The organism is Nocardioides jensenii JCM 1364 = NBRC 14755, from assembly GCF_001552535.1.
GTDB lineage: Bacteria > Actinomycetota > Actinomycetes > Propionibacteriales > Nocardioidaceae > Nocardioides > Nocardioides jensenii.
Map to the genome: position 1 here is coordinate 1 of NZ_BCRJ01000058.1, position 57,062 is coordinate 57,062.

The window sequence follows — 57,062 nt, forward strand, 5'->3', positions numbered from 1 at the left end:
CCACACCACCACCAGGTTCTCCACACCACATCCACAGGCTCGACAGCGGCAGCCGGGGACCCGATCAGGAGACAGCGCACCACGAGGTTCGACCTGCCCCAGGACGGCAGCCGATCAGGCGCCGATCCCGGGCATGGTCGCGAGCACGGCCGCGAACTGGGCCAGCTCCGTCTGCCGTCGTCGTACGTCGTTTCGCAGCATCGCGCCCAGGCCGATGCCGCGTGTCAGGTCGATCGTCAGCCGCACCGACTCCTCGGCCGAGGGCACCGCGCGGTCCACACGAAGGAGCTCGGCCGTGGTCCGGAACAGCTCGCGACTGAACCGACGCTCGAGCGGCATGACGAGATCGTGCAACGTCGGATCGGTGGATGCGGCGACCCACAGGTGCGTGGCGGCGCGACCGTAGGGACCTGCCCAGAGATCGGTGAGCAGCTCGACGACCGCCAGAGGCCGGTCTCCACTGTCGGCGACACGAGCCTCCTGCTCTCGCATCTCACGGGTGAGCTGGTCGGTGACCGACTCCACGGCCGCCCGCACGAGGTCGTCGCGGGTGGCGAAGTGATGCTGCGCGGCCCCACGGGAGACTCCCGCCCGTGCCGCCACCGCGACCACCGAGGTGCCCGCCCAGCCGACCTCGGCCAGACTCTCGATGGTCGCGTCCAGCAACCGCTGCCGGGTCGCCCGAGACCGAGACTGCTGCGGCTGGCTCATGTCACTCGTAGAGGCGTGCGATCACGTGGGCGTACTTCTCGTTGATCGGCTTGCGGCGCAGCTTGAGAGTCGGGGTGAGCACCTCACTGCCGGGCAGCCAGTATTCGGGCAGCACCTCGACCTTCTTGACCTGCTCGACCCGCGACAGCTTCGCGTTGCCGGCGTCGATGCCGGCCTGGACCGCGGCCAGGAGCTCCGGGTTCTTGGCCAGCGTCGCCGGGTCGGCGGCAACGCCCGCCTTCTCGGCGAAGGCGGCCGAGACGTCGGGATCCAGCGTCACCAGTGCCACGTTGAAGGCGCGTCCGTCGCCGATCACGGTGATCGTGGCGGCCAGCGGCGTGGTGACCTTGAGAGTGTTCTCGATGTTGGACGGCGACATGTTCTTGCCCGCCGAGCTGATGATCAGCTCCTTCTTGCGGTCCACGATCGTCAGGTAGCCGTCGGCGTCGAGGGTGCCGACGTCGCCCGTGTGCAGCCAGCCGTCCTCGTCGATGGCCTCCCGGGTCTTGTCGGGGTCGTTGCGATAGCCGGGCATGACGCCCGGGCCACGGAACAGCACCTCACCATCCTCGGCGATGCGGACCTCAGTGCCGGGCAATGCCGGGCCGACACTGCCGACCCGGGCCTTGCCGGGCGGATTGATCGTGCCGGCGCCGGAGAGCTCCGACATGCCCCACAGCTCGCACACGTTGATGCCCAGCCCCATGAAGAACTTGAGGGTCTCCGGTGCGATCGCAGCGGCACCCGACCAGGCCCACTTGAGCTCGGCCATGCCGAGAGCCTCACGGACCTTGCCGAGAACCAGCTTGTCCGCCAGGTCGAACTGCACCTTGTCGAGGCCACCGAGCCGGCGGCCGGCGAGCTGGGCCTCCGCGTTCTTCTCGGCCATGCCCAGCGCCCAGCCGGCCAGCTTCTTCTTGACCGGGCTCTCCTCGGCGGCCAGCTTCGCCTCCACGCCCATCTTGATCTTCTCCCAGACCCGCGGCACCGCGAACCAGATCGTCGGCCGGGCGTCGGGCAGGGCGGTGGCGATGGCGCGCGGGTCGGCGACGTAGGTGACCTGCACCCCCGTGGTCGCGGAGAAGTACTGCGCCGAGGCGCGGTCGGCGATGTGGGCCGCTGGCAGGAACGAGGTGATCCGGTCACCGAACTCCACGTGCACGACCTGCAGAGCCGCGCGCGAGGTCTCCAGGAGGTTGGCGTGGGTCAGCTGCACGCCCTTGGGCGGTCCGGTCGTGCCTGAGGTGTAGATCAGGGTGAGCACGTCGTCCGGTTCGACCGCGCGCCAGGCGGCATCGAAGTCGAAGTCGGGGTCCCCCGACTCCTCGACCTCGGCCAGGCTCGCGGTCGCGCCTTCCGGCAGGTCGCCGGCTCGCGCGTCGACCACGATCACGTGCTCGAGAGCGACACCGGAGGCGAGGATCGCCGGCAGCAGCGCGAGCTCGGTGACCACCGCCTTGTTCCCCGCGTTGCCGAAGAGGTAGTCGATCTGGTCGGGCGAGGAGGTGTTGTAGATCGAGAAGGCGACCACACCCAGGTGCATCGCTCCCGCGTCGACCCACGCGAACTCGGGTCGGTTGGTCAGCATGATCGCGAGCGTGTCCCCATGCCGAAGCCCCAGCCGATGGAGACCCGCGCTGACGGCGCGCACGTGGTCGGCGTACTCCTTCCACGTGACCGAGACCGCGTCCCCGGGCGTGCGCAGCGCGACCGCGTTCGGGTCGATGGTGACGGTTCGCTGGAACGCCTCACAGATGGTGGCGGGATCAGACATGACGGGTCTCCCTCACGACGACGATGGCCGAATGTAAGCCACGTCACATCAGCAAAGCAAGCATCCCTGCTTGTTTATCACCGGCTACCGTCAGGCCATGAATGATTTCCGCATCGAACACGACTCCATGGGTGAGATCAAGGTGCCGGCCGAGGCACTGTGGCGGGCCCAGACCCAGCGGGCCGTCGAGAACTTCCCGATCAGCGGCTCGGTCCTCGAGCCGCGTCACATCCGGGCCCTGGCCCTGGTCAAGAAGGCCGCGGCGCGGGTCAACGCCGACCTCGGCGTGATCACCGCAGGCCAGGCGGAGGCGATCGTCACCGCCGCCGACCGGGTCGCCGCCGGCGAGCACGACGACCAGTTCCCCATCGACGTCTTCCAGACCGGATCGGGCACCAGCTCGAACATGAACACCAACGAGGTGCTCGCCTCACTGGCCGCGAAGGCGGGGGTCGAGGTGCACCCCAACGACCACGTCAACGCGAGCCAGTCCAGCAACGACACCTTCCCCACCTCGATCCACGTCGCCGCGGCGACCGCAGTCGTCGACGACCTCTTCCCGGCTCTGGACACGCTCGCCGCCTCCCTCGAGGCCAAGGCCGAGGAGTTCAAGGACCACGTGAAATCGGGGCGCACGCACCTGATGGACGCCACCCCGGTGATGCTCGGCCAGGAGTTCGGCGGGTACGCCGCCACGGTGCGCTACGCCCGCGAACGCCTCGACTCGGCGCTCCCCCGGGTCCGCGAACTGCCCCTGGGCGGCACAGCGGTGGGCACCGGCATCAACACACCGCCCGGGTTCGCCGCAGCCGTGATCGAGCAGCTCAGTGAGCTGACCGGGCTCGAGTTCATCGAGGCCCGCAACCACTTCGAGGCCCAGAGCACCCGTGACTCCCTGGTCGAGCTCAGCGGCGTGCTGCGCACCTACGCGGTCGGGCTGACCAAGGTCTGCAACGACCTGCGCTGGATGAGCAGCGGCCCCACCACCGGACTCGCCGAGATCCATCTGCCCGACCTGCAACCCGGCTCGAGCATCATGCCCGGCAAGGTGAATCCGGTGCTTCCCGAGGCGACGCTCCAGGTCTGCGCGCAGGTGATCGGCAACGACCTCGCGATCGCCACGGGCGGCGCGGCCGGCAACTTCGAGCTCAACGTGATGCTGCCGATGATCGCTCGCAACCTGCTGGAGTCCATCCGCATCCTGTCCACCAGCTCGACGCTGCTCGCCGAGCGGTGCGTCGACGGGATCACCGCCGACGTCGAGCGGATGCGCACGTACGCCGAGTCGTCGCCGTCCGTGGTCACTCCGCTGAACAAGTACATCGGCTACGAGAACGCCGCCAAGGTCGCCAAGAAGGCGATGGCGGAGAAGCAGACGATCCGCGAGACCGTGGTCGCGATGGGCTTCGTCGACGGCAAGCAGCTCACCGAGACGCAGCTCGACGAGGCGCTCGACCTCGCGTCGATGACGCACCCATGAGCTCCCACCTGCTGGCCGGCCTGCTCGACGCGCGGACCGACCGCCTCGTGACCGTCGCCGGCACCACGTTGTCTCATGCCGATCTGCTCGGCGCCGCCGGCGCGGTCGCCGAGTCCCTGGTCGGCCGGCAGCGGGTCGCGGTGTCGGCCACTCCGACGATGACCACCGTCGTCGGCGTGACCGGCGCGCTGCTGGCCGGCGTCGAGGTCGTTCCCGTGCCGCCCGACTCCGGGTCCGCCGAACTGCGACACATGCTCACCGATGCCGCTCCCGATGCCTGGCTGGGCGGGGCCCCCGACGAGACGACGCTGCCGACGATCGACGTCGACGAGGCCGCGCGGGCGTCGTACGAGCCGGGGGTTGTCGACTCCGAACGCATCGCCTTCGTGCTCTACACCTCCGGCACCACCGGCCTGCCCAAGGGCGTGCTCCTCTCCCGCCGCGCACTCACGGCCGGCCTCGACGGGCTGATCGACGCCTGGGGGTGGACGGGTGACGACACCGTGGTCCACGGGTTGCCGTTGTTCCACGTGCACGGGCTGGTGCTCGGCGCACTGGGGCCGCTGCGAGTCGGCGGCAGCCTGGTGCACGTCGGCAAGGGAACCCCCGAGGCGTACGCCGGAGTGGCCGGCACCATGTACTTCGCGGTGCCGACGATCTGGTCGCGCATCGCCGAGGCACCCGAGCATGCTGCTGCCCTGCGTGATGCGCGACTTCTGGTCAGCGGCAGCGCGGCCCTTCCGGTGCCGGTCTTCGAGCGGGTCCGGGAGCTCACCGGGCACGAGGTCGCCGAGCGCTACGGCATGAGCGAGACCCTGATCACCGTGGCCACCCGCGCCGACGGCGTGCGACGTGCCGGATGGGTCGGCGTCCCCGTCGACGGTGTCGAGACTCGCGTGGTGGGTGACGACGGAGCTGCCGTCGCCCACGACGGTGAGTCGGTCGGCCGGCTCGAGGTGCGCGGGCCGACGCTGTTCAGCGGCTACCTCAACCGCCCCGAGGCCACCGCGGAGTCGTTCACCGACGACCGCTGGTTCCGCACCGGCGACGTGGCCGTCATCGACGCAGCCGGAAACCACCGCATCGTGGGCCGGGAGTCGGTGGACCTGATCAAGTCGGCCGGGTACCGCATCGGTGCCGGTGAGATCGAGTCGACCTTGCTCGGTCACCCGGCGGTGGCGGAGTGCGCCGTGATCGGCGTGCCCGACCCGGACCTCGGCCAACGGATCGTGGCCTTCGTGGTGGCCCACTCACCGGTCAGTGCGGCCGAGCTCACGTCGCACGTCGGCGAGGAGCTCTCGGCGCACAAGCGTCCGCGCGAGGTGGTGTTCGTCGACGCGCTGCCGCGCAACGAGATGGGCAAGGTGCAGAAGAAGCGCCTCGCTCAGTAGGGCGCGCTCAGTACCAGTTGTTGCTCTGGCTGTGGCCCCACGCGCTGCACGGCGAGCCGTAGCGGTCCTGGATGTAGCCCAGGCCCCAGCGGATCTGCGTGGCGGGGTTGGTGGCCCAGTCGGCACCGGCCGAGCTCATCTTGGAGCCGGGCAGCGCCTGCGGGATGCCGTACGCCGAGGAGCTGGGGTTGTCCGCGCTGGGGTTCCAGCCGCTCTCCTTGGTCCACAGCGAGTCCAGGCAGCCGAACTGGTCCGAGCTGAAACCGAACTCGGAGAGCAGGGCACGAGCCACGCTGCGCGGGTCGTCGTCGGTCGCATCCTCGGTGGCGACGACCGCGTTGCCGGTGGCGGTGCTGGTGGCGGCACTCAGCTCGGCCTGCTTGGCCGGGTCCGCGGCGCTGCGACGGTCGGAGCGCGACGGCTCCTCCTCGCGACGCTCGGCGAGGTCATCGGCACTCAGCGGCCGCACCGCGTCGAGGCTGGCGGCCATCGGGGTGACGTCGCGCTTGGCGACGGCACCGTCGTTGAGCATTCCTGTTCCGACAGTGGCGCCGGTGGCGGCCACAGCGATCGACGACAGCACGAGGGTGTTGCGCAGCGCCTTCTTCGGAATCCCGGCAGCGGTGGGTTGCTTGTGCTTGGGGATGTACTTCTTGTGCTTTGACAAAGGGGTACCCACGGGTTGAGGTCAGGACTGATCGATCGGCCAACGTGCCCCCCGGCGCCCGAAAGATCTTGACCACCCTGCATGACAGGGCCACTGCAGGCAAACCGGACACGGCCAATCCACAGGCGAGCCCGGTCACACCCGCGACTCATCAGTCACACGGGTCACACCGGGCTCGCCTCGCCCCACAGGCATCGCGTCACTACATCGTGACGTTCTCCAGCATCTCGGTGACCAGGGCCGCGATCGGCGACCGCTCGGAGCGCGTCAGGGTCACGTGGGCGAAGAGCGGGTGCCCCTTGAGCTTCTCGACCACGGCCACCACCCCGTCGTGCCGGCCGACGCGCAGGTTGTCACGCTGGGCGACGTCGTGGGTCAGCACCACCTTGGAGTTGGCACCGATCCGCGAGAGCACGGTCAGCAGCACGTTGCGCTCCAGCGACTGCGCCTCGTCGACGATCACGAACGCGTCGTGCAGCGAGCGGCCGCGGATGTGGGTGAGCGGCAGCACCTCGAGCATGCCGCGGTCCAGGACCTCCTCGATCACGTCGCGGGTGGTGAGCGCCCCCAAGGTGTCGAAGACGGCCTGCCCCCAGGGCGACATCTTCTCGTTCTCCGAGCCCGGCAGGTAGCCCAGCTCCTGGCCACCGACCGCGAACAACGGGCGGAAGACCACCACCTTCTTGTGCTGGCGACGCTCCATCACCGCTTCCAGGCCGGCACACAGGGCCATCGCCGACTTGCCGGTGCCGGCCCGGCCGCCGAGGGAGACGATGCCGACCTCCGGGTCGAGCAGCATCTCCAACGCGATGCGCTGCTCGGCCGACCGACCATGGACGCCGAACGCCTCACGATCGCCGCGCACCAGGTGCACCTGCTTGTCGGGCCCGACCCGGCCCAGCGCGGTGCCGCGGTCGGAGAGCAGCACGAGACCGGTGTGGCAGGGCAGCTCCCGGGCCGCCTCCAGGTCGAGCACGCCGTCGTCGTACAGCTCGTCGAGGTCGGCCGCGGCCACGTCGAGCTCGGCCATGCCGGTGTGCCCGGAGTCCTCGTTGAGGTTCTCGGCACGGTATTCCTGCGCGTCGAGGCCGACCGAGGACGCCTTGATCCGCAGCGGGAGATCCTTGGAGACGAGCGTGACCCGAGCGCCTTCGTCGGAGAGGTTCTGCGCCACCGCCAAGATCCTGGTGTCGTTGTCACCGAGGCGGAACCCGCTCGGCAGCGACATCGGGTCGGTGTGGTTGAGCTCGACCCTGATCGTGCCGCCCGCGTCGCCGACCGGAATCGGCTTGTCGAGTCGACCGTGCGTCACCCGCATCTCGTCGAGCATGCGCAACGCGGAGCGGGCGAAGTAGCCCAGCTCCGGGTGGTGACGCTTGCCCTCGAGCTCGGTGATCACGACGACGGGCAGGACCACCTCGTGCTCCTCGAACCGGCGCATCGCACCCGGGTCGGCGAGCAACACGCTCGTGTCGAGCACGTAGGTGCGGGTGGTGACGGTCTTGCTCTGCTTGGAGGCCACGGATCTCACCCTTTACGAACCGGTACGCGCACTCCCGCTCCCGGCTCTAACTCATCCACATGGACCGGGAAATCGCCCGAAGACCGGAGTGCCGGCCTCCGTAGGCACAGGCCGCCCCAGCGGCTGTGCAACAGTCGTGAACCTTCACGTCCGGGCCTCCCGATACAGCGAGCTTCCCCACTCGCCGGTACTGCGAAATTACGCCGGGTGACCAAGGAATTCGGGAGACACGCCCGAACGCAGGGTGAAGGTTGCGTGGCCGGGAGAGGCACCCGCTTCCCGGCCCGTGCCGGGCAGGCTCAGGCGCCGAACCTGCGCTCGCGCTCGGCGTAGGCCCGGATCGCGCGGAGGAAGTCGACCCGGCGGAAGTCGGGCCAGAACGCCTCGCAGAAATAGAACTCGCTCTTCGCGCTCTGCCAGAGCAGGAACCCACCCAGGCGCTGCTCCCCCGAAGTGCGGATCACCAGGTCGGGATCGGGCTGGCCCTTGGTGTAGAGGTGCTCGCTGATGCTGTCGACGTCGATGTCGTGGGCGAGGTCCTCGAGCGAGGTGCCCTTCTCGGCGTGCTCCAGGAGCAGGGAGCGTACGGCGTCCGCGATCTCACGGCGACCGCCGTACCCGACGGCGACGTTGACCAGCATGCCGTCGACCTCACGCGTCGCGTCCTCGGACTCCTTGAGCCGGCGGGCCGTGGCCGCGGGGAGCAGGTCGAGCGCACCGACGGGGTGCAGGCGCCAGCGTTTCTGGTCGGCCAGCGAGGCGACCGCGTCCTCGATGATGGTCATCAGCGGCTCGAGCTCGGCGGCGGGGCGGTTCAGGTTGTCGGTGGAGAGCAGCCACAGGGTGACCACCTCGATGCCGACCTCCTCGCACCAACCCAGCAGCGGCTCGATGTTGGCCGCCCCGGCGCGGTGCCCGTGAGCGGTGTCGGCGCCCACGGCCTTGGCCCAGCGACGGTTGCCGTCGAGCATCACACCCACGTGCTTGGGCAACCGGTCGGTCGGCAGAAACTTCACGACACGCGCCTCGTAGGCCGGGTAGAGCACCCGTCGAATCGCTCGTTTCCAGTCCGCCACGCCTCGATGTTACCGGGGTCGGGTCCTCATCTCGGGTGACCTGGCCCTCATTCCGCTGCGTCGCAACCTACGGTGCCGTAACTTGGAAACCATGAACGACATGATTCGCACGCGCCTCGACGAGGTGGTGGACCGCGCCCAGGACAAGCTCGCCGACGTGAAGCCGAAGCTTCGAGGCTGGCTGCACGCCTGCACGGCCCCACTGGCCCTGGCCGCCGGCATCGTGCTGATCGTGCTCTCCCCGACCCAGTCGACGCGGATCGCCTCGGCCGTCTTCGCGGCCAGCGCGCTGGTGTTGTTCACCGTCTCTGCGATCTACCACCGCGGCACCTGGTCACCCCGCACGTGGGCGTTCCTGCGGCGCTTCGACCACGCCAACATCTTCGTGCTGATCGCCGGCTCCTACACGCCGTTCGCCGTGCTGTTCCTCGAGGGGTCGGCCCGTCTCACCCTCCTCGCCGTCGTGTGGACCGCCGCCATCTCGGGCGTGTTCTTCCGCGTCTTCTGGACCGACGCCCCGCGCTGGCTCTACACCCCGATGTACATCGCCCTGGGCTGGGCCGCCGTCTTCTTCATCCCCCAGTTCATCGACGGCGCCGACCGTTTCAGCAACGGCATCGCGATCGCCGTCCTCGCCCTGGTGGCGGCCGGCGGTCTGCTCTACACGATGGGGGGCGTGGTCTACGGCTTCAAGCGCCCCGACCCCTCGCCCTCGTGGTTCGGCTTCCACGAGGTGTTCCACACCTTCACGATCCTGGCGTTCATCACGCACTACGTCGGCATCTCGCTGGCGACGTACTCCCTGCGCTGACGCCTGCTCCACCCACCGCCCTAGGCCACCCACAGCGCCAGGACGGTGGCTGCCGCGATCACGCTGACCAGCACGGCCAGGCCCATCACGATCAACGGCTGGCGGTCGGCGGACTTCTCGGTCACCTGGTAGAGCGCGGTCACGCCCAGCAACCCGACGGTGACGTGCAGCAGCACGGCCAGGCCGATGCCCATCACCCAGCCGGCCACCCGGAAACGCCCCCAGGCCAGCCCCAGCACCAGCGGTACGACGATCGCGCCGGCCAGCCCGCCGATCAGCTCCAGCCACCACGGCCGGTCGCCCATCCACGGCAGGTCCGGCGTCCCGCCGATGTCGAAGAGGTCGAGCGTGGCCAGCGCACCGAGCGCGATCACCACGAGGAGCGAGCCGCCGATCACGAGGCGGTGCCGCCAGGTGGTGGCCCTCGACCACGGCACCTGCTCCCCCTTGAGCAGGGTCGCCGTGGCCACCGCGGACCACACCAACCACCGGCGTACGACGCCCGTGCCGGTGTCGGCCATCGCGTCGCGGAAGATGCGGTCAGCCTCGACCCGGTGCACGGCATGCCCGCCCGTGGAGACGTAGGTCGGCGGCTCGTCGTTGCCGAAGCACAGACCGTCGTGCAACAGGGCCGCCGGCAGGTGCGCCCCGGTCTTGGGCACCAACCAGGTGAACAGGGTCGGCACCGACGTCAGGTCGGTGCGGAACGTGGCCGGATCGGCGGGCACCAGCAGCTCGCCGACATGCCGGTCCCGGTAGGCGATCCGACGCATCAGGACGAACTGCTCGTGGCCGTGCACCGACAGCCGCTCCAGGAGGATCTTGGGGTCCTCACCGGGATTCGGCGGCACCTCCGGCTGGTCGGCGACGGCGGGCAGCCCACCGTCGTAGAACCGCCGCGTCTCCTGCTCGACCTGCCCGCCCGCCACGTCCGAGATCTTCATGCCTCCAGAGTCGCAGATTCCGGTGGTCCCGGGGACGCAGACATCGAGGTGTCTCTTCCGGGGTGTAGCAAGCGCGCGATCGGGGAAGGCGACCACCCATGGCCACCGAAGACCCTGTCCCTGCTGCCGACCGTCACCGCCGACGGGTGCTGATCGTCGCCGTCGCCGTGACCCTGCTCCTCCTCGTGGGCGGTGCCCTGCTCTGGGCGGTGCTCGACAATCCCGACGATGCCTCCGTCGACGCCGAGCAGGCCTGCGAGATCGTCGACCGTCTGCCGGACGACATGACGCAGGATGATGCCGACACCTCCCGTGACCAGCTCCGGCTCGGCGCAGCGCTCGGCCTTGCCCTGGCAGCGCAGGAGGGCGACGACGACTACGACGCCCTCGCCGACGCCGCGACCAAGGCCCGCGGCGAGCTCAACATGGACTTCCAGCTGTCCCGGGACACGCTGGACGAGCTGCGCTCGGAGTGCGACGAGATCGACTGACCCCGATCCTCACCAAGATCGGTGCTCAGCCCGCATCCACCGGCTCAGGCGAGGGCGGCCGGGTCCGTCACCGGACGCTCGCAGACCATGTTGCGGCACACGTACGCCGCGGGCGCGTCGTCGACCTCGTCGCGGCCGACAAGAAGCGGGATGTCGTCGCGACCCGGCTCCACCACGAGTACGACGGCCCCGTGCCGGCGGCGCGCAGCCAGCTCGAGGCGGTCACGTTCGACGCCCGGCCGACCGACCACGACGATCTCCTCGGGCCCCTCGAGCATCGACTCGGCGACGGCCAGCGCCCAGCCGGCGAACCGGGGGGCGCGCTCGGCGAGGTGGGCGAGCACGCCGAGGGTCTGCTCGGCCGCGTCCCGATGGCGGCCCGAGCCGGTGAGGGCGGCGTACGTCGCGAGGGCGTGCGTCATCGCGGACTGGCCCGACGGGCTGGCGTTGTCGGAGAGCTCACGGGGCCGTGTGATCAGGGCCTCGGCGTCGGAGGCGGTGTCGTGGAAGCCGCCGTCGTCGGCACGGAAGCGGGCCAGGGCGTCGTCGAGCAGGGCGCCGGCACGCTCGAACCAGACCGCGTCGCCGGTGGCCTGCAGGAGGTCGAGGAACCCGGCGGCGACACAGCCGTAGTCCTCCAGCACGCCGTCGTGACGACCGACCACGCCGTCGCGCGACACCCGCAGGAGGCGCCCCTCGACGAGGTGTACGTCGACCAGCAGCCGGCCGGCCCGCACGGCCGCATCGACGTACTCCGGCCTGCGCAGCAGCGTGCCGGCCGCGCACAGCCCGCTGATCGCCAGGCCGTTCCACGCCGCGACCACCTTGTCGTCGCGTGCGGGCCGCACCCTGGCCGCACGTGCCTCGAACAGCCGCCGCTTCACGTCCTCGAGCCGGGCCAGGTCGTCGGGGTCGTGCAGCAGCTGCAGGGTGGAGGAGCCGTGCTCGAACGTGCCGGCGTCGGTCACCTCGAACGTGGCAGCCGCCCACGCGCCGTCCTCCTCGCCGAGCGCCTCGACCAGCTGGGCCGGGGTCCATGCGTAGAACTTGCCCTCGACTCCCTCACTGTCGGCGTCCAACGCGGACGCGAACCCGCCCTGCGGCGTACCCAGCTCGCGAAGCAGGAAGTCGGCGGTCTCCTCGGCCACCCGGTTGAGACCGCACCGTGCATAGAGGCCGAGCAGCTGCGCGTTGTCGTAGAGCATCTTCTCGAAGTGCGGCACCACCCAGCCGGCGTCGACCGAGTAGCGCGCGAACCCGCCGCCGATCTGGTCGTAGAGCCCGCCGCGCGCCATCGCCACGCAGGTCGCGTCCACCATCCGCCTCGCGAGCGACGGCTCGGTGGTCGAGCCTTCCTTGGTGGTCGCGCCTGTCGAGACCCTTCGGTCGTGTCGCAGCAGGAACTCCAGCACCATGCCGGGCGGGAACTTGGGCGCTCCCCCGAACCCGGCGTTCTGCCCGTCGAACTCCGTGGCCAGGGCACGCACCGCACTGTCGAGCACCTCGACGGTGACCAGCCCGGTCTCGAGGTCACCCTGCACCTGCAGGTGGGCGCCGATCTCGGACGCAGCACGGCGTACCTCGTCGGCACGAGTGACCCACGCGTCGGCAAGCGCCTCGAGGATCTGCATGAAGCTGGCGCTGCCGTGGCGCGGGGTGTCCGGGAAGTAGGTGCCGGCGAAGAACGGGTTGCCGTCATGGTCGAGCACGCAGGTCATCGGCCAGCCGCCGTGCCCGGTCATCGCCTGGGTGGCGTTCATGTAGACCGCGTCGACGTCGGGCCGCTCCTCGCGGTCGACCTTGATGTTGACGAAGTGCTGGTTCATGTACGTCGCGGTCGCGTCGTCCTCGAACGACTCGTGGGCCATCACGTGGCACCAGTGGCAGGCGGAATAGCCGACTGACAGCAAGATTGGTGTATCACGGCGCTTGGCCTCCGCGAACACTTCAGGTCCCCACTCCCACCAATCCACTGGATTTGAGGCGTGTTGGAGCAAATACGGACTCGTCGCGCTGGCCAATCGATTCGCCATTCTTGCCACCTTCTACCAGTGTGAGTTCGTATCAATTCTGGCCACTGATACAAACTCATGATACAAACTCGCGCCCGATCGGGCGTACGATGTCGATCTCGAAGGTCTGCGCTTGTCGAGACCACACCCCCAGCCTAGAAGGGATGCGTCGATGGCCACTCGGGCGAAGTCGACACTGCTCGTCCAAGGCAAGGAGCGAAGGGTCGACGGCGGCCGCCAGTCCTGGCGGGTGCGGCTCTATGCAACCGCCGATGGTTACCAGGTGATGTTCAAGGCGCCGGCGGGCGAGGGCGAACCGTGGAAGCGGGTGCTCCGTCGGGCGGCCACCGAGTCCGAGGCCCGCCAGATCTTCGCCCGGGCCGAGACGGCTCTCGACACCGAGCAGGCGGCGCCGACCAGCGCTCGCGAGAAGGCGACGCAGACGATCGCCGCGCTCGGGGAGAAATACGTGGAGGACAGTCGCCTGCGCGGCAAGGCGATCCGGACGATCCAGGGACGCGAGTCGCGCCTGGCCGCCCACATCGTGCCGGCGATCGGCGATGTGCCCGTCGGGAAGTGGCGGATCGAGCACAGCCGCAAGGTGATGGAACGCGCCGCAGCGACCTTGCATTCGGCGCGAGGCAAGGAGGACCTGCGCGGAGCGATGGCTGCGATGCGCAAGCTGGCTTGGCGGTTGGGCTGGCTGGACCGGTCGATCGACCCGCTCGATGGGCTGGAGATCGGCAAGTCCACCCTGCTCCAGGGTGCGACGACGCACTACGTCGACCCGCGGCTGCGTCCGGAGACGCGCCAGGTGAAGGCGATGGCCGCCGGCGCCGATGCGCTGTGCGGACCGGACGGCACCGACCCGCTGATGACCCGGCTGCCGTTGTTCGGCACCAAGATCCGGGTCGCCGCGTACGGCGGCCTCCGCCTCGGCGAACAGAACGCGCTGCGCGCGATCGACGTCTTCTTCGAACGCGGCTATGTCCACGTAAACGGCAGTTGGACCACCCCGCGCCATTCCCCCGGCTTCCGGGGCCCGGTGAAGAATCACGTGATCCACGAAGTCCCCCTCCCCCGCTCGCTGATGCACGACGAGCTGTTGCCACGAGTGAAGGAACTACTCGACCTGCCCGTGAAGGCTTCGATGCAGCAGGTGCTCAACGCACAAGAGGAGGAACGCCAACGCCGCGCCGCTCTCGCCCTACGTTCTGGCGATTCCAACCTGGCTTGGTGGAACTACCCCGTACCGGCCGAGGACGAGCAGTGGCTCTTCGTGGATACCGTGACCGGCCTCCCCGTGAAGCCCGAGCTGCACAACGAACGCTGGCACCGAGTCCGCGCCCGGGTCGACGAGAACGAGCCAGAGAACGCCTGGCCACGCACGATCGTCTACCGCAACCTGCGCCACCACGCCGCCACCAAGTGGTTCCACGAGGAGCTCGGCGAGTCCTGGGAGGTCGTCGCTCAGTACCTTGGCGACAAGCTCACCACCGTCCTCAACCACTACGTCCGAGCAGGCGAGGACGCGCTGCGGGACTCGGTCAACAAACTGGCCGACCGATGACTTGTCGGTGGCACCTGCGAGTCTGTTCAGTTGCTCCGGAGAAGCCGGGCACCAGGAAGGCAACATGCCCAAGTCGCACCCAACGTCAGCGATCTTTACTAGAGTCTCACCAGTGATCACCGGTGAGTTGAAGAGCAAGATCGACCGCGTCTGGGACGCCTTCTGGTCGGGCGGCATCAGCAACCCGCTCGAGGTGATCGAGCAGATCACCTACCTGCTGTTCATCCGGCGCCTCAACGACATCCAGACGCTGGCTGAGAATAAGGCCCGCGTGACCGGCGGGGCGATCGAGAATCCCGTATTCCTGCCCGGTCAGGCGCACCTGCGATGGAGCCAGTTCAAGAATGCCTCCCCCGACGTGATGCACAAGACCATCGCCGACGAGGTCTTCCCGTTCCTGCGCGGCCTGGGCGATGGCAGCACCTACAGCGAGCATATGAAGGACGCCCGCTTCACCATCCCGACCCCGGCGCTGCTATCGAAGGTCGTCGACATGCTCGACGACATCCCGATGGCCGCCCGCGACACCAACGGGGACCTGTACGAGTACCTGCTCTCCAAGATCGCAGCGGCTGGCGTCAACGGCCAGTTCCGCACGCCTCGCCACATCATCGAGCTTATGGTCAAGATGACCGCACCGAAGCCGTCTGATGAGATCTGCGATCCGGCATGCGGCACGGGCGGCTTCCTCGTCGCTGCGAGCGAGTACGTCCGCGACACACACGCCGATGCCTTGCTCGACTCGACGCAGCGTGAGCACTTCAACAACTCGATGTTCCACGGCTATGACTTCGACTCCACCATGCTCCGCATCGGGAGCATGAACATGCTGCTGCACGGAATCGAATCACCTGACATCCGCTACCGCGACTCCCTCTCCGAGGGTGCAGCCGGCGACGCAGACAAGTACACCCTCATCCTCGCCAACCCACCGTTCGCAGGGTCGCTCGATTATGAGGCCACCGCCAAGGACCTTCAGCGGATCGTGAAGACGAAGAAGACCGAGCTGCTCTTCTTGGCGCTGTTCCTGAAACTGCTCAAGCCCGGAGGCCGGGCAGCCGTCATCGTCCCCGACGGCGTGCTCTTCGGCTCGTCCAAGGCCCACAAGGAGCTGCGCAGGATCCTCGTTGAGGACCAGAAGCTCGACGCCGTCGTGAAGTTGCCGTCTGGTGTCTTCCGACCGTACGCCGGTGTCTCCACAGCGATCCTGTTCTTCACCAAGACCAACTCCGGCGGCACCGATGACGTCTGGTTCTACGACGTTCGCGCTGACGGTTTCTCGCTCGACGACAAGCGCAACCCGGTCGAGGCCAACGACCTTCCCGACGTACTCGGCCGCTGGCAGAACTTCACGGATGAGATGGCCCGCGCCCGCACTGAGCAGTCCTTCCTCGTACCCAAGGCCGACATCGTCGCCCAGGGCTACGACCTCTCGCTGAACCGCTACAAGGAGGTCGTGCACGACGAGATCGAGCACCGCACCCCGCTCGAGATCATCGCCGACGTCGAGATCCTCGAAGACGAGATCGTCAAGGGGCTCGCCGAGCTGAAGGCGATGCTCTCGTGACAGCGGTGGGAGACATTCTGGAGCTGTCGTATGGGAAGGCACTCAAGGGGTCCGATCGCGACGGCGGCAACGTTCCGGTTGTCGGATCCGGCGGCATCGTCGGCGGCCACTCCACTGGAATCACCGACTCTCCAACTATCGTCGTGGGCCGCAAGGGCAGCATTGGCAGCGTTACTTGGATCGACGGGCCTGCATGGCCGATCGACACCGCGTACTTCGTCAAACCGAAGCGCGATGACCTCGATCGGCGGTGGGCCTACTGGATGCTCAAGTCGCTCCGTATGGAGACGATGAACAAGTCCGCCGCAGTGCCCGGACTGAACCGAGACGACGTCTACCGGCTCAACGTCGCACTCCCACCGCTCCCCGAGCAGCGCCGCATCGCGGCGATTCTCGACCACGTCGACGCCCTGCGAGCCAGGCGCAGCGAGCAACTCGCTCACCTCGATGCCCTTGCACAATCGATCTTCATCAGTCTCTTTGGCGACGGCTCGTCAAGCAGATCGAAGACAACGATTGTCTGTTTGGAGGACGTAGTTGAGCGGATTACATATGGATTCACGAATCCCATGTCCCACGTGTCGGCTGGCATTCCGATTGTCACAGCGAAGAGCGTCCGCAACCAAGACATCGACCTAGTCGGAGGCGCCTTCACTACCCGGGATGAGTTCAATGCACTGACTGACAAGTCTCGACCGCGCAAAGGCGACGTGCTAATCACGAAGGACGGGACGATCGGTCGATGCGCCGTTGTCGACACGACCGAGCCATTTTGCATCAACCAATCCGTCGCCGTAGTGCGGCCACGTCAAGACTTGAGACCCCGATACCTGGTCGGGTATTTGACGCTCTCGCGGGTGCAGCGCCTGATGAATGGCATGGGGAAGGGCAACGCACTCAAGCACCTGCAGATCACCGAGCTGGCCAAGTTCTCGATCCCAGTCCCGGCGGTGGAGGAACAATCTCGGTACGAATCGCAGATGGCAATAGTGAACGTCCACCGAGCCGCCCTGCGGCGCAGCGTGGTTGCCGGGAACGAGTTGTTCGAATCCCTTGAGTCCCGTGCCTTCCGAGGGGAGTTGTGACACATGCCGGTTGAGATGAGGATGTGGCGGATCGACGGCGAGGAGCCGAAGCCACTGACGACGTCCGTGCTGCCTGCCGAGAAGGATCTGCACGAATTCCTCAAGCGTGACCCGTCTCTGCTGGGCGAGCGTCTGCTGGTCATCGGCAGCGAGGTGATTGCGCCGTTCGGCGCGCGCCTCGACCTGCTCGCGGTCGACGCCGACGGCAACCTGAATCTGCTGGAGCTCAAGCGGGACAAGACTCCAAGGGAGGTCGTCGCGCAGGTCCTCGACTACGGATCGTGGGTATCGACGCTCTCCCGCGACGACATCATCGACATCGCCACCAAGCACCTCGACCAACCGTTCGAGGCCGCCTTCGAGGACGTCTTCGGAAGCGCCCCGCCCGACGAGCTCAACGGCGACCTCTGCCTCACCATCGTGGCCGCCGAGCTCGACGCGAGTTCCGAGCGGATCGTCACCTACCTTCGTAGCCTTGGCGTGCCCGTCAACGCTGTCTACTTCTCCTATCTCGAAGATGACGGCCGTCGCTACCTGGCCCGATCGTGGCTCTCCTCCTCTGACGAAGCGACCGTGGCGGCGCCGTCCGGCAGCAAGAAGAGCAAGCGTGCCGGATGGAACGGCAAGGACTGGTACGTGACCTTCGCCGGCGGTCAGCGGGTGTGGGACGACGGACGACATTGGGGCTTCGTCTGCGGAGGCGGCGGCAAGATGTGGTCACAGGGCATGCGGTCGCTGCCCAACGGTGCACGGGTCTGGGTGAACGCCGCGCCCATGCGCTACGTCGCTGTCGGTCGGGTGCTCGGCCCTGCGGTTCGCTTCGAGGAAGCGCAGGTCAGGGTAGGCGGGGAGTGGCAATCCCTCGTCGACCAGCCCCTGCAGGGCTACTACGGCGCAGACCCTTCGGTCGCTGATGACCTCGCCGAGTGGATTGTCCCCGTCGAGTGGATCGACTCCCGGCCGCTGGAGGGCGGTTTCTGGGAGAAGGGCCTCTTCGCGAGCACACACAGCGCGTGCAAGCTCCGACAAGAGTTCACTCTGGAGCGTCTCGCGGATCACTTCGGCATCGACGAGGACTGAGCGACCGCATGGGCAACTTCGACTTCGTTCGACAGACGCTGCCGTCACTCCACGACGACTGCGCCCGAGCTGAGTCGTACCTGTCATCGGATCCCCGCTCGGCATGCTTCTACAGCCGACGAGTCGTCGAGGAGCTGGTCGGCTACCTCTATGACGTCCTGTCACTCCCGATCCCCTATCGCGACGACCTGGCAGCGAAGATCAGCGACGCCGCTTTCAAGGCGAAGGTGCCTCAGGGCATCACGCAGAAGTTGACCGCGATTCGGCGTATCGCCAACACAGCCGTCCACGAAAACCGGCAGATCCGGCCTGACGTGTCGCTTGCCGTGCTGCGCGAGCTGTTCAACGTCGTCGTGTGGACGTCGTACCACCACTCCCCGCAGCCGGGCTCGGTGCCTTTGCAGGCACAGTTCGATCCAGCCATCGCCGCCAAGGCCGCGCCCCTGTCTCGCGAGGACGTGACACGGCTCGCGGCGAAGTTCAAGGCCCAGGACGAGGCCCACGCCCGCGAACTGGCCGAGAAGGACGAGCGACTGGCCGCCCACGAGGCCGAGGTCGCTGAACTCCAGGCCCAAATCGCAGCAGCGCAAGTGGCCGCTGCCCCGGACACGCGCGACTATGACGAGGCAGCCGCCCGCGACCTGTTCATCGACGTCCTCCTCCACGAGGCCGGGTGGACGCTGGATGACGAGCACGACCGCGAGTACCCAGTCAACGGCATGCCCAACGCCGAGGGCAAGGGATTCGTCGACTACGTCCTGTGGGGTGCCGACGGACTGCCACTGGCGGTGGTCGAGGCCAAGCGCACCTCCAAGTCACCCGAGGTCGGCCAGCAGCAGGCCAAGCTCTACGCCGACTGCCTGGAGAAGCAGTTCGGCCGCCGCCCGGTGATCTTCTACACCAACGGTTACGAGCACCGGATCTGGGACGATGCCGGCGGCTACCCGCCGCGCGAGGTCCAGGGGTTCTACACCCGCGACGAACTGGAACTGCTCATCCAGCGTCGCCAGACCAAGCTCTCGCTCTCGTCGGCACCAGTGAACACCGACATCGCCGGGCGGCCCTATCAGGTGCGAGCCATAAAGGCAGTGGGCGATGCGTTCGACCGCAAGCAACGCGAGGCGCTCCTGGTCATGGCGACCGGATCCGGCAAGACCCGCACCACCATCGCGCTCGTTGACCTGTTGCAGAGAGCGAACTGGGTCAAGCGAGTGCTGTTCCTCGCCGACCGCACCGCCCTGGTCAACCAGTCCGCCAACGCCTTCAAGGAACATCTGCCCGGCTCCACGACGGTCAACCTCGTGACTGAGAAGGCCATCGAGGGACGCGTCTACGTCTCGACCTACCCAACCATGATGAACCTCATCAACGAGGTCGACGGCGGCCTTCGTCGCTTCGGCCCGGGCTACTTCGACCTCATCGTGATCGATGAGGCCCACCGCTCCGTTTATGCCAAGTACGGCGCCATCTTCGACTACTTCGATTCCCTGCTCATCGGGCTTACCGCGACTCCGAAGGACGAGGTCGACCACAACACCTACCGGCTGTTCCACCTCGAAGACGGCGTCCCCACAGACAACTACTCGTTGGACGAAGCCGTTGAAGCCGGCTACCTGGTGCCGCCGAAGGGCATCAGCGTCGGCACTCAGTTCCTCCGCTCGGGCATCAAGTACGACGACCTCACCGAGCAGGAGAAGGACGAGTGGGACGCCCTCGATTGGGGCGATGACGGACCTCCCGACGAGGTCGGGGCCGAGGAGCTCAACCGCTTCCTGTTCAACGAGGACACCGTCGACAAAGTGCTCGAAACCCTCATGGTGCAGGGGTACAAGGTCGCCAGCGGCGATCGGCTGGGCAAGACGATCATCTTCGCCAAGAGCCAGAAACACGCCGAGTTCATCGAGAAGCGCTTCAACCTCGCCTACCCCGAACTCGCCGGGCACTTCGCACGCGTCATCACCCACGGAACACCATACGCGCAGTCGCTGATCGACGACTTCTCGGTCAAGGACAAGGCTCCGCACATCGCGATCAGTGTCGACATGCTGGACACGGGCATCGACGTGCCCGAGGTCGTGAACCTCGTCTTCTTCAAGATGGTGCGCTCGAAGTCGAAGTTCTGGCAGATGATCGGCCGCGGCACCCGGCTGTGTCTCGACTTGTTCGGGCCCGGCGAGGACAAGCAGGACTTCCTCGTCTTCGACTTCTGCGGCAACCTCGAATACTTCAGCCAGGACCTGCCCGGCTCGCAGGGTCAGATCCAGAGGTCGCTCTCCCAGCGGCTCTTCGAGGCCAGGCTCGGTCTTGTGACCGCGCTGTCTGATGACGAGCCCGACCTGCGGAAGTCGACCGCTGCGACGCTCCACGAGGTCGTCGTAGGGATGAACCTCGACAACTTCGTCGTGAGACCTCACCGCAAGGCGGTCGAGAAGTTCGCCTCCGCCGACGCGTGGAAAGCGTTGAAGCCAGAGGACACCGAAGACTTGCTTGGGCTCGCCGGACTGCCGTCCTCGGTCCGTGACGACGACGAGGACGCCAAGCGGCTCGACCTGCTGATCCTGCGCCGCCAGCTCGCCCAACTCGACGGTGACGCCGTGCTGGCAGAGCGCCTGCGTGAGACTGCACAGCGGATCGCCGCCGCGCTGCTCGGGAAGACGACCATTCCCAGCGTCGCCGAGCAGGCCGTCCTGCTGGAGTCGGTCGCCGGCGACGAGTGGTGGATCGACGTCACCCTCCCCATGCTCGAACTCGCTCGCCTGCGCCTCCGCGGACTCGTCCGGTTCATCGAGAAGACCCAACGCAACCCGATCTACACCGACTTCGAAGACACCATCGGCCCAGGGATCGAGGTCGTGCTGCCCGGCGTGACGCCCGGCACGAACTTCGAGCGCTTCCGCGCCAAGGCCGAGGCGTATCTTCGCGAGCATCTCGAGAACCTCGCGCTCCAGCGGTTGCGTCGTAACAAACAGCTCACGGCCATCGACCTCACCGAGCTCGAGCAGATGCTCGTCGCGTCCGGCGGCCAGCAGGTCGACATCGCCTGGGCCACCGAGCAGGGCGGCCTCGGCATCTTCGTCCGTCAGCTTGTCGGCCTTGACCGAACCGCGGCCACGGAAGCGTTCGAGACGTATCTGGACGGCACCACGTTCTCCGCCGACCAGATCCGCTTCGTGAACCTGATCGTCGACGAGCTCACTAAGAACGGCGTCATGGAACCGGCCCGTCTCTTCGAGTCGCCGTACACGGATCACGCCCCGACAGGCCCCGACTACTTCTTCCCCGATGCCGATGTCGAGGTCATCGTCGAGACGCTGAACGGCATCAAGCGAACAGCGGCCCCGGAGGAAGTGGCGTGAGGTTCAGCCACAAGAAGGCGAGCGAGGTCCGCACACCTCGAACCCTCGATCGCAAGACACAGTCTCTCTACGCAGACGACGCAGACGGCCTGGAACGCGACGTGCTGAATCGGAAGCGGTTAGCTACCCAATTGGCGCGTGCGATTCGAGACCTGGCCGAAGAGACCGAGAGCGCGGTCGTGGGCCTTGTTGGCCCTTGGGGATCAGGGAAATCCAGCCTTCTGGGCCAGATCGAGACGGACTTGGCGAGTAGCGACTGGTACATCGGGCACCACAACCCTTGGGCCTATTCAGACTTTGCCGGCTCCGCAGCGGGCTTCTTCGCGTCCTTGCGCGACGCAGTTCCTGAGGAAGTTCTAGGGAAGGAATGGCGCGCGACGGTCGGCGAGTGGGTCTCGAAGGCAGCGCCACTCGGGGCGGCTGGGGGCGTCGCTGGCGTGGACGGATCGGGCGCAATCGGAGCTGTTGGCGCGGTGATCACCGGGAATCGCAGTCCGGCCCGCCTGCGCGAAGTCGCGGCCGAGGGGCTGAAGAAGATCGATAAGCCCGTGCTCATGGTGCTGGACGATCTCGATCGCTTGGCGCCCGATGAGCTCCTGTACACGTTCAAGCTCGTGCGCCTTCTTGGACGGCTGCCCAACGTCTACTACCTGCTCGCGTACGACGAGGCAACCCTCACTGACCTGCTCGAAGCGACCGACCTGGTGGGCAAGGGTTCAGGCCGCGCTCAGCAGTACCTGGAGAAGATCATCCAGGTACGACTGGAGATTCCTCCCATGCTCGCCGAGCAGCAAGCCGCGCTAGCGAACGCGGCGATCGATGAGATCTGCGCACGCCGTGGCATCACGCTGACAGCCGGCGCAAACCGACGGATGCAACGAGTCTGGCAGGACTGCTTGGCGATCTACTTGGACCAACCGCGCTCAGTGAAGAGGCTCTTCACCCAGGTCGACGCCACGTGGCCGGACGTCGCCGGAGAGGTCGACTTTGCCGACTTCGTCGCCATCACCTTCCTGCGAGTCTTCGAGCGCCGGACACTCGACCTCGTCGTCGATCATCGTGCGGAGATCCTTCAGCAGGCTTCTTCGTTCAACTTCGGAACGCGTCAGGAATCGCCGCAGGACCGATGGGCGCGCTGGAAGCAACGGATCGCCGCTGCTGAGCCACGGTATCCGGCCGCAATCGAGAACCTCTTGGCAGACCTGTTCATCTACATCCGCGGCGCCAAGGAAGGCACGCAATACGTTGGCTCGTCCTACCAAGAGGACGTCACCCAGAGGATGGGAGTTGGGACCTCCGAACACTTCGACCGCTACGTCCAGATCGGGGTCCCGGAGTCAGATCTGGCCGAGGCGACGGTCAGAGCTGCCGCTGACGAACTGCGGGCCGGCGAGCTGGGCCCGGCGATCACCGAGCTTGTGCACCGGATGAGCGACGACGCCTCGCCCGCCTTGCGGAAGTTGCGCCGAGAACACCAAGCGTCGCCGTTGCCCGCTTCTACAACCCTTCCGCTCCTTGGCAACATCTACCTATCAGCGATGGAGCAGAAGAGCGGCCCCTTCGGACTATCACCAAACTTCAGCATCATTGGCCTCGCAGTGGACGTGCTCGACCAGACTGACCCGTCGATCGCCGGCAGCCTCATCGAGGCGCTGGCTGCTGCCGACCCGGCGTCTCTCGCGCTGGCTGCAGACACCGTGCGGATGGCGTTGAAGGAATCCGACACACCACACCCGTGGGCGGCGGGCGCGAAGACTCCAGTCGCCGACGCTCTTGCGCGCGGGATCCGCGAGTTCGCCAGCCAGCCGGCCAGATCTCATCCTCGGCTCCTGTCGTTCCTCTACGACCACTTCCACCTTGCCGAGCCAGCCGAGACCCGCGAGTTACTTTGGGAGGCCATCGACTCGGGCGCGTGGGATCTTCAGGAGGTATTAGGACTGTTGATCCCGCTCGGGCAGGCCAGCAACGGCGAGGAATCCTGGACGTCGATGGGCGACTTCTCGGAGGGCACCATCGAGGACATGCTTGGCGTCGACGAGGTGCTCGACCGCATACCCGAGAATCCCGAGCTCCTGGATCGGCACAACCCGAATGTCTACTTCGATCGGCGCGTAGATGCCGACGATCTCAATGCGAGAATCGAGTACGCCCTCACCGGTTTGGAACGCGTACGCGCGCGGCGTCGCCAAGAGGCCGAGGCTGCGAGCGGTCCAGAGGTTCCGACGGCGGACGGCGACGACGATCCCGCTCAGGCCGACTGACAGGAGCGTGCACAAATCTCGCTCTCTTGCCCTTTCCATTTCCGATCCACAAGGGACGGGTTCGACGTTCTCGACGCCGTAGAGAAAATTTGAGCGGCTCCCGAACGCGAGGACGCCGACTGATCGAAACATGGCGCGATCGTCACCGCTCCACCCTGTGCTGATCCTGCATCGCCCCTTCAGGCCATCCTCCCGACTCCCTCGACCTTCATCACCAACCATTCATGGCTCCCATTTCCCTGCCTCCTACCCGTCTTCTCACCCTCCTCATCAGGCGGCACGCATGCTACGAAAGTAGGTACCCCAGCCGGGCGAATCTCCTTGCTGACAAGGGCTTTCATAGTTGTTGACGGTTGTTGACGGAGGTGTTTTCGTGCACGGTGGCATGAAGATCTACCACGGAGCCGCAGCCGCAGCCCGGCACTACGTCGAGGCGGACCGGTCGCGTGCCGACGACTACTACCTCACCGAGGGCAGCGGCGTCGCCATGCGTTTCACCGCGAGCCTGGACGGCGTCGAGCGCCGAGCCGACATGGACGGAGACACGTACGAGCAGTGGGTCGCAGGGTTCGACGTCGAGACCGGCGCGGCGAAGGGTCGGCTGCGTACCGACGGCCAGGCCGTGCGGTTCGTCGAGGTCACCGTCAACGGCCCGAAGACCTGGTCGCTCGCGGCAGCGCTCCACGACGATGTGGCCGCGGCCTACGACGCGGCCCAGATGGCGGCGGCCGAGGAGATCATCGGCTGGCTCGCCGAACACACCACAACGCGGGTCGGGCCGTGCGGCCGCCAGGTACAGGTTCCGGTGGAGCAGATCGAGGCGGCCGTCGTACGCCACTTCAGCTCACGCGCCGGCGACCCGCATCGGCACCTGCATCTCCAGATCAACGCCCGCGTCTGGGCGCACGACGCGTGGCGTGGCCTGCACACCGTCGGCGTCCGCGACAGCCTCGAGGCCATCAACGGCATCGGGCACGCAGCTGTGATGACCAACCCGGAGTTCCGAGCGGCCGTCGCAGCGCACGGCTACACCCTCGATCCCGAGAGCGGCGAGGTCACTGAACTGGCGCCGTACGCCAGCAAGTTCAGCGCGCGGTCGAAGCAGATCGAGGCGAACATTGACCGGTACGAAGCACAGTGGCGCCGTGACCACCCCGGCGAAGAGCCCGGCCCCGCGATCCGGCAGGCGTGGGATCGCCGAGCCTGGGCCGACGCCCGGCCCGACAAGGTCGTCCCGGTTTCGGGAGCCGACCTGCGCAACCGCTGGATCGATGAACTCATCGAGCTCGGCTTCCACCTGCCGACGCGGCGAGCCAGCGCGAGCTGGACTCCGATCGGCTTGCTCGATCGGGACGCTCTGGCCAAGCGCGCCATCGACCGGCTCGGTGCCCAGCACTCCGCGTGGAACGCCGCCGACATACGCGGCGAGGTCGAGAAGCTGATCGCGGCCAGCGACGTGGTCGCCCGTGGCGCCGTACGACATGAGCTCGCCGAGGATCTGACCGCGCGGGCGGTCTCCGCCTGCATCCCGTTGGTGGACCGTGACGATGCTGCCGAGCATGTCCGGGCGCTGAGCTCGCCTGAGGTGTTGGCGGTGGCGTTCGACCTGGTCGCCCAGATCATCCGCAGCGCCGAACGCGAGAAGATGACCGTGGTCGAAGGCGCCGCTGGAGCAGGCAAGACGCGTCGACTCGCCGCCACCCGCGAACAGGTCGAGGCACGCGGCGGTCGGATGGTCGTGGTCACCCCGACCCGCAAGGCGGCCCAGGTTGCGGCCGGTGAGGTCGGCAGTGAGACCCGCGCCGTCGCCAAACTGCTCCACGAGCACGGCCTCCGCTGGGACGACGAAGGCCACTGGAGCCGGACCCAGCCGTCGCCCTCCGCTCCCCCGCTCGACAGCCGCACGCTCCTCGTCGTCGACGAGGCTGGCATGCTCGACCAGGACAGCGCCCGCGCCCTTCTCGCCCTCGCTGACGCCGGCGGCGCCCAAGTGGCGTTGATCGGCGACCGGCACCAGCTCCCGGCCGTCGGCCGCGGAGGCGTCCTCGACCTTGCCGCGCGCTATGCCCCGGATCGGTGCGTCGAGTACGGCGGCGTCCACCGCTTCACCGATCCGGCGTACGCCGACCTGTCGCTCCGGATGCGCTCCGGCGCCAAGCCGGGAGAAGTCTTCGACGAACTCGTACGCCGTGGCGGCGTCGTAATCCACGCCAGCGACGTCGAGCGCCAGGACCTCCTCGCTGTGAAGGCATCGCGAGGTGAGCTCGTCGTCGCCGACACCCGCGAGCAGGTCGGCCGGATCAACCACGCCGCCCATCGCCTGCGGGTGGTCACCGCCCAGGCAGTCGACTCCGTCGTCACAGCCGCAGGTGAACAGATCGGCCGAGGGGACACGATCGCGACTCGCCACAACGACGCCGAGGTCGGTGTCGCCAACCGGGAGATTTGGACCGTGATCGATTGGTCGGCTGCCGGGCTCAACATCAGGGGCGAGAACGGACAGCGCGTCCTGCCACCGGCCTACGTCCACGAGCACGTCGAGCTTGCCTACGCGACCACGGCGTACGGCGCCCAAGGCTCGACGGTCGCCACTTCCCACGTCCTCATCGGTGACCACAGCGGCGCCGCGTCGGCGTACGTCGGGATGACCCGGGGCCGGGAACGCAACGTCGCCCACCTCGTCGCCGAGTCCGTCGAGGATGCGCGTCGGCAGTGGATCGACGTGTTCGGGCGCGACCGTGCTGATCTGGGCCCGTCGCATGCTCGTGGACTGGCCGTCGAGGCGATCGACCGCTACGGGCCGCAGGTTCGGCAGCGTCGTCCTGCGATCCGGCCACCCGGGCCGCCACGTCGGCCCGCGCCGGAGCCCGCCTACCGCCCGCCGAATCGGTCGTCGGCTCCCGGTCTCGGCCTGTGACGCCTGTGCTCAGGTCTGCAGCGAGTCACCGAGAAGCGGAAGAATGTGGTCCCTGATCAGCGCCCTCGACTTCGGAGTATCGGACACCTTGGTCACCGTCTGCCGGTACGAGCTCGGGAGCGTGACCGGAGACGATCTGAAGTCGCCGACCCAGTTCACTCCCACGCTGTGGCCGTCGACCGACGGCTCCGTCACGACGCCGATCGCCTTGACGAGCATCGTCTTGAAGTCGTTGTTCATCTGCTTGGCGATGAGCACATCGCCCACCCCCATCAGCGCGAGGTTCGGCACCTGCTTTTGGTAGCTCGGATCCGACTCCAGATCGTGCCACCCCAAGACCCAGTCGCCCGCTGCAATCCAGTCGTCGAGCATTTCCCGCGCTCCCTGGCCATGCCACCCGCCATGGATGGTCCCGACCATGAAGTAGTTCGTCACGCGGCTCACTCCTCGGTTGCGGCAGAGACTTGCGACTTAGTGGCCAATGTTATCGGTCGGCAGAGCCAGCGTCGGGCCACTCACGGCGTCGCCGAATCCCAGGAGGACGACGCCCGGCCCGGAGGTTGTGGACCCTCCATTACTCGGGCGGCCGGGGGTCAAACCGAGTGCGTCGTTGCTTCGGCCGCACAGGCGGTGGCGGAGGCGGAAGCGGCTCATATCCCCGGATCGACGCGGTCGAGGTGTCGGAGGAGAACGACAACGCGTTGGATGTCACCTGCTCCAGAGCCAACCGGATTGGCCACCTCCACACCTCGCGCACCGGATCTGGCAGATCCAGCTCGTCCCACGCATCGACGAGCAGAGCCCCGTCCATCCAGCGGATCATCTGTGACGGCAAGCCTCGCCGGATCAGTTGCTCATAGGCACCCTTGCGTTGCTCGCGGTCGCGCATATCCCAGTCCCGCATCCCGGTGTTCCGGATGAAGTCGGGCATCGACAGCGTCGCAAAGCAGTCGGGCGTCTCGACGGTCCACAGCATGTTCGGCGCCCAGAACGCGACGATGCCTGTCGGGTGGTGCTCTTTCCAGTCGATGTGGACCCGAAGGTTGAGATCGAATCCGGCGGCTTCCAGGATCCGCGACGCAACCTTCAGGCTCGGCGACTTCAACCCGCGTTCATATGCCGAGAGCGCTGCCTGCGACGTACCGGATTGCTTGGCGAGCTGAGCCTGCGTCAGACCGCGCTCCCGCCGCGCAACTTCGAGCAGATAGGCCCGATCCATCATTCGACGATATCTGATCAGGTGTATTCGGCCCTTTGGTTGGCACCGCCCGCACACCTACCTGTCAGCAGCGGATTAAACGGACCCGCGCCAAACCAGGAGGAACCATGCACAACAACACCGAGATCCCCTTTCACGCCCGTCACGAGGACGAGCTGCTGACGCTCGACGACGTTGCCGAGATCTTGATGGCCCCGGTCAACACCGTCCGTTGGTGGCGACAGACGGGAACCGGCCCGGAGTTCTTCAAGATCGGCCGACGCCTCTACACGACGGTCGGTGACCTGCGGCGCTACATCCGGGCGCAGCGGCTCTCCTCCCAGCCCGTCATCGGTCGACCGAAGGGGGTGTGACCACGATGGACGAAGATCCGCGCCACGTCTTCCTGCACGCCAGCGACGTGATCCGTCGCTACGACTGGGGCAAGACCAAGGGCTACCAGAACCTCAAGGACCGCTCGCTCGTGCCCGCGCCCGTGATGACCCACCCCGACCGCTGGCGCCTCGATCAACTCTTGGCTTGGGAGGAGCGGCGTATGGCGATGACCGAGGCCGCGCTGGCGACTCTCGTTGCGCCCGGTCGGGAGGAGCTCACCATCACTGACCTGCTCCCCCAGCCCAAGCGCCGTCGCAGCTCGGCATGACCACCCGTCGGTGACCACCCGGCATCCACTGCCGTCGAGCCGACTACACCACACCGAGCATTCGCAGCACCTCTCGCACAGCGAAGGCGAAGTGGAAGGGGCCAGGGCGGTCGGCGCGCTGCTGCATCAGCAGCATCGAGGTCCGGGCGGCCATGCGGAGCAAACTGGTATGTGTCATACCCGTTCGGTGTGCGGGGATACTCCAAAGTGATCTCACACCTCTTTCGGCGGAGAAAATTGGCTCCGGACAGGTCAGCCCTGGCTATGGCTAGGGGGCCTGGGGACGTCGCGTGAGGCCCGAGCTGCCGGGGAACTGCGCCGTGCCTGTTGCGTCGCCCGCATTACTCGTCGACGGTGACGAGGACGCCGCCGCGCTCGCGGACGTGCTCCTTAGGCCGATCGCCGATGTGCTCAGGTGCGCCACCCGGTTCCATACCGCCCCACGTGATCCAGCGCAATGTCGGTGGCGTTTGGGACAATGAACTCGACGGTTCGCGACCCCAAAAAAGTAGTCTCAGAAAAGTTGGGGGGTAGGGCCAGCAGCGGCACTTAAGAGGGGACATCGACGAGCTTGCTCGTGGACGTCGCCGACAGATTGAGGAGACGCTATGGCTTCCGAGCCCAAGCGCGAGCCGGGGGACCCCGGCGCCTCAAGCGATCCATTACAACGCTCATCGCGGCCCATGCCGGTGCCGTCAGACTGGCTGCGCGACCCTGAGCACCGACACCTCGCTGACAGCGTCGACCGGCTTGCTGGTGACGTTGACTTGGTGACGACGCTGGCGCTCCAGAACTTCGAAGGCCCGGACTACGAGTACTTCGAGACCGAACTCGCTAGGTACGGTCTGGCTGTCTTCGGGGCATGGATGTTCCGTAAGACCATCTTCGAGAAGTGCCGAGCGCGCGGCTACGGACTCCCGGTACTGGACCGCCCCTTCACGTTCGACGAGATCGAGGAGATCAAGGGCGAGACTGTCGCGAAGGCGCTCTATCACTTCCGGGTTGACGTCCTGATGAAGAGGAAGTGGGACAGCACCAAGGGTGCCAATCTCCGCACCTTCTTCATAGGCCAGGGCATCATCCGCTTTGCGAACATCTACCGGCACTGGTACGGCAACGAGGCCAGATTCAGGAACGCCAGTCGTGTGGACGACAACGACCTACTGCTCGATCTGTCTGGGGCGCGCACAGAGGACTTCGCTCGCTCTGTCGCCGATCGCTCGATCATCGAGCAGGCACTGGCCGAGGTGAAAGACCCCCGGGTGAAGCGGGCGATGATACTCAGCGCGGCCGGTCGTTCGCAGGCTGAGATCGCCGTCGACTTAGACGTCACGGAGAAGACCGTCGAGAGGATGCTCTATAACGAGAGGCAGCGAATGAAGAAGAGGCGAGCAGGGTGAGCAAGGACATCAAGAAGTCACTCGAGCGCAGCTCGTTCGGAACGAAGAAGGCTGCAGCCGCCAGGAGGTCGGTCACGGTGACCGCTGCGTCCAAGGTCGTAGCCCGTGCTGCGACTCACGGAAAGGCGACCGGAAATTCTCGCCCGAAGTCTGGGGGGTAGGTCGAGAGCCGCGACCTATACATGGATGTCAGGTGCTCGAACGGAGCAACTGATGGAGCCCCACAAAGGTGAGGCTCCTCAACTCGCAGAAGCGAATCGAAGAACCCTCACGCCTAGACAACGAGAAGACTACTCGATTTGCGGACGCGCGAAACCCTGAGGAGGGTTCTAATGGCTCGTTCGGGAAGTTCAAGAGGAAGCGCCCGCAGTGCGATCAGCGGCCGCTACGTCACCAAGGCAACGGCGGCGCGGTCCCCCCGCACCACCGTCGTCAGCAGCGGCCGCAACAAGAGTTCGGGCACGGCTTACCGGTCCGCGATCAGTGGCAAGTACGTCACTAAGGGCACCGCGCAGCGGCACCCGAACACGACCGTCACCGAGAACGGCTGACGCTCACCCGACTGTGGGCGGTACCTGAATCTGGGGTGCCGCCCACAGTTCTGTCCACCGCACTCGGTTGACTCAGTCAGGGAGGGCGTCGCGCCAGAGGTCGAAGACGCGGTCGATCTCGGCGGGGTCTACGAGGGTGCCGAAGGTGGACTTGGCCCGCCCATGGCTCACCGGGAGAACGCTGACGACATTGATGGTCGCGCGGCGGCACCATTCGATCTCGGTACGAGGAGCCTTGAACTCGCTCACGCCACTCGCCGCCCGAGCAAGATGTCGGCCTGCTCCGCCATACGGTCGATACCGCCATAGGCGTCAACTATCACCTGGTCCAGCGCAACAACCTTGATGTCGTCGATCCTGGTCCGGCCGAGCTCACTGACGCCGTCGAACGGGATCAGGGTGACTCTCATGCCGAACGAGCCGGACTCCTTTCGACTGATGCCCGCTGCTTCTGCAGCGCGGGCGACATCCTCGACGTAGAACACCGGCCACGCTTCGCCAGCGCTGGAGTGGTAGAGGTTCGTTCCCGCGTCACCTGTCAGCGCGTAGTCGACACCGGACTCCGCGAACTGTGCGGCGATCTCGTGGGCACTCATCCCCGCGTTGAAGTCAACGGCGCCTGGGCGACGTGTCAGACGTGCAGCACGACCAGCACGGAACAGCAGGGCCGCCACCTTGCCGGGCACCACGCGACCGGAGGAATCGACGAGACCCATGCGCCCCCATCGCTGCTGGCATACCTCGACACCCGGCACCACCGCGATGTCGAGGGCCGGGTCGAGCGCCAGCCTCGCGGCAGCGATCGCGGCCCTGTCGGCAACCCCGGTGAAGCCGATCGGCTCCCCCAAGACGCTCAGGATCTCCTGCGCCAGGTCGAACGACGACTCACCGCACCGGACTCGATTCGGGTCACCGTCGTCGGGGCGACGTCGACCAGCGCCGCGAGCTGACGGGCGCTGAGCCCGTTGACGCGGCGGAGGGTCGAGATGCGCTCGGCAAGGTCCATCTCAACAGACTACGAAGGCGTTGCATATGTGCAACACCAATGCCGCGCGGGCGATGATCGGTGCCTGATTCGGGCACATTCGCTTTTCGAATATTTCGAGTATGGTTGTGCCATGGCCACCGTAGAAAAGACCGCCAGACTGCGGCAGTCAAAGACGTACCTGCCTGACCACGAGCGCGAGGAGTTGCTCCAGTTCGCCCAGCTAATGAACAGCATCAACGTCACCCTCGACGAGCCCGGGCACGCGATGCTTGTGGGTCCCGACGGCAAGCAGGTGCCGATTCCGGCTGAACTGTTCCAGGTACTCGAAGAGGCCGCGAACGTCTTGGCCCTCGGCGACGGCATCTCGATCCTCCCCTACGCGGCGAAGCTCACCACCCAGGAGGCCGCCGACTTCCTCGGCATGTCTCGCCCAACCTTCGTCAAAATCCTGCAGGCCGGCGAGATCGAGTTCGAGCTGGTTGGCCGCCATCGCCGAGTGACGCTTCGAGACGTAGTCGCGTACCAGACACGCGCCCAAGCCGAACGCCGCTCAACGTTGGCCGAACTCGCGAAGGACTCGATCGAGCACTACGACAAGTTGCCGAAGGGCGTGCCCTCACTGAACCGGTCTTCAGAGACTGAGCGCTGAGTGGCGGCCTTTCCAGCACTCTTCGACACCAACGTCCTATTCGGCTTCCACCTCAACGATGTCATCTTGGGAATGGCCGAGCGCGGACTGTTTCGACCGCTGTGGTCAGACCAGATCCTGGAGGAACTGTCGACGAACCTGGTCGAGTACGGCATTCCGGAGGCGAGCGTCAAGCGACGCGTGACCGCCATGAGCCAGGCGTTCCCGGACGCGACGGTCACTGGTTTCGAGAACCTGGTCGGCAGAATGACGAACGACCCGAAGGATCGGCATGTTCTCGCTGCCGGGATCCGTGCGAACTGCGAAGTGCTGGTGACGTTCAACCTCAAGGACTTCCCCGATGAGAGCGTCGACCCCTACGACATCGAGATCGTTCATCCAGACAAGTTCCTCCTCGACCAGCTCGACCTGTATCCAGGGCCGACCGTGGGCGTTCTACGCCGGCTCATCGAGGACTACTCCAGCCCTACCTTGGAGATGGAGGACCTGCTCGTACGCCTGGCCGACGCAGGCGTTCCAGACTTCGCCAGCGCGGTGCGCAGGTACCTCTGATGCCGGGATCGGCCACCACTGGCTGACCAGTGACGGGGCCGCGAGCGATACAAACTCCGATACAAACTCGCCGGGAGTCGGTGTCAAACGGCGATTCTCGCCGGGCCGGAACAAACCGAGGCAGTGCCCCTGACTTGTGGTTTTGCAGTTTCAGGCCAATTCTTGAGCGAGCGTGAAATCACCTGGCACCAGTGGCACGCGGCGTACCCGACGCTGAGCAGGATCGGCACGTCGCGTTCACGCGCCTCGGCGAATGGCTCGGGTGACCACTCCCACCACTCAACGGGGTTGTCCTTGTGTTGAAGGAGGTACGGCGAGGTCGCGTCACTGAGTCGATTGACCATGCTCCCCACGCTATCCGCGATGAGGTCCTCGCTGATTTCCGGGCCATCGCTCCCGAGCTGCGGATTCTCGGTGCCCGCGCGGGGTGCTCTGGTCTTCCTCCGGCCGGTGTGGGTACGGTCGCGCCCATGCCCCAGCAGCCCGACCCTCGCCGAGCCTCACCCGAACAGTCCTTCACCCCGCGACCGGCCCGGCCTGGCAACCAGTCCAAGGTCGTGCTGATCGCGATCGCTGCGACGGTGCTGCTTGCCTGTTCGGCGGGAGTCGCGTTCCTGGTCGCCCGCGGCTTCGAGTCCGACGGCGGCGACGGCCCGGTCCAGGTGGCCGAGGGCGAGGCGTTCGACCTCGACGGCGTCGAGTACCACGACGGTTGGGAGGTCGTGGTCGAGCCACAGGAACGCGGGTTCCCGCAGGTCGACGTACGCGGGCTGAGGGCGAACCGGATCAACGAGGAGGAGCGCACCGTCGTGGCCGGGGTGAGTCTCATCTTCTACCGGGGCGACACCGAGGTCTTCCGGATCGGATGCTTCTCCGGGAAACGGATCTTCGATGACCCCGAGGAGATCGACTGCAACGAGCGGGCGGTCGAGCAGCCGGGCTACGACAGGATCGAGGCCTCCGCCGACTGACGGCCACCGGCTGGCGGCGCTCGGCAGGTCTGGCACGCTGGTCGCATGGAACCCAGGGTCACCCTCGAGATCAACGCCGGTGTCGCGGACGTCGTACTGAACCGTCCGGACAAGATGAACGCCCTCGACGGCGCGATGTTCGACGCGATCAGCGACACCGTCACCGAACTGGGTGAGCGGGACGACGTCGACGTGGTCGTGCTGTCCGGCGCCGGGCGAGCGTTCTGCGCTGGTATCGACCTGGCCTTCCTCGGAGACCCGGGCAACGTCGCCGACCTCGAGCGACGCACCCACGGTGAGGCCAACCTCTTCCAGCACGTGGCCTGGGGCTGGCACACCCTGCCGATGCCCGTGATCGCCGCGCTGCACGGCGTGGTGCTCGGCGGCGGCATCCAGATCGCCCTGGGTGCCGACATCCGCATCGCCCACCCCGCCACCCGGCTCTCGGTGATGGAGGCACGCTGGGGTCTGGTGCCGGACATGGGCGGATTCCCGCTCCTGCGCGAGCTGGTGCCCGGCGACGTGGCCCGAGAGCTGGTCTACACAGGTCGCCAGGTCGACGGCTCCGAGGCCGCCGACCTCGGGCTCGTCACCCGCACCGCCGATGACCCCCGGGCCGAGGCGCTCGAGCTGGCCCGCCAGATCGCTGCCAACAGCACCAGCGCGGTCAGGTCCGCGAAACGGCTCTTCGCGCTGGCTCTCGACGAGTCGGCCCCGGCCGGGGAGCTGCTGCTCGCCGAATCCCGCGAACAGCAGGTGCTGCTGGCCTCCGGCGAGCCACGGGAACGGGTCGCCGCCCATCGTCGAGGCTGAGAGTCGGGCCCGTCGCAGGTCGCCCAGTTGCGGGCTCGGGCAGACTGGGGCCATGACCGCAGACGCCGCCTCCGTGATCGACTCGGCCCGCCAGCACAGTCTCGGCAACCTGCCGCGGCGCACCGCCCAGCGCTCCCCCGACCGCATCGCGATCGTGGACGGCCCGGATCCGGAGAGCCAGACCAGGCTCACGTTCGCCGAGTTCGCCGACCTGGTGGACCGTACGGCGGCCGGCATGGCGACGGACGGCATCGTCAAGGGCGACCGGGTCGCGCTGCTCTCCCACAACTGCTGGCAGTTCGCGGTGCTCTCCTTCGCCACGGCCAGACTCGGCGCGATCCTGGTGCCGGTGAACTTCATGCTCGGCGCCGATGAGATCGGTTTCATTCTCGACCACAGCGGAGCCGAGACCTTCGTCGTCGAGGGCGCGCTCGTCCCGACCGCGGAGGACGCGATGACGTCGGGGGGAAGCGTCACCCGTCGAGTCGTGATGGGGACGCAGCCACCGTCCGGCTGGACCGACGTACGCACCTGGCTCGAGCACGACGGCACCCCACCCGAGGTGGTCGTGGCCGACGACGACCCGATCCGACTGATGTACACCTCCGGCACCGAGTCGCGGCCCAAGGGCGCGCTGCTCTCGAGCCGCTCCCTGATGTGGCAGTACGTCTCGTGCGTCATCGACGGGTCGATGTCGGCCGACGACATCGAGCTGCACACCCTGCCGCTCTACCACTGCGCCCAGCTCGACTGCTTCCTCGGACCCGACGTCTACCTCGGCGCCACCAGCATCATCCTGCCCGGCCCCGACCCGGCGTCGATCCTGCGCACCATCGCCACCGAGAGGGTCACCAAGTTCTTCGCTCCCCCGACGATCTGGATCGCCCTGCTGCGTCACCCCGACTTCGACTCCACCGACCTGTCCTCGCTGCGCAAGGGCTACTACGGCGCGTCGGCGATGCCGGTCGAGGTGCTCAAGGAGATCCGCGAGCGGCTGCCCGAGGTCGACCTGTGGAACTTCTACGGCCAGACCGAGATGGCGCCGCTGGCCACGATCCTGGGGCCCGACGAGCAGCTCTCGCGTGCCGGATCCGCCGGGCGCCAGGCACTCAACGTCGAGACCCGCATCGTCGACGAGGCAGACGAGACGGTGCCCGCGGGCACGGTCGGCGAGATCGTGCACCGCTCCCCGCACGCCACGCTGGGCTACTACCACGACGACGCCAAGACCGCCGAGGCCTTCCGCAACGGATGGTTCCACTCCGGGGACCTGGGGTACGTCGATGACGACGGCCGACTGTTCGTGGTCGACCGGAAGAAGGACATGATCAAGACGGGTGGGGAGAACCTCGCCAGCCGGGAGGTCGAGGAGGCGATCTACACCCTCGACGGGGTCGCGGAGGTCGCGGTCTTCGGGGTCAGCCACCCGACCTGGGTCGAGGCCGTGGCCGCGGTCGTCGTACCCAGGCCCGACGCGGCGCTCACCTCCGAGCAGGTCATCGAGCACACCCGATCAGTGCTGGCCGGCTACAAGACGCCGAAGTACGTCGTGATCGCCGACGCCCTGCCGAAGAACCCCAGCGGCAAGATCCTCAAGCGTCAGCTGCGCGACGAGCACGGCGACATCGCGGCGAACTAGGGACCCTCAGGTGCGGGCCAGCGCCTCGGCGATCGGCGTCTCGCCGTCGTTGAACTCGATCGTGCGCCGGATCGTGGCGTCGTCGTCCAACGCTGCCGCGACCACCAGCGCCACGTTCTCGCGGGAGACCGTGGCCTTGGCGGCCTCGGGGCCGAGTTCGATCTGCCCAGTGGCCGGCTCGAGGGTGAGGCCGCTCGGACCGAGGACGGTCCAGTCCAGCGTGGAGGCCCGCAGGTGCTCGTCGGCGGCGGCCTTCGCCTCGGCGTAGTGGAAGAACGGCTCGCTCTCGGGCACGCCGTGGTCGGGCCCGGCGCCGAAGTAGGACACCATCACGAACCGGCGTACCTCGGCCTGCGCGGAGGCATCGACGACGCGGATCGCGGCGTCACGGTCGACGGCATAGGTGCGCTCGGGACTGCCCCCACCGGCGCCGGCGGAGAACACCACGGCGTCGTGGCCGGCGACCAGCTCGACCAGGGCATCGACGTCGAGCGCCTCGATGTCGGCGACCACCGGGGTGGCACCGGTTGCGGAGACGTCGCCCGCGTGGTCGGGGTTGCGGATCACCGAGCTCACGTGGTGCCCGGATTCAGTGAGGATGCGGCCCAGGTGCAGGGCCACCTTGCCGTGGCCGCCGATGACAACGATGCGAGACATGGTTCGACCGTACGTGGTCGGGCCAAGCATCGATGACAGACTCCGAAAGTCTCGCAACGACTGGTTGTCCGTGGAAGGAAGCCGATGACTGCACCCGACCACCCCCACCATCGAGCCGAGCCCGGCACGGCACCCGACCCGCCGGTCCTGACCGGTGACGACGTCGTCCTGCGTGAGCTCCGCGAGTCCGACATCCCCCGCATCGTGGAGGCCTGCGCGGACCCAGTCACCCAGAAGTGGCTGGGCCGGATGCCGTTGCCGTACGGCGAGGACGACGCCCGCGCATGGTTGGCCGACTGCAGACGGAGAGCCGATTCCGGCACGGCGGTCACGTGGGCGGTCGCGGACCCCGACACCGACGCCCTGATCGGGGCGATCAACCTCTTCGACATCGAGCCCGGCGACAGGGCCGAGATCGGCTACTGGACCCATCCGGCCGGTCGGGGGAAGGGCCTGACCACGCAGGCCTCACGACTGGTGGTCGACCACGGCCTCACCACGCTGGGCCTGGGCACGATCATCGGGCACGCCGCCCTCGACAATCGCGCGAGCCAGAAGGTGCTGGAGGCCAGCGGGCTGCGTCGCACCACGGTCGTCCCCGGGGGCACCACCGTCCGGTCGGGTCCCGCCGACGCGGCCCGCTTCTCACGGTCCGCCGACCCCGAGCCCGATCCGGGCGCCGGCCTGCACGCCGACGACGTCGAGGCCCACCAGAACAAGTCCGTGCTGCTCCCCCGCACCACGCTGTCGTTGGCCGAGGGAGAGATCGCCGTCGCGGTCGGGCGACCCGGCAGCGGACACACCGCACTGGCCCTGACCCTCGCCGGTCGGCTCCCGCTGGCAGCGGGACAGGTCACGCTCGACGGCAGCCAGAGCCCGGCCGCCCTGCAACGCGCGGTCGCGCTCGTCGACGTCCCCGGTGTGAGCGAACCCGACGACAGCGTCCCCTTGCGCACCATCGTCGGCGAGGAGCTGGCGATGGCTCGGCGCAAAGCCTCGAGCAAGGCCGTCGCCCGCTGGCTGGCCGACGCCACCATGACGGAGCACGCCGACGCCGCCATGGACGACGTACCTGCCGGTGCCCGGGTCGGCGCCCTGGCCCGGCTGGCCGCGCAACGACCCGGCGTGCGCTTCCTGGTGATCACCTACCCCGAGCGTCACGGGCTGCCCCCGGGGTCGTGGCTGGACCTGGCTCGCTCCCTGGCGTCCGACGGTCTCGGCGTGCTGGTCACCGCGAGCGCGGCCGTCGACCTTCCCTGCGACGTCCACCGCTTCCCGATCGGACCCGAGGGGGTTGCCCGATGACGTCCCTGCGCATTGCCCTGACCGAGCTGCGACGCATCACCGCGGGCCGGCTGCCGAAGGTCGCGGTGCTGGCGATGGTGCTGATCCCCACTCTGTACGCCGGTCTCTACCTCTATGCGAACCACGACCCCTACGCGAACCTCGACCACGTGCCGGCCGCCCTCGTCGTCGAGGACACCGGCGCCAAGGACACCGCCGGCGATGAGATGCAGGCCGGACGCGACGTGGCCGACGACCTCCTCGAACGCAAGGACTTCGACTGGCAGGAGGTCAGCCGGGAGGAGGCCGAGCAAGGCGTCCACGAGGGCCGCTACGACTTCGCACTGGCGATCCCCCGGGACTTCTCCACGTCGCTGACCAGTGCCGGCACCGCCGACCCGGAGCAGGCGCGGCTGCAGATGATCACCAACGACGCCAACTCCTATCTCTCCACGACGATCGCCAACACCGTCACCGACAAGGTGCGCGACGCGATCGCGACCCGCGTGTCGAAGGAGGCCACCGAGACGTTCCTGCTCGGCATCGCCGACCTGCGCACCGGCCTGGTCAAGGGCGCCAACGGCGCCGACAAGCTCGTCGACGGGCTCAGCGAGGCCGGCCGTGGAGCCACGAAGCTGACGAACGGTGCCAGCGAGCTCGCCGACGGCACCGACCAGCTCGCGGACGGCGCCGACACGCTGGCCACCGGGTTGGGCACCGTCGAGAGCAAGGTCGCCCCGTTGCCCGGCCAGAGCCGCAAACTGGCGAACGGCGCCCGCCGGGTGGCCGACGGCGACGCCACCATCGCCTCCTACGGCCGACTCGCCGCCTCCGCGGTGGGCGACGTCCGCACCCGCTACCGCGACACCCGCGCCGACCTCTCCGACGAGCTTCGTGCAGCCGGGCTGACCCCAGCGCAACGCACCCGTGCGCTGCGGATCTACGACCGGCTGGGGCAACCGCTGCGCGACGCCGACGCGAAGGCCCAGCTGGTCAAGGGGAAGCTCAACAAGCTCGCGGCCGGCGCGGATGCCGTGGCCGACGGAAACGAGCAGCTCGCGAACGCCGTACCTCGCCTGGTGCAGGGCATCTCGCAGGCGCACGACGGCGCCACCAGGCTCGCCACCGGCGCCGACCGGCTCGGCGAGGGCGCCGATCGCCTGGAGACCGGCGCCTCTCGACTCGACACCGGCGTCGGGAAGCTGCGCCAGGGTGCGGTCAAGCTGCGCAACGGTCTGCGCAACGGGGCCGAGCAGGTGCCGAGCATGGATGCACAGGCCCGTACGCGGGTCGCCAGCACGATCGGGGACCCGGTCGACGTCCGGTCGAGCTCACAGGCCGAGGCGGCGACGTACGGCGCAGGTCTTGCCCCGTTCTTCCTCGCCCTCTCGGCGTGGATCGGGGGCTACGTCCTGTTCATGCTCGTCCGGCCGCTCTCCCAGCGAGCCCTTGCCGCCAACCAGACCCCGCTGCGGGTGGCCCTGGGGGGCTGGTTCCCGCCGATGCTGATCGGGCTGCTGCAGATGGTGGTCGTGCTCGGCGTGGTCACCTTCGCGCTCGACGTGACACCGGTGCACATACCCACCACGCTGCTGTTCCTGATGCTCACCTCGGCCGCGTTCATCGCCATCGTGCACGCCCTGAACGCGCTCCTCGGCTCGGCCGGGCAGTTCCTCGGTCTGGTGCTGATGGTGCTGCAGCTGGTCACCTGCGGAGGCACGTTCCCGTGGCAGACCATCCCCGAACCGCTCTACGTCCTGCACCACCTGTTGCCGATGAGCTACGCCGTCGACGGGCTGCGACAGCTGATGTACGGCGGACTCGAGGCGCGGGTGCTCACCGACGTACTGGTCATCGCCGCCTGGGGCCTGGCCGCCTTGCTGGTCACCAGCAGAGTCGCCCGCAAGCAACGGGTCTGGTCGGCCAAGCGGGTGCGCCCCGAGCTCGTGCTGTGAGGAGCGTGCGGGCAGCCGTTCACGCCTCGGTGTCGTGGTCCTCGTTGTTCCGGTCGTTGACCGGCTCGTCACCGAAGACCCCGGCATCCTTGGCCGCCTTGGTCTTGCGCAGCTGACGGGTCAGGCTCCAGCACAGCAGCGCGACCGCGACGATCAGGGCGATGAACACTCCGAAGCCGAGCCACCCAGCGACGACGTCCTTGTCCTCGGGGATCTTGGTGGTGTCCTTGGCGACGAGGACGAGGGAGAGGAGCATGTCAGTCATGACGTCAGTCTCCCAGCAGTGCCGCGGATGCCGGCGAAGAGGTCGTCCTCGGGCAGCGTCGACTCGACATGGCTGACCACGAGCTCGAACTCCTCGGTGGGCCACACACGCTGCTGGAGGTCCAACGGCACCGCGAACCAGTGGCCGTCGGGGTCGATCTGGGTGGCGTGTGCGAGCAACGCACGATCGCGTACGTCGAAGAACTCCCCACACGGGACCCGCGTGGTGATGCGCGCGTCGTGCTCGGGGTCGGGCTTCCAGGTGGCCAGGCGCTCCTTCCACGGTGACTCCAGACCGGCTGCGTCCATCGCCTCGGAGATCGCGACGGTGCGCGGGCGGTTGAACCCGTGCTGGTAGTAGAGCTTCATCGGCTGCCAGGCCGGGCCCGCCTCCGGGTAGCGCTCCGGGTCACCGGCGGCCTCGAAGGCGACCATGGAGATGTTGTGGCACTGGATGTGGTCGGGGTGCGGGTAGCCGCCCTTCTCGTCGTACGTCGTCACGACGTGCGGCCGGAACTCGCGGATCAGCCGGACCAGTGGTGCGGCCGCTTCCGCAACGTCCTCCAGGGCGAAGCAGCCCTCGGGAAGTGGCGGCTTCGGGTCGCCCTCGGGCCAGCCGGAGTCGACGAACCCGAGCCAGTCCTGGGTGATCCCGAGGATGTCGCGGGCGGTCTCCATCTCGCGGCGGCGGATCTCGGTGATGTTCGCGAGCACGTCGGGGCGGTCCATCCGCGGGTTGAGCACCGAGCCGCGCTCGCCGCCGGTGCAGGTGACCACGTGCACGTCGACCCCTTCGGCGACGTACTTCGCGGTCGTGGCGGCACCCTTGCTCGACTCGTCGTCGGGGTGGGCGTGCACGTGCATCAGTCGCAGGCGGTCGGAGTCCGTGGGGGGCGGGGTCTGCATCCCATGATTCTAGGTGGGACGATGGCGCGCGTGAGTGTTGACCTGTCCGAGCGGTACGGAACGAACCGGCCGCGCCAGCGAGCCCTGCTGCTGGCGGTGTCTGCCGTCCTGGGCGTCGCGTTCCTGGTCTGGCTGGGCTGGATCGTCTGGTTCCACTCCACGCCCGAGGTCTCCTCGGACCTGTCGACGTACAAGGTGGTGGACGCGCACAAGGCCGAGGTCGTCGTGCAGGTGCACCTCGCCGAGGACGTCGACGCGAGATGCAAGGTCCGTGCCCTGGCCGCCGACCATGTCGTGGTCGGCGAGGAGAACTTCACGCCGGTCGACGGGCGCAACGACGTCGAGATCCGCACCGAGCGTGAGGCGACCTCGGTGGAGCTGGTCGGTTGCACCGCACCCGGCCAGAACCGACCCGGCTGACCGGCCGGGCTGAGCAGGCGGGCCGAGCGGCCGGGCTGAGCGGCCGGGCGAACCGGCAAGGACGTGCCGCACTCGGGCAGTTTTGCTAAACTCATTCTTTCGACACCTCGAGCAGGGACTATGACGTGCTGCCGACGGAGCAGGCACGTGTGCCCTTTCCGCGGTTGTGTGCGTCCCCCACACCGCCCGAGCCATCCCCAACCGCACTGCCCCATCCGCACTGCACGCAGGAGTTGCACCATGACTGAGCAGGGAACGATCTGGCTGACCCAGGACGCTTACGACAAGCTCCAGGCCGAGCTGGAGAATCTCAAGGGCCCGCTCCGCCAAGAGATCATCGAGAAGATTTCCGCTGCCCGCGACGAGGGCGACCTCAAGGAGAACAGCGGCTACCACGCGGCCAAGGACGAGCAGGGCAAGCAGGAGGCCCGCATCCGCCAGCTCGAGGACATGCTGCGTCGCGCCGAGGTCGGCGAGGTGCCGCCCGACGACGGTGTCGTCGAGCCCGGCATGGTGGTCAGCGTCAAGCTTCTCGACTTCGACGAGGACGAGACCTTCCTGCTCGGTGCGCGCGAGAACCTCAACGAGGGCGACGACCTCACGGTCTACTCCCCCGAGTCGGCCATGGGTGCCGCGATCAACGGCAGCTCGAAGGGCGACACGGTCACCTACAGCGCGCCCAACGGCAAGGAGCTGAAGGTCGAGATCCTCGACGCAAAGCCCTACACCGCCTGATCTTCACCGACAGTCCCCAACGTCTGGCAGGTCCCGGAGGTCCCTCCGTCTGCGGATCGTTGGGGACTGTCGCGTTGTCGGGACCGGTTACTCGTAGACGGTGTAGCCGCGTTCCCGGAGTCGGGTGAGGACGACCTCTGCGTGGGTCGCGCCCCGGGTCTCGAGCTGCAGGTGCACCTCGACCTCGTCGAGGTTGAGCGAGGGTGAGATGCGCTCGTGCGCCACCTCGAGCACGTTGGCCTGGGTCGCGGCCAGCTCACCGAGCAACTTGGCCAGCCCACCCGGCACGTCAGGGATGCACACGCGCAGGTTGAGATAGCGACTGTCGGCGGCCATGCCGTGCCGGATCACCTTGCCCAGCAGCAGCGGGTCGATGTTGCCGCCCGAGAGCACCGCAACAGCCGGTGTCTCGAAGGCCCTCGGGTTGTCGAGTACGGCGGCCACGGCCGCTGCGCCGGCGGGTTCGACGACCATCTTGGCCCGCTCGACCAGGGCCAGGAGTGCGCGTGAGAGCGACTCCTCGGAGACCGTGATCACCTCGTCGACGTGCTGCTGGATCGCGCGGAACGGCACGTCACCGGGACGGCCCACGGCGATGCCGTCGGCCATCGTGGCCATCGACTCCAATGCCACCGGCGACCCGTGGGCCAATGACCCGGGGATGGCCGCGGCTCCTTCGGCCTGCACACCGACGACGCGTACGTCGGGCCGCAGCGCCTTGATCGCCGTGGCGATGCCGGCCACGAGCCCGCCGCCACCGGCCGGGACCAGCACCGTGCGGACCTGCGGCTCCTGCTCCAGGATCTCGAGGCCGGTGGTGCCCTGGCCTGCGACGATGTCGGCGTGGTCGAACGGGTGGATCAGCACGGCCCCGGTCCGCTCGGCGAACTCCCGAGCCGCCTCGAGGGCCTGGTCGATGTACTTGCCGTGGAAGATCACCTCGGCGCCGTAGGCGCGGGTGGCCCGCTCCTTGGGGATCGGGGCGCCCTCCGGCATGAAGACGGTCGACTTGATGCCCAGCAGCTGCGCGGCCAGTGCGACGCCCTGGGCGTGGTTCCCGGCCGATGCCGCGACCACGCCGTGTGCGCGCTCCTCGGCGCTGAGCCTCGAGATGCGCAGGTAGGCGCCACGGATCTTGAAGGAACCGGTGCGCTGGAGGTTCTCGCACTTGAGGCTGATCGGTCCGCCGGCCAGCGCCGAGAGCCAGCGGGACTCCTCCATCGGGGTGTGCACGGCGACCCCCTCGAGCGCCGTACGCGCGGCCTCGATGTCGGCCAGGGTCACGGTGGGAATCTCGGTCACTTGTCTGCTCCGTCCGCGAGAGCCGCGCCGTCCCGAGACGTTCCGGGTTCCCGTCCGGCTGCTTCCAACTCGGTGTCGAGGACCTCGACCGGATCCTCGCCGACCTCGGTGAACGAGGCCAGGTGCTGCACCACGGCGTTGATGACGGCAGCCAGCGGTACGGCGACCAGCGCGCCCGCGACTCCCGCGACGATGACCCCGCAGCCGATCGCGATGATGACGCCGAGCGGGTGGACGGAGACGAAGCGGCCCATCAGGAACGGCTGGAGGATGTGGCCCTCGATCTGTTGGACCAGGATCACACCGCCGAGCATGATCAACGCGGTGAACGGGCCCTGGGCGACCAGGGCGACCAGCACGGCCACGGAACCGGCGATGGTGGCTCCGATCATCGGCACGAACGCGCCGAGGAAGACCAGGACACCGATCGGCAGGACCAGGGGCAGATCGAGGATCGCGGCCACGATCATGATGCCGATCGCGTCCACCAGGGCCACGACCACCGTGGCGCGCACGAACTGGGTCAGCGAGACCCACGCGACCCGCCCCGAGGAGTCGACGCGCTCGCGCGACGCCCGCGGGAACATGCGCACCACCCAGGACCAGATGCGGTCACCGTCGGCGAGGAAGAAGAAGGTGGCGAACAGGACGATGAAGAACCCGGCCAGCACATGACCCAGCGCAGTGCCGAACTCGCTGACGTGAGCGAGGACCTCGGTGTCCTTCGACCGCTCCGCGATGGACTTCTGCACCTCTTCGAGCCAGCCGTTGATCTGCGAGTCGCTCGCATGCAACGGACCGTCCTGGAGCCAGTTGCGGATCTTCTCGATGCCGACCACGACCTGGTCGGCCAGCTGGGTGCCGCCGCGGATCACCTCGCGGCTGACGAAGGTGAGCAGCGCGCCGACGGAGGCGATGCCGCCGATCACCACCAGTCCTGCACCGAGTGCGCGCGGCACCCCGACCTTGGCCAGACCGCGCACGACCGGCGCGGCGAGGGCTGCGATCAGCAGCGCGATGACCAGAGGCAGCGTGATCACCGCGAAGTAGGCCAGCACCCACAGGACGGCCAGTCCCGCGGCCGAGATGATCAGGAACCGCCACGCCCAGGCCGCCGCGAGGTCCAACGCCCACGGCACCTGGGCCCGGTTGAAGTTCGAGGGCCCGGCCTCGATCGGGGCGGGTTCGCTCCGGCGGTCGGCCCGCAGCAGCGCCCACTGGTGGGCGAACTGCTGGGTCAACCGCTCGGAGATCGACTCCTCGTCGTCCCCGTCGCGGTCATCCTCACGGTCACGCGAGCGTCCCAACAGCTTGGTGCGCCGCCTCGGCTCGTCCTCTGCGACCTCGCCAGGGGTCGCCTGGTCGGCCTCGGGCTGGTCGTTGTCGTCAGCTTCGTTGCTCACGGTCGCCAAGGCTATGTCACGGACACGGCGCCCACGGCGCCCAACAGGCCGACCCCCGGCACCAGGTCAGCCGAGGGCACGGTCGAGATCCGCGATCAGGTCGTCGGCGGTCTCGATGCCGACGCTGAGCCGGACCAGGTCGGCCGGGACCTCGAGGTCGGTTCCGGCCACGGACGCGTGGGTCATCCGCCCCGGGTGCTCGATCAGCGACTCGACGCCGCCGAGCGACTCGCCCAGTGTGAAGACCTCGGCCTTCGCGCAGACGTCGAGGGCCTGCTGCTCCCCACCGGCGACCCGGAAGGACACGATGCCGCCGTACCGCTTCATCTGCTTGGAGGCGACGGCGTGGCCGGGGTGCTCCTCGAGGCCGGGGTAGATCACCTGGGCGACCTTGGCATGGCCGGTGAGGAACTCGACGACCTTCTCGGCGTTGTCGCAGTGCCGGTCCATGCGGACGCCGAGGGTCTTGAGACCGCGGTGGGTGAGGAACGCGTCGAACGGCCCGGGCACCGCGCCCATGGAGTTCTGGTGGAAGGCGACCTGGTCGGCGATCTCGAGATCGCGCACGACGAGGGCACCGCCCACGACGTCGGAGTGACCGCCGCAGTACTTGGTGGTGGAGTGCACGACCACGTCCGCGCCGAGCGTGATCGGCTGCTGGAGGTACGGCGAGGCGAAGGTGTTGTCGACGACCAGCAGGGCGCCGGCGTCGTGGGCCACCGACGCCAAGGCCTCGATGTCACCGATGTTGAGCAGCGGGTTGGTCGGCGTCTCGACCCACACGACCTTGGTCTTGCCGGGCACGATCGCGGCACGGACGGCGTCGACGTCGGACACCGCCGCCGGGCTGTGGTCCAGGCCCCACACCTTGGCCACCTTGTCGAACAGCCGGTAGGTGCCGCCGTACGCGTCGTCGGGGATCACCACGTGGTCCCCGGGCCGGCACACGGCACGCAGCAGCGTGTCCTCGGCGGCGAGTCCGGAGGCGAAGGCGAAGCCGCGCTCACCCTGTTCCAGAGCGGCGATCACGCCCTCGAGGGCGGTGCGGGTCGGGTTGCCCGAGCGGCTGTACTCGTAGCCGCCGCGCATGCCGCCGACGCCGTCCTGCTTGTAGGTGCTGGTTGCGTAGATCGGCGGGATCACCGCACCGGTCATCGGATCGGGTTCATAGCCGGCGTGGATCGCACGCGTCTCGAAACCTGACTTGTCGGCGTGTTCCTGAGTGCTCACGGGTTCGACTGTAGCGGCGAGGGTCGGGCCCGGCGAGGGGCGGTGGTGTGGGCCTTGTCGTCGGCCGGGCATCGGACGAAGATGGGGTCAGAGGGGCGCCCATGATCGATCCGGTTCACGTCAACGAGGAACCCGGCCTGTCCCCCGTCGGACCGCCGGACGACCCGGACGCGCGACGTGGCCGGCTCGCCTGGCTGTGGGCCGGTGTCGCCATGCTGACGGTGATCGGTGGCAGCGTCGCGATCAACGAGCTGTCCCAGCACTACGCCGAATCCCCGGAGACCGTCCGGGAGATCGACAGTGACCTCGCCGAAGAACTGTGCCGCGACGCCATGCGGGGCGTGGGAATCGAGCAGTTCCGGGTGCCGTCCTACATTCCCGGGGAGAAGGGCACGAACCTCCAGACGCCCCCACCCTGGCGGATCGGCACCACGGTGCGCGTGATCCCCGACAGCGATGCCGATCGCACCGTCCTGTGCACCCTCCGGTCGAGATGAGGGGCGACGGGAACGATTCGCGCCCTTGCCTTGTTGGAGACACTGGAAGCACGACCCCCATCCGCCTGACCGAGGAGACGCCCGTGTTCGGCCGCAACAAGTCCGAGATGGTCACCCCTGAGCGCGCCCTGCCCGGCCGCACCGAAGCCTGGTTCAACCTGGCCGACAAGCACGTCGTCCTCGACGCCCCGGTCGTCACCGACGAGGTGCCCGACGGGTTCGAGGTCGCCGTCTTCGGCCTCGGCTGCTTCTGGGGTGCCGAGGAGATCTACTGGCAGAAGGACGGCGTGTGGTCGACCTCCGTGGGCTATGCAGGAGGCTCCACCCCGCATCCGTCGTACGAGGAGGTCTGCTCGGGCATGACCGGCCACACCGAGGCCGTGCGCGTCGTCTTCGACCCCGACGTGATCTCGTACGCCGACCTGGTCAAGACGTTCTTCGAGGTCCACGACCCGACCCAGGGCATGCGGCAGGGCAACGACGTCGGCACCCAGTACCGCTCCGCCCTCTACACGCTCAGCGAGGCGCAGCGCGAGACGGCGATCGAGCTGTCGAAGAAGTACGGCGAAGAGCTGGAGCGTCGCGGCCTCGGATCGGTCACGACAGAGGTCCGCCCGGCGCCGACGTACTACTACGCCGAGGACGTGCACCAGCAGTACCTCGCCAAGAACCCGTTCGGCTACCGCTGCCACGCCAACACCGGCGTGAAGTTTCCTGCATGATCGTGTCGATTCCATCTCACGTCGTCCGTCATTGAGGTGGAGGCGGGCACCGGGTCCGCCACGACTCCAGGAGCAGACATGGCCCAGTACCTCATCTACTTCAACCAGCAGTGGGTCGGCGACCACCCCGAGGAGTGGTTCGAAGGCCGCGTGAAGCCCTCGATGGCGGTCTACCGCGAGATGCAGGAGGCCGGCGTGGTCGTCTTCGCCGGCGGCCTCGAGGAGGACGCCCCGATCTACCACGCCGACGACACCAGCGGCCCGCTGGCGGTCACCGACGGCCCCTACGTCGAGACCACCGAGTTCCTGGGCGGGTTGACCATCATCGACGTGCCCGACGACGAGACCGCGAAGATGTGGGCGGGCAAGGTCGCCGTGGGCTGCGGCTGGCCACAGGAGGTGCGCAGGTTCGGGGCGATCCCCGAGGTCTGATCAGGCGTCGATCGACAACCGCACGTCGACGGTGTCGCCGAGCACCACCCGCTCCGCCCGGCGTACAGCATCCTTGACCGGCAGGAACCACGTGCCCTCGCGGGGAAACATGGACGTCGTGAAGTCGGTGCGCCCGATCGTGGCGACCACCGGGACCACGCCCCAATAGGCCACTGCGGCCTTCACGTCGTCGACCACCTCGGCAGCCTCTTCTGGGAGCACCACGAAATGGAAGGGAGCCGGCCCGCGCCACTCGACCACCGGCCCGGTGAACTCGATCTCCATCGCGTCAGGATACGCAGGCCGGCTGCGCTGCGACGGGCCATCTGGCAGGCTGACGTGCATGAGCACTCCCGCCGAAATCGGCCTGGCCCGCTGGCACGAGCTCGTCGAGACCCGCGACCCGAGTGGCCTGCGCGACCTGATCGCCGACGATGCCGTCTTCCGCTCGCCCGCCGTGCACGCACCACAGGAGGGTCGCGACCTGGTCCACCTCTATCTGGCCGGCGCGGTCACCATCCTCGGCCCCGAGCTGCAGTACGTCGACGAGTGGACTCGCGAGAGAGAGGCCATCCTCGAGTTCCACACGGTCGTCGACGGGCTCGAGGTCTCCGGGATCGACCGCATCACCTGGAACGACGACGGTCTGATCACCGACTTCACCGTGATGATCCGCCCGGTCAAGGCGCTGCAGGCGGTGATCACCCGGATGGGCGAGGAGCTCAGCCGGCTCGCCGATGCAGCCCGCGACGACACGGACGGCTGAACCCGGAGACCTTCGACGGAGACCTTCTCGACGCACGGAGGCAGGACGCAGTCAGATCACGCGCGTTCGATCACGAACGCGGTGATGAAGCCGAGCGTGGCGATCAGTCCGGCGTACAGGTGGGTGCGCTCGAACGCCTCCGGGATCATCGTGTCGGCCACCATCGCCAGGATCGCGCCGGCCGCGACGGCGGTGATCACGGCGATCGCCTCCGGGGCCGCCCCGTCGAGCAGGAGCGCTCCGAGCAGACCGGCCGCCCCGCTGGCCACCGCGATGCCGATCCACACGCCGAAGACGTAGCGGGCACTTCGCCCGTTGGCCTTCATGCCGGCTGAGCTGGACAGGCCCTCGGGCACGTTGGAGATGAAGATCGCGGCCAACACCGGGAGCGCCACCCCACCGCCACCGAGGAGCGAGACACCGAGCACCACCGACTCGGGGACGCCGTCGAGCAGCGCGCCGACCGCGATCGCCGTACCACTGCCTGTCTGCTCCTCCTCGGAGGACTGGAGTTCACCAGAGCGCTTGCGGTGCCGGGCTCCCCGGCGGGCCAGCGCGATGTTCGCCGCGACGTAGACCACCGCTCCGCCGAGGAAGCCGGCCACGGTCGGCCAGAGCCCGCCGATCTGCTCAGCCTCATCGACCAGGTCGAACGACAACGCCGAGATCAGGACGCCGGCACCGAAGGCCATCACCGAGGCGACGACAGAGCGCGGCACGCGCACGAACCACGCCACGCAGGCGCCCAGCACCAGGGCCCCACCGGCCAGCAGCCCCCAGAGGCCGGCCTCGATCCACACCGTCATGGCTGCCACTCAACCAGACGGCGGACCCATCGCGAGGCAGGACTGGTGACGGGTCACTCGTCGACCCAGAATCCGCGGCCGCCCCACCCTCCGAAGCCACCGCCGAACCCACCACCTGACCGGTCGCGCGGACCGCGCGAGCCCAGGTAGGAACCCACGACGGCCGCCCCGAGGTCGTCGAGCTCGGGCGCCACCACGCGGCCGTCGACACGCTTGGCCATGGAGTCGATGAAGCGGGCCAGGCCGGGGTCGTCCCCGAGACGGAAGAACGTGGTCTGCGCGCCCAGGCGTCCGGCGTTGTCGAGCTCGCGCACGGAGTAGGCGATCGTCAACGGGTGCGGCGGATAGTCGAAGTAGACCTCGCCGTTCGGCTCCAGGTGCGAGGTCGGCTCGCCGTCGGTGACGATCAACAGCACCGGCTGTGCGTTGGGGTGCTTGCGGAAGTGCCGGTTGGCCAGCAGCAGCGCATGGTGCAGGTTCGTGCCCTTCTGCCAGAAGGCGTCGAGGGCGGTGAGCTGCTCGATCTCCATCACCTCGGCATGCCGTCCGAAGCCGATCAGCTGCAGGTGGTCGCCACGGAACCGGCTCCTGACCAGGGTGTGAAGGGCGAGGGCGGTGCGCTTCATCGGCACCCATCGTCCGTCCATCGCCATCGAGAACGACGTGTCGACCAGGAGCGCCACCGCCGCCTGGGTGCGAGCCTCGGTCTCGGTCACCTCGACGTCGCCGATCTCGAGGCGAACCTCAGGACGGGCGCTCGTGCCGCGCTCCTCAACCATCGAGGACGCGGTACGGCGTACGGCGTTGAGCACGGTCCGCGGGATGTCCCAGGGCTCGGTGTCGCCGAAGGCCCATTCGCGGGTAGCTCCACTGCGCTCCCCCGCCGCGCCGGCGTGGCGCAGGTCGCGGGCACCCTGTCGACCGGAGAGACGAGTGGCGACGTCCTTGAGCAGTGCCTTGCCGAGCTGCCGCATCGCCTTGGGCGAGAGACGGTACTGACCCGAGGAGTCCTTCTTCAGATAGCCGGTGTCACGCAACGCCTTCTCGAGCTCGGCGAGGGTGCGGGCGTCGACGGCGGCCTGGTCTCCGAGCTGGCGGGCCAGCTTGTCAAGGTCGACATCATCCATCCGGGCGCCGGCGTACGACTGGGCGAGCTGGTCGGCCAGGTCATCGAGGTCGGCCAGGTCCTGCAGGGCGCCGGTTCCGTCGCCCAGCCCCAGCCCCTGGTCGCCGTCGAACTGCTCGGAGCCACCCCAGTCCTCGCCGGGCCGGGCAGCCTGCAGGTTGGCGTCCAGCCGGCTGAGCTGCTCGGTGAGCTGCGGCGATCCGAACGCCTGCTCGGAGAGCTGCATCAGCTCCTCACGCTGCTCGGGTGTCATCGAGTTGAGCATCCGCTGCGCCGCGGCCGAACGCTGGGCCAGGGCGTCGAGCAGCTCGTCGATGTCCTGCGGGTTCTCGGGAAAGAACTCCCCGTGCTTGGCCATGAACTCGTCGAAGTCCTCGGGGGTGTCCTCGTCGCGGGCATGCTTCTCGAGAAGTCCGTTGAGGTCCTCGAGCATCTCGTTGATGCGCTCGCGGTCCTCGTCGGTCGCCCCCTCCATCGCCTGCTTCATGCCGGCGAAGCGCTGGTCGAGGAGCTCGCGACCGAGCAGGTCCTTGATCTTCTCGTAGTCCGCGCGGGCCTCCGATGAGGCCCAGTCGTACGACGACAGCTCGCTGACGGCCGCAGCGGTGGAGGGCACCAGGTTCTCCAGCTGCATCTCGCGGAATGACCGGTCGTCGTCGTCCATCCCGATGTCTCGCGCCAGCTGCTTGCGCTCCTCGAGGACCGCCCTGTCGAGCAGCTCCCGCACCTCCTGCAGGGTGCCGTCCAGGTTGTGCCGCTGCAGCAGCTCACGGCGCTTCTCCTGCACGCGTCGGGCCAGGTCGTCGAGCCCGGCCTGGTCCCGGCCTCCGCGGCGCAGGAACTCCTGCATGGCCCGCTCGGGCGAGTAACCGGCCATCACGTCCTCACCGATGGCGTCGAGTGCCTCGGCCAGGTCGACCGGTGGCGCGAGCGGGTCCGGCCCGCCCGCGTAGCGCGAGTAGCGCGAACGGTGACGATCCGGGCGACGGGTCATCCGTAGACCGTCTCCCCGTCGTCGCCGACGTCCTTGGCGACCTTGCGGGCCAGGTAGAGGCCCTCGAGCGCGAGCTCGATCGCACTCGCCCGCTCACCGTCGTTGGTGGCGCCGAAGCGTTTCTCGACCGTGTCGTAGAACTCCGACTCCCCCAGCGGCGGGAGCGCCTCGAGCAGCTCACGGGCGGTGACCTGCTCGCCGGTGGTGATCGGAGCCCCCTGCTCGATGGCGTTGATCAGCACGGCGAAGTCGATGCCGCGGAAGCGGCCTCGCACCGTCTCGGCGACCGCGGTGCGCAGCAGGTGCTGGAGGATCTCGTGCTCGCGGCCCTCCTCGCCGGTCTCGAACTCGATCTTGCCGCCCAGCACGTCGACGGCGGTCTCGAGGTCGACCACGCGCGCCACGGCGTGCTCCTCGCCGCGCACGGTGGCCCGGTGCAGTGCGGCGGCGGCGATGGTCTCCGCGCCCGCGATGGCGAAACGGGCGCTGACGCCGGAGCGCTGGTCGACCGCGTTGGACTCGCGCAGCGCGCGGGTGAAGCGGGCGAGAACCTCGACCAGGTGGTCGGGGACGGTGGCGGTGAGGTGGGACTCCTGACGGATCACGGCCACCTCGGCTTCCAGCTCGACCGGGTAGTGGGTGCGGATCTCGGCACCGAACCGATCCTTGAGCGGGGTGATGATGCGCCCACGGTTCGTGTAGTCCTCGGGGTTGGCCGAGGCCATCACCAGCACGTCGAGGGGCAGCCGCAGGACGTAGCCGCGCACCTGGATGTCGCGCTCCTCCATCACGTTGAGCATTGCGACCTGGATGCGCTCGGCCAGGTCGGGCAGCTCGTTGATGGCCACGATTCCTCTGTGGCTGCGCGGGATCAGGCCGAAGTGAATGGTCTCGGGGTCACCCAACGAGCGCCCCTCGGCGACCTTCATCGGGTCGACGTCTCCGATCAGGTCGGCCACCGACGTGTCCGGGGTGGCCAGCTTCTCGGCGTACCGCTCGTCGCGGTGTCGCCAGGCCACCGGCAGGTCGTCGCCCAGCTCGGCCGCGCGGCGGATCGAGGCCGGGGTGATCGGCGCGTAGGGGTGCTCGCCCAGCTCGGACCCGTCAATGACGGGAGTCCACTCGTCGAACAGGCCCACCATCGTGCGCAGGATCCGGGTCTTGCCCTGCCCGCGTTCGCCGAGCAGTACGACGTCGTGCCCGGCGATCAACGCGCGTTCGAGCTGAGGGATCACCGTGGCCTCGAACCCGTGCAGTCCGGGCCACGGGTCACGTCCTTCGGCGAGTGCGCTGAGCAGGTTGTCGCGGATCTCCTGGCGCACTTCCTTGAACTCGTGTCCGGAAGCGCGCAGGGCGCCGAGCGTGGAGATGTCAGGTGCCTGGGTCACGCCCCCACGCTAGCGCCGGCGGGCAACTCGGTTCCCAGGTGCGCGCAGATCAGCGGATCGAGGTCGGCCAGACCTGACCGCTGACGCGCTGCGCCGGGACGATCGGCGTACGCCCCAGGTCGTCGAGCAGCGCGATGACGGGTGCCGGATCGAAGTTCATCCAGCCGGGGGCACCGTCGATCACCCGGAGGGCGCTCCCCCAGGTCTCCAACGCGTCGCGATGCCATCCGGCGTCGCGCTGCACGGTGCCCAGCGTGGTCAGCAGCAGGACCTCTCCCTGGACGTTGCCCAACGACCGGTGGATGTCGATCGCCTCGACCAAGGTCTTGCTCGCCTCGGGAAACGCGCCACGGAACGCCTGCACCATCGCCAACGTGTCGAGGCCGTTGGCCTCCCCGAGCAGATTGCCGTGGCGACGGTAGCCAGCCACCGCCTCCTCGGCATACCGGATCGCCACGTCGAGTCGCCCTTCCATGGCGTGCGCCCAGGCCAGGTTGTTCAGGGTGGCGGTGTCGCGCTCGCCGTCTCCGTCGCGGACGCGCATGTCCAGGGCGGTCTCCAGCAGCGAGATCCCCTCAGCCATGCGCGTACTCGTGACCAGGTTCATGCCGATCCTGGACAGCGCGAAGATCTCGCCCTCGAGGTCGTCGGCCCGCACCATCTGCGCGTGGGCCCGCTCGTAGGCGCCGTGAGCCTCGTCGAGCCGCCCGGACCGATTCAGTGCGCCGCCCAACTGGGCCTCGGCGAGACCGATCATGCGGGGGTCACCGTCGAGCTCGGCCGCGCGGACGTGGGTCCGACACACGGCGATCTGTCCGGCATTGTCCCGGAGCAACGTGAGCCGCTCGCACAAGCTGGGTGCCAGCTCTGCGACGAGCCTGTGCGCCCCGGACTCGACGGCATCGGCGATCAGCACGGACAGGCTGCGGTGGTGGGCCGACAACCATTCGTACGCCGCCCTCGGGGTCTCGAACTCCTGCGGGGTCATCCCGGGTGCCGGGTCCCGCAGCTCGAGGTTGATGCGTGCCGGCTGGAGAGCGTCGCGTGCGTTGCGCGCGCTGTGGACGTACCAGCTCTGCAACCGCTCGACACCGTCGACCTTCTCGCGTGCAGCGGTCGCCTCCTCCAGCCGGCTGAGCGCATAGAGGCGGGTGAGGTCGTGGATCTGGTGCCAGCCCGGCCATCCGACGCTGAGCAGGCTGCTGTCGGTCAGCCGGTCCAGCAGCCCGGCGGCCTCGCGTTCGTCGACCCCGGCCAACGCCGCCGCACCGGGCGCGCTGACGAATCCGCATCTCTGCAGGCCCAGGAGACGGAACATCCGCGCAGCGGGCTCGTCGAGCTGCTTGTAGGACCAGTCGTGCACGGCTCGGATGCTGGTCTCCTCTCCCGCGCTGAGCAGGTCGAGCCGGGACCGCTCGTCACGCAGCTGCTCGTTGAGCTGCGTCACGGCGTAGGCATGGTCACGACCGGCCCGCTCGGCGGCCACCGCCAGCGCGAGCGGCAGGTGACCACACAGTCCGGCCAGCTCGGTGAGGTCAGCGGTCTCTGCCTCCCGGCCGAATCGGCTCCTCAGGAGTGCCACCGCCTCCTGGTCGCTCATCGCCCCCAGCATCAGGCGTGGAACCCCCTCACGGGCGGTCAGCCCTCGAAGCTGGCTCCGGCTGGTGATCACGACGGTGGCGCCGTTGCCGGGAAGCAGCGGCCTGAGCTGAGCGCTGTCGCGAGCGTCGTCGAGCACCAGGAGCACCCGACGCTCAGTGGTCTCGGTGCGCAACAGCGCCGAGCGGTCGGCGATGCCCTCGGGGACGCGATGGCCCGCCACGCCCAGCCCACGGAGCAGCTCGGCCAACGCTTCGGCATGCGTCAGTGGGGGCCCGGCACCGTTGCCCCCGAGATTCACGAACAACTGCCCGTCGGGAAAGCGTGACTCGTTGCGTCGCGCCCAGTTCAACACCAGGGAGGTCTTGCCCACGCCGCCCGGTCCGGTCACGGCCGCGATTCCCGGAGGCGCCACGTCGAGCACCTCAGTGGGCTCGACCGGGGTCGTCCTCGCGGCGAGCAGCGTGTCCAGGGCCGCGGTCTCCGCAACCCGCCCGATGAACCGGGCCACCTGCATCGGCAGCTGACGGGGGGTGGGCCCGCCGCCGGTCGAGGCGTCGTCGTACTCCTGGGACTGCAACGGCTCGCGCAGCAACACCTGATGCATCTGCTGCAGCTCGGCGCTCGGGTCGGTGCCGAGCTCCTCGCTCAACAGCTGACGGAGGTCGTCGTACCTCTCGAGCGCCTCGGCGCGGCGGCCCGAGCCGTGCAGGGCGCGCAGCTGGAGCAACCACAGCGACTCGCGCAGCGGATGTTGCTCGACCAGGGCACGGAGCTCCCCCAGCCAACGGGCCTGCCGACCCGTCGCGAGGTCGAGGTCGACGAGCCGTTCGAGGGCGAGCAGTCTCTGCTCCACGAGCCGGGGCAGCTCGTGCCGCTCGATCCAGTCCGAGAGCTGCTCTCCGAACGGTTCGGCCACCCACAGTCCGAGGGCCTGGCGCAGGCGGTGCTCCTCGTGTGTCGAGCCCTCCCCGGCTACCGGATCGAGCGCATCGAGGAAGCGGAGCACGTCAACCGCATCGCGCGGCACCTGCAGGGTGTAGCCGGAGGATCCCGTGGTGATGAGGTCGTGGCCGACGACGGAGCGCAGTCGGGCCACACAGGTGTGCAGGCTGCCGCTGAGGCGCTGTGGGGGCGGATCCCCCCAGATGCCCCTGCCCAGGGTCTCGGCCGAGACGGCCCGTCCCGGGCTCAGGGCGAGCAGCGCGAGAAGGGCACGCAACCGGCGACCGGGCAGAGCGAGGTCGACGCCGTCGCGAAGCACCCGGACCCGCCCGAACATCCGGATGTCGATCTGACTCATCTCGCCCCCGAGTGCGCTCGGCTGTGGGGAGAGCCCCACCGCTCCGACCTCGACGGTAGCCCCGATCGGTGCCGAGGGCCACCGCCTTGTCGGCCTGGCCGCGTCTCGCGCACCCTTCGTGGTGGTGGTCCAACGTGCCGGGGTGACACTCGTGATCCGCCCCCGCCCGGGCTGGTTGCCGGACGACCTGCTGCCGATGCTGTTGATGCGACTGCCCGCCTGAGCCAGGTCGCTCGGGCAGGCCGCGGTCAGGACGTCAGGACGTCAGGTCCAGGAACATCACGTGCAGGCCGACGTACCCGTGACTCCTCGAGTGGAACGCCCCGGGCACGGTGCCGATGATCTCGAAACCGAGGTCGCTCCACAGGTTGACCGCGGCGATGTTGCTCTCGACCACGGCATTGAACTGGATGCCGCGGAAGCCGAGCCGACGGTGCCAGGTGATCACGTGCTCCCCCAGCTGGCGGCCCACGCCATGACCGCGCGCCGCGTCACTGACCATGAAGCTGGCCGTCCCGATGTGAGCGCCCCCAGACGGGCGGTTGGGGCCCATCTTCGCGGTGCCGAGGATCCGCCCTTCCTCCTCGAGGACGACGGTGCGTCCGGGAGGCGGCTCCAACCAGAGCGCGCGCCCCTGGTCGGAGGTCAGGTCGGTGGGGTAGGCGTAGGTGTCGCCTTCATGGACGACCGCCTCGAGGATCGGCCAGATCTCAGCCCAGTCCTCGGCTGTGGCCTCACGGATCATTCGCCGGTCGCGCCGTCGATCGACTGCCGGATCAGGTCGGCATGGCCGTTGTGGCGGGCATACTCCTCGATCATGTGCGTGATGATCCAACGCAGGCTGAACTGGACGCCGCGCCTGCTGCTCGCCCGGGCGGAGAGGGTGTCGAGCCCGCCGTCGGCCAGAGCCCGGTCGATCAGCTCGTCGGACTCGGCGATGTGGCCGTCGAGCAACGCACGGAGCTGCTCGGGGGTGTCGTCGCGGGCGGTGTGCCACTCCCAGTCGGAGTCGGCGTCCCAGTCGACGCTGGCCCACGGCTCGGCGTACTCGGCGCCGTGCAGCACACAGGAGAACCACCAGTGCTCGTTGAAGGCGACGTGCTTGACCATGCCGCCCAGCGTCATGTCCGAGG

General features: G+C 68.0%; 53 protein-coding genes (1 of these 53 running past the window's edge). 27 read left to right on the forward strand and 26 right to left on the reverse strand.

Annotation, left to right across the window (positions count from 1 at the left end):
* Positions 1–114: 114 nt before the first annotated feature.
* Both NJ4_RS13110 and NJ4_RS13115 read right to left on the reverse strand, forming a co-directional pair.
* Complete coding sequence (locus NJ4_RS13110) at positions 115–711, reverse strand: TetR/AcrR family transcriptional regulator (RefSeq protein WP_067435670.1); 597 nt, start codon at positions 709–711, stop codon at positions 115–117.
* 1 nt (position 712) lies between these two features.
* Entirely contained in the window at positions 713–2,485 is a 1,773-nt protein-coding gene (locus NJ4_RS13115) for an AMP-binding protein (RefSeq protein ID WP_067435673.1), read from the reverse strand.
* A gap of 97 nt (positions 2,486–2,582) precedes the next feature.
* Here NJ4_RS13115 and NJ4_RS13120 point away from each other — a divergent pair, with 97 nt between their 5' ends.
* Both NJ4_RS13120 and NJ4_RS13125 read left to right on the forward strand, forming a co-directional pair.
* Entirely contained in the window at positions 2,583–3,965 is a 1,383-nt protein-coding gene (locus NJ4_RS13120; RefSeq protein ID WP_067435676.1) for a class II fumarate hydratase, read from the forward strand.
* A complete protein-coding gene (locus tag NJ4_RS13125) occupies positions 3,962–5,356 on the forward strand; it encodes an acyl-CoA synthetase (RefSeq protein ID WP_067435677.1) in 1,395 nt (464 codons plus the stop codon). Before NJ4_RS13120 ends, NJ4_RS13125 begins: the two co-directional genes overlap by 4 nt.
* Positions 5,357–5,363: 7 nt before the next feature.
* Here the strand turns inward: NJ4_RS13125 and NJ4_RS13130 are convergent, their stop codons facing one another.
* From NJ4_RS13130 to NJ4_RS13140, 3 genes are all read right to left on the reverse strand, one after another.
* Positions 5,364–6,023, reverse strand: a complete 660-nt coding sequence (locus NJ4_RS13130) for an aggregation-promoting factor C-terminal-like domain-containing protein (RefSeq protein WP_067435680.1) — start codon at positions 6,021–6,023, stop codon at positions 5,364–5,366.
* A gap of 202 nt (positions 6,024–6,225) precedes the next feature.
* On the reverse strand, positions 6,226–7,464 hold the full coding sequence (locus NJ4_RS13135) for a PhoH family protein (protein ID WP_245644562.1): 1,239 nt from the start codon (positions 7,462–7,464) through the stop codon (positions 6,226–6,228).
* A 380-nt stretch (positions 7,465–7,844) separates the two neighbouring features.
* Complete coding sequence (locus tag NJ4_RS13140) at positions 7,845–8,621, reverse strand: isoprenyl transferase (protein WP_067435686.1); 777 nt, start codon at positions 8,619–8,621, stop codon at positions 7,845–7,847.
* Positions 8,622–8,712: 91 nt separating this feature from the next.
* On the opposite strand from NJ4_RS13140, the gene trhA reads away from it, so the two are divergent.
* The gene (gene trhA, locus NJ4_RS13145; protein ID WP_067435689.1) at positions 8,713–9,432 is read left to right on the forward strand and encodes a PAQR family membrane homeostasis protein TrhA; all 720 of its coding nucleotides are present in this window, start codon (positions 8,713–8,715) and stop codon (positions 9,430–9,432) included.
* A gap of 20 nt (positions 9,433–9,452) precedes the next feature.
* Here trhA and NJ4_RS13150 read toward each other — a convergent pair whose 3' ends face one another.
* Positions 9,453–10,376: a DUF1353 domain-containing protein gene (locus NJ4_RS13150; protein ID WP_067435692.1), complete on the reverse strand. Its 924-nt coding sequence runs from the start codon at positions 10,374–10,376 to the stop codon at positions 9,453–9,455.
* A 98-nt stretch (positions 10,377–10,474) separates the two neighbouring features.
* On the opposite strand from NJ4_RS13150, the gene NJ4_RS13155 reads away from it, so the two are divergent.
* The gene (locus tag NJ4_RS13155; RefSeq protein ID WP_067435695.1) at positions 10,475–10,867 is read left to right on the forward strand and encodes a hypothetical protein; all 393 of its coding nucleotides are present in this window, start codon (positions 10,475–10,477) and stop codon (positions 10,865–10,867) included.
* Positions 10,868–10,911: 44 nt separating this feature from the next.
* Here the strand turns inward: NJ4_RS13155 and NJ4_RS13160 are convergent, their stop codons facing one another.
* The gene (locus NJ4_RS13160; protein ID WP_067435697.1) at positions 10,912–12,900 is read right to left on the reverse strand and encodes a thioredoxin domain-containing protein; all 1,989 of its coding nucleotides are present in this window, start codon (positions 12,898–12,900) and stop codon (positions 10,912–10,914) included.
* Between the two features lie 151 nt (positions 12,901–13,051).
* On the opposite strand from NJ4_RS13160, the gene NJ4_RS13165 reads away from it, so the two are divergent.
* The 7 genes from NJ4_RS13165 (at position 13,052) to mobF (ending at position 26,715) form a co-directional block, all read left to right on the forward strand.
* Positions 13,052–14,449 (forward strand): site-specific integrase, encoded by a 1,398-nt coding sequence (locus NJ4_RS13165; RefSeq protein ID WP_067435699.1) that lies wholly within the window; start codon positions 13,052–13,054, stop codon positions 14,447–14,449.
* A gap of 112 nt (positions 14,450–14,561) precedes the next feature.
* Entirely contained in the window at positions 14,562–16,016 is a 1,455-nt protein-coding gene (locus tag NJ4_RS13170; protein WP_067435702.1) for a type I restriction-modification system subunit M, read from the forward strand.
* A 5-nt stretch (positions 16,017–16,021) separates the two neighbouring features.
* Positions 16,022–17,101 carry a restriction endonuclease subunit S gene (locus tag NJ4_RS13175; protein WP_169799255.1) on the forward strand — a complete coding sequence of 360 codons (1,080 nt, stop codon included), beginning with the start codon at positions 16,022–16,024 and terminating at the stop codon, positions 17,099–17,101.
* 3 nt (positions 17,102–17,104) lie between these two features.
* On the forward strand, positions 17,105–18,181 hold the full coding sequence (locus NJ4_RS13180) for a PDDEXK family nuclease (RefSeq protein ID WP_067435706.1): 1,077 nt from the start codon (positions 17,105–17,107) through the stop codon (positions 18,179–18,181).
* A gap of 8 nt (positions 18,182–18,189) precedes the next feature.
* Positions 18,190–21,537, forward strand: coding sequence for a DEAD/DEAH box helicase family protein (locus tag NJ4_RS13185; protein ID WP_067435709.1), 3,348 nt, complete (start codon positions 18,190–18,192; stop codon positions 21,535–21,537).
* Positions 21,534–23,798, forward strand: coding sequence for a KAP family P-loop NTPase fold protein (locus NJ4_RS13190; RefSeq protein WP_067435711.1), 2,265 nt, complete (start codon positions 21,534–21,536; stop codon positions 23,796–23,798). Before NJ4_RS13185 ends, NJ4_RS13190 begins: the two co-directional genes overlap by 4 nt.
* 385 nt (positions 23,799–24,183) lie before the next feature.
* Positions 24,184–26,715, forward strand: a complete 2,532-nt coding sequence (gene mobF, locus NJ4_RS13195) for a MobF family relaxase (RefSeq protein WP_245644558.1) — start codon at positions 24,184–24,186, stop codon at positions 26,713–26,715.
* A gap of 9 nt (positions 26,716–26,724) precedes the next feature.
* On the opposite strand, the gene NJ4_RS13200 is transcribed toward mobF, so the two are convergent.
* Together NJ4_RS13200 and NJ4_RS13205 are read right to left on the reverse strand one after the other, a co-directional pair.
* Positions 26,725–27,150, reverse strand: a complete 426-nt coding sequence (locus NJ4_RS13200; RefSeq protein ID WP_157551119.1) for a hypothetical protein — start codon at positions 27,148–27,150, stop codon at positions 26,725–26,727.
* A 139-nt stretch (positions 27,151–27,289) separates the two neighbouring features.
* A complete protein-coding gene (locus NJ4_RS13205) occupies positions 27,290–27,934 on the reverse strand; it encodes a helix-turn-helix domain-containing protein (protein WP_169799256.1) in 645 nt (214 codons plus the stop codon).
* Positions 27,935–28,041: 107 nt separating this feature from the next.
* Here NJ4_RS13205 and NJ4_RS13210 point away from each other — a divergent pair, with 107 nt between their 5' ends.
* The 3 genes from NJ4_RS13210 to NJ4_RS13220 all read left to right on the forward strand — a co-directional run bounded on the left by NJ4_RS13210 (position 28,042) and on the right by NJ4_RS13220 (position 29,977).
* Entirely contained in the window at positions 28,042–28,287 is a 246-nt protein-coding gene (locus NJ4_RS13210; protein ID WP_067435722.1) for a helix-turn-helix domain-containing protein, read from the forward strand.
* A 5-nt stretch (positions 28,288–28,292) separates the two neighbouring features.
* Positions 28,293–28,577, forward strand: a complete 285-nt coding sequence (locus NJ4_RS13215; RefSeq protein WP_067435852.1) for a hypothetical protein — start codon at positions 28,293–28,295, stop codon at positions 28,575–28,577.
* A 608-nt stretch (positions 28,578–29,185) separates the two neighbouring features.
* Positions 29,186–29,977, forward strand: coding sequence for a sigma-70 RNA polymerase sigma factor region 4 domain-containing protein (locus NJ4_RS13220; RefSeq protein WP_157551120.1), 792 nt, complete (start codon positions 29,186–29,188; stop codon positions 29,975–29,977).
* A gap of 623 nt (positions 29,978–30,600) precedes the next feature.
* On the opposite strand, the gene NJ4_RS25685 is transcribed toward NJ4_RS13220, so the two are convergent.
* The 3 genes from NJ4_RS25685 to NJ4_RS25690 are packed head-to-tail and all read right to left on the reverse strand — an operon-like array spanning position 30,601 to position 31,534.
* Positions 30,601–30,777: a hypothetical protein gene (locus tag NJ4_RS25685; protein ID WP_157551121.1), complete on the reverse strand. Its 177-nt coding sequence runs from the start codon at positions 30,775–30,777 to the stop codon at positions 30,601–30,603.
* Positions 30,774–31,376, reverse strand: coding sequence for a hypothetical protein (locus NJ4_RS13225; RefSeq protein ID WP_067435727.1), 603 nt, complete (start codon positions 31,374–31,376; stop codon positions 30,774–30,776). Before NJ4_RS13225 ends, NJ4_RS25685 begins: the two co-directional genes overlap by 4 nt.
* 5 nt (positions 31,377–31,381) lie before the next feature.
* Positions 31,382–31,534 (reverse strand): helix-turn-helix domain-containing protein, encoded by a 153-nt coding sequence (locus NJ4_RS25690; RefSeq protein ID WP_157551122.1) that lies wholly within the window; start codon positions 31,532–31,534, stop codon positions 31,382–31,384.
* A gap of 112 nt (positions 31,535–31,646) precedes the next feature.
* On the opposite strand from NJ4_RS25690, the gene NJ4_RS13230 reads away from it, so the two are divergent.
* Complete coding sequence (locus tag NJ4_RS13230; RefSeq protein WP_169799257.1) at positions 31,647–32,165, forward strand: excisionase family DNA-binding protein; 519 nt, start codon at positions 31,647–31,649, stop codon at positions 32,163–32,165.
* A complete protein-coding gene (locus tag NJ4_RS13235) occupies positions 32,166–32,717 on the forward strand; it encodes a PIN domain-containing protein (protein ID WP_067435732.1) in 552 nt (183 codons plus the stop codon). It abuts the gene before it with no gap.
* 83 nt (positions 32,718–32,800) lie between these two features.
* Here the strand turns inward: NJ4_RS13235 and NJ4_RS25195 are convergent, their stop codons facing one another.
* Positions 32,801–33,061, reverse strand: a complete 261-nt coding sequence (locus NJ4_RS25195; protein WP_082748551.1) for a DUF255 domain-containing protein — start codon at positions 33,059–33,061, stop codon at positions 32,801–32,803.
* Between the two features lie 126 nt (positions 33,062–33,187).
* Between NJ4_RS25195 and NJ4_RS13240 the strand changes: the two genes are divergently transcribed.
* The 3 genes from NJ4_RS13240 to NJ4_RS13250 are packed head-to-tail and all read left to right on the forward strand — an operon-like array spanning position 33,188 to position 36,140.
* Complete coding sequence (locus tag NJ4_RS13240) at positions 33,188–33,688, forward strand: hypothetical protein (RefSeq protein WP_067435735.1); 501 nt, start codon at positions 33,188–33,190, stop codon at positions 33,686–33,688.
* 45 nt (positions 33,689–33,733) lie between these two features.
* Complete coding sequence (locus tag NJ4_RS13245; protein ID WP_067435738.1) at positions 33,734–34,501, forward strand: crotonase/enoyl-CoA hydratase family protein; 768 nt, start codon at positions 33,734–33,736, stop codon at positions 34,499–34,501.
* 52 nt (positions 34,502–34,553) lie between these two features.
* On the forward strand, positions 34,554–36,140 hold the full coding sequence (locus tag NJ4_RS13250) for an acyl-CoA synthetase (RefSeq protein WP_067435740.1): 1,587 nt from the start codon (positions 34,554–34,556) through the stop codon (positions 36,138–36,140).
* Positions 36,141–36,146: 6 nt separating this feature from the next.
* Here NJ4_RS13250 and NJ4_RS13255 read toward each other — a convergent pair whose 3' ends face one another.
* Complete coding sequence (locus NJ4_RS13255) at positions 36,147–36,797, reverse strand: SDR family oxidoreductase (protein WP_067435741.1); 651 nt, start codon at positions 36,795–36,797, stop codon at positions 36,147–36,149.
* Between the two features lie 84 nt (positions 36,798–36,881).
* On the opposite strand from NJ4_RS13255, the gene NJ4_RS13260 reads away from it, so the two are divergent.
* Positions 36,882–38,102 carry a GNAT family N-acetyltransferase gene (locus NJ4_RS13260; protein ID WP_067435744.1) on the forward strand — a complete coding sequence of 407 codons (1,221 nt, stop codon included), beginning with the start codon at positions 36,882–36,884 and terminating at the stop codon, positions 38,100–38,102.
* Positions 38,099–40,036, forward strand: a complete 1,938-nt coding sequence (locus NJ4_RS13265) for a YhgE/Pip domain-containing protein (protein WP_067435746.1) — start codon at positions 38,099–38,101, stop codon at positions 40,034–40,036. Before NJ4_RS13260 ends, NJ4_RS13265 begins: the two co-directional genes overlap by 4 nt.
* A gap of 19 nt (positions 40,037–40,055) precedes the next feature.
* Here the strand turns inward: NJ4_RS13265 and NJ4_RS13270 are convergent, their stop codons facing one another.
* Entirely contained in the window at positions 40,056–40,301 is a 246-nt protein-coding gene (locus tag NJ4_RS13270) for a hypothetical protein (RefSeq protein WP_067435749.1), read from the reverse strand.
* Positions 40,298–41,206 (reverse strand): mycothiol conjugate amidase Mca, encoded by a 909-nt coding sequence (mca, locus tag NJ4_RS13275; RefSeq protein WP_067435752.1) that lies wholly within the window; start codon positions 41,204–41,206, stop codon positions 40,298–40,300. The genes NJ4_RS13270 and mca overlap by 4 nt, the downstream gene beginning before the upstream one ends.
* Before the next feature lie 30 nt (positions 41,207–41,236).
* On the opposite strand from mca, the gene NJ4_RS13280 reads away from it, so the two are divergent.
* Positions 41,237–41,626, forward strand: coding sequence for a DUF4307 domain-containing protein (locus NJ4_RS13280; protein WP_169799258.1), 390 nt, complete (start codon positions 41,237–41,239; stop codon positions 41,624–41,626).
* Between the two features lie 240 nt (positions 41,627–41,866).
* On the forward strand, positions 41,867–42,361 hold the full coding sequence (greA, locus tag NJ4_RS13285) for a transcription elongation factor GreA (RefSeq protein WP_067435758.1): 495 nt from the start codon (positions 41,867–41,869) through the stop codon (positions 42,359–42,361).
* Between the two features lie 87 nt (positions 42,362–42,448).
* Here the strand turns inward: greA and ilvA are convergent, their stop codons facing one another.
* From ilvA to NJ4_RS13300, 3 genes are all read right to left on the reverse strand, one after another.
* Complete coding sequence (ilvA, locus tag NJ4_RS13290) at positions 42,449–43,663, reverse strand: threonine ammonia-lyase (RefSeq protein ID WP_082748542.1); 1,215 nt, start codon at positions 43,661–43,663, stop codon at positions 42,449–42,451.
* Positions 43,660–45,066: an AI-2E family transporter gene (locus tag NJ4_RS13295; protein ID WP_245644560.1), complete on the reverse strand. Its 1,407-nt coding sequence runs from the start codon at positions 45,064–45,066 to the stop codon at positions 43,660–43,662. Before NJ4_RS13295 ends, ilvA begins: the two co-directional genes overlap by 4 nt.
* Positions 45,067–45,132: 66 nt before the next feature.
* Positions 45,133–46,296 carry a cystathionine gamma-synthase gene (locus NJ4_RS13300; protein WP_245644561.1) on the reverse strand — a complete coding sequence of 388 codons (1,164 nt, stop codon included), beginning with the start codon at positions 46,294–46,296 and terminating at the stop codon, positions 45,133–45,135.
* A 101-nt stretch (positions 46,297–46,397) separates the two neighbouring features.
* Between NJ4_RS13300 and NJ4_RS13305 the strand changes: the two genes are divergently transcribed.
* The 3 genes from NJ4_RS13305 (at position 46,398) to NJ4_RS13315 (ending at position 47,947) form a co-directional block, all read left to right on the forward strand.
* Complete coding sequence (locus NJ4_RS13305; protein WP_067435764.1) at positions 46,398–46,793, forward strand: hypothetical protein; 396 nt, start codon at positions 46,398–46,400, stop codon at positions 46,791–46,793.
* 83 nt (positions 46,794–46,876) lie between these two features.
* Positions 46,877–47,515 carry a peptide-methionine (S)-S-oxide reductase MsrA gene (gene msrA / locus NJ4_RS13310; RefSeq protein ID WP_067435766.1) on the forward strand — a complete coding sequence of 213 codons (639 nt, stop codon included), beginning with the start codon at positions 46,877–46,879 and terminating at the stop codon, positions 47,513–47,515.
* Between the two features lie 78 nt (positions 47,516–47,593).
* Positions 47,594–47,947, forward strand: a complete 354-nt coding sequence (locus tag NJ4_RS13315; protein ID WP_067435770.1) for a YciI family protein — start codon at positions 47,594–47,596, stop codon at positions 47,945–47,947.
* On the opposite strand, the gene NJ4_RS13320 is transcribed toward NJ4_RS13315, so the two are convergent.
* Entirely contained in the window at positions 47,948–48,232 is a 285-nt protein-coding gene (locus NJ4_RS13320; protein WP_067435773.1) for a DUF1905 domain-containing protein, read from the reverse strand.
* Between the two features lie 58 nt (positions 48,233–48,290).
* Between NJ4_RS13320 and NJ4_RS13325 the strand changes: the two genes are divergently transcribed.
* The gene (locus NJ4_RS13325) at positions 48,291–48,713 is read left to right on the forward strand and encodes a nuclear transport factor 2 family protein (protein WP_067435775.1); all 423 of its coding nucleotides are present in this window, start codon (positions 48,291–48,293) and stop codon (positions 48,711–48,713) included.
* A gap of 56 nt (positions 48,714–48,769) precedes the next feature.
* On the opposite strand, the gene NJ4_RS13330 is transcribed toward NJ4_RS13325, so the two are convergent.
* The 6 genes from NJ4_RS13330 to NJ4_RS13355 all read right to left on the reverse strand — a co-directional run.
* Positions 48,770–49,519 carry a ZIP family metal transporter gene (locus NJ4_RS13330; RefSeq protein WP_067435778.1) on the reverse strand — a complete coding sequence of 250 codons (750 nt, stop codon included), beginning with the start codon at positions 49,517–49,519 and terminating at the stop codon, positions 48,770–48,772.
* A gap of 53 nt (positions 49,520–49,572) precedes the next feature.
* Complete coding sequence (locus NJ4_RS13335) at positions 49,573–51,639, reverse strand: vWA domain-containing protein (RefSeq protein WP_067435781.1); 2,067 nt, start codon at positions 51,637–51,639, stop codon at positions 49,573–49,575.
* Positions 51,636–53,027 (reverse strand): MoxR family ATPase, encoded by a 1,392-nt coding sequence (locus NJ4_RS13340; protein WP_067435784.1) that lies wholly within the window; start codon positions 53,025–53,027, stop codon positions 51,636–51,638. The genes NJ4_RS13335 and NJ4_RS13340 overlap by 4 nt, the downstream gene beginning before the upstream one ends.
* Before the next feature lie 49 nt (positions 53,028–53,076).
* Positions 53,077–55,929 (reverse strand): AfsR/SARP family transcriptional regulator, encoded by a 2,853-nt coding sequence (locus NJ4_RS13345; protein ID WP_067435788.1) that lies wholly within the window; start codon positions 55,927–55,929, stop codon positions 53,077–53,079.
* Between the two features lie 256 nt (positions 55,930–56,185).
* On the reverse strand, positions 56,186–56,674 hold the full coding sequence (locus tag NJ4_RS13350; RefSeq protein WP_067435790.1) for a GNAT family N-acetyltransferase: 489 nt from the start codon (positions 56,672–56,674) through the stop codon (positions 56,186–56,188).
* On the reverse strand, positions 56,671–57,062 hold the 3' portion of the coding sequence (locus NJ4_RS13355) for a DinB family protein (protein ID WP_067435863.1). 142 nt of this gene lie beyond the right edge of the window; only the last 392 of its 534 coding nucleotides appear in the window; its start codon lies off the right edge, out of view — the gene reads right to left on this strand; the stop codon is at positions 56,671–56,673. Before NJ4_RS13355 ends, NJ4_RS13350 begins: the two co-directional genes overlap by 4 nt.

Bases quoted from the DNA above. Each gene is read 5' to 3' on its own strand.
- NJ4_RS13330 (WP_067435778.1), bottom strand. From the start codon at position 49,519: ATGACGGTGTGGATCGAGGCCGGCCTCTGGGGGCTGCTGGCCGGTGGG.
- trhA (WP_067435689.1), top strand. From the start codon at position 8,713: ATGAACGACATGATTCGCACGCGCCTCGACGAGGTGGTGGACCGCGCC.
- NJ4_RS13155 (WP_067435695.1), top strand. From the start codon at position 10,475: ATGGCCACCGAAGACCCTGTCCCTGCTGCCGACCGTCACCGCCGACGG.
- NJ4_RS13250 (WP_067435740.1), top strand. From the start codon at position 34,554: ATGACCGCAGACGCCGCCTCCGTGATCGACTCGGCCCGCCAGCACAGT.
- NJ4_RS13320 (WP_067435773.1), bottom strand. From the start codon at position 48,232: ATGGAGATCGAGTTCACCGGGCCGGTGGTCGAGTGGCGCGGGCCGGCT.
- NJ4_RS13270 (WP_067435749.1), bottom strand. From the start codon at position 40,301: ATGACTGACATGCTCCTCTCCCTCGTCCTCGTCGCCAAGGACACCACC.
- NJ4_RS13180 (WP_067435706.1), top strand. From the start codon at position 17,105: ATGCCGGTTGAGATGAGGATGTGGCGGATCGACGGCGAGGAGCCGAAG.
- NJ4_RS25195 (WP_082748551.1), bottom strand. From the start codon at position 33,061: ATGGTCAATCGACTCAGTGACGCGACCTCGCCGTACCTCCTTCAACAC.
- NJ4_RS13305 (WP_067435764.1), top strand. From the start codon at position 46,398: ATGATCGATCCGGTTCACGTCAACGAGGAACCCGGCCTGTCCCCCGTC.
- NJ4_RS13315 (WP_067435770.1), top strand. From the start codon at position 47,594: ATGGCCCAGTACCTCATCTACTTCAACCAGCAGTGGGTCGGCGACCAC.
- NJ4_RS13230 (WP_169799257.1), top strand. From the start codon at position 31,647: ATGGCCACCGTAGAAAAGACCGCCAGACTGCGGCAGTCAAAGACGTAC.
- NJ4_RS13165 (WP_067435699.1), top strand. From the start codon at position 13,052: ATGGCCACTCGGGCGAAGTCGACACTGCTCGTCCAAGGCAAGGAGCGA.
- NJ4_RS13110 (WP_067435670.1), bottom strand. From the start codon at position 711: ATGAGCCAGCCGCAGCAGTCTCGGTCTCGGGCGACCCGGCAGCGGTTG.
- NJ4_RS13325 (WP_067435775.1), top strand. From the start codon at position 48,291: ATGAGCACTCCCGCCGAAATCGGCCTGGCCCGCTGGCACGAGCTCGTC.
- NJ4_RS13335 (WP_067435781.1), bottom strand. From the start codon at position 51,639: ATGACCCGTCGCCCGGATCGTCACCGTTCGCGCTACTCGCGCTACGCG.
- NJ4_RS13135 (WP_245644562.1), bottom strand. From the start codon at position 7,464: ATGCGCCGGTTCGAGGAGCACGAGGTGGTCCTGCCCGTCGTCGTGATC.
- NJ4_RS13115 (WP_067435673.1), bottom strand. From the start codon at position 2,485: ATGTCTGATCCCGCCACCATCTGTGAGGCGTTCCAGCGAACCGTCACC.
- NJ4_RS13120 (WP_067435676.1), top strand. From the start codon at position 2,583: ATGAATGATTTCCGCATCGAACACGACTCCATGGGTGAGATCAAGGTG.
- NJ4_RS13220 (WP_157551120.1), top strand. From the start codon at position 29,186: ATGGCTTCCGAGCCCAAGCGCGAGCCGGGGGACCCCGGCGCCTCAAGC.
- NJ4_RS13210 (WP_067435722.1), top strand. From the start codon at position 28,042: ATGCACAACAACACCGAGATCCCCTTTCACGCCCGTCACGAGGACGAG.
- mobF (WP_245644558.1), top strand. From the start codon at position 24,184: ATGAAGATCTACCACGGAGCCGCAGCCGCAGCCCGGCACTACGTCGAG.
- NJ4_RS13215 (WP_067435852.1), top strand. From the start codon at position 28,293: ATGGACGAAGATCCGCGCCACGTCTTCCTGCACGCCAGCGACGTGATC.
- NJ4_RS13150 (WP_067435692.1), bottom strand. From the start codon at position 10,376: ATGAAGATCTCGGACGTGGCGGGCGGGCAGGTCGAGCAGGAGACGCGG.
- NJ4_RS13240 (WP_067435735.1), top strand. From the start codon at position 33,188: ATGCCCCAGCAGCCCGACCCTCGCCGAGCCTCACCCGAACAGTCCTTC.
- NJ4_RS13350 (WP_067435790.1), bottom strand. From the start codon at position 56,674: ATGATCCGTGAGGCCACAGCCGAGGACTGGGCTGAGATCTGGCCGATC.
- NJ4_RS13255 (WP_067435741.1), bottom strand. From the start codon at position 36,797: ATGTCTCGCATCGTTGTCATCGGCGGCCACGGCAAGGTGGCCCTGCAC.
- greA (WP_067435758.1), top strand. From the start codon at position 41,867: ATGACTGAGCAGGGAACGATCTGGCTGACCCAGGACGCTTACGACAAG.
- NJ4_RS13245 (WP_067435738.1), top strand. From the start codon at position 33,734: ATGGAACCCAGGGTCACCCTCGAGATCAACGCCGGTGTCGCGGACGTC.
- NJ4_RS13185 (WP_067435709.1), top strand. From the start codon at position 18,190: ATGGGCAACTTCGACTTCGTTCGACAGACGCTGCCGTCACTCCACGAC.
- NJ4_RS13125 (WP_067435677.1), top strand. From the start codon at position 3,962: ATGAGCTCCCACCTGCTGGCCGGCCTGCTCGACGCGCGGACCGACCGC.
- NJ4_RS13345 (WP_067435788.1), bottom strand. From the start codon at position 55,929: ATGAGTCAGATCGACATCCGGATGTTCGGGCGGGTCCGGGTGCTTCGC.
- NJ4_RS25690 (WP_157551122.1), bottom strand. From the start codon at position 31,534: ATGGACCTTGCCGAGCGCATCTCGACCCTCCGCCGCGTCAACGGGCTC.
- NJ4_RS13265 (WP_067435746.1), top strand. From the start codon at position 38,099: ATGACGTCCCTGCGCATTGCCCTGACCGAGCTGCGACGCATCACCGCG.
- NJ4_RS13260 (WP_067435744.1), top strand. From the start codon at position 36,882: ATGACTGCACCCGACCACCCCCACCATCGAGCCGAGCCCGGCACGGCA.
- mca (WP_067435752.1), bottom strand. From the start codon at position 41,206: ATGCAGACCCCGCCCCCCACGGACTCCGACCGCCTGCGACTGATGCAC.
- NJ4_RS13205 (WP_169799256.1), bottom strand. From the start codon at position 27,934: ATGGATCGGGCCTATCTGCTCGAAGTTGCGCGGCGGGAGCGCGGTCTG.
- NJ4_RS13160 (WP_067435697.1), bottom strand. From the start codon at position 12,900: ATGGCGAATCGATTGGCCAGCGCGACGAGTCCGTATTTGCTCCAACAC.